The following is a 57,671-nucleotide window of genomic DNA, read 5'->3' on the forward strand; positions in this document are numbered from 1 at the left end:
AACGCAACCCCTACCCGTAAACGATTCGAATAACGGATTTGATCATAAAACGGTAGCAGGGCGTGGGTATACATCGTTGCCATCTGCTCTTGGTTTTCATCGTTGATATAGTCCACCGCGGATTCTTCACGATAACTCGTTAAGAATTCATCGATTTTTTGCTGCAGCTGCTCTTCAGCAGACCCGCGATTGATCGATGGCGTCAGCAAGCGATAGATATTTGGAAACGGCTGACGGAAAACGTAGTTGCCGAAAGTCACATTGATTAAATTACCCACGACCAATGGCTCATCTAACAGGCCAGGTTGTGAAGCAAAGAAGGTTGCTTTCATCTCTGCTAACAAGTCTGCGACTAATGGATAAACTGGGTTTTGTTTGCTTGAAAAGAATTGCAAGGTTTGTTGCAACGCTTCTTCTTCAGGACTCAAATAGAATGGGAAGATTTGCGCCATCAAGTAAATAAACCCTGATTCGCCTTTTAATTGTTTGTCTGTCATTGAAACTTCAGGATCAACGACTTGTGTCAAACGCTCAAAATCGAAATATGGATTATTTTTCATTAGGAAATTGTACCGCTTGTCGTATTTGGCAAAATTTCCTTTTTTGATTCGTAAAAGAATCAAGGCGGCGAAATACTTCAACTCTAATCGGCCAAGATAAGAATGAGTCATTGGGAAGTACTCCGTGAATCGATCCACCATTTTTTCTGTCTCACTCTCAGCGATCGCAAATGGCCATTCTATTCCACGAGTACCTAACCAAATGATATTGAATAGGGAGAGCCGCACAAGACGCTCATCGCCCACCAAGTTTGATTCAGTGTACGTAAAGCGAAGCTGAAATTGCTTCAAATGTTTTTTTAGATGTTCAAATTTGCGAGACACCGTTGAACGACTGACATCGTATTTTGCACAAAAATCCGTGATCGTAGGATGGTCTTCATTCAGCATGTAAAGAACATATAAGAACGGAACGCTTTTATTCAATAAATAGAAGCGGTATTCATCGATCGTTACCGCGATATTCTGAGGCTGTAATTTACCGCCACGACCGAGTATCGACATATGATCCGGAGTTAACTCAGTTAGATCTTGGTCGATCTCAGTCAACTCTATAAAAGCTTGTTGGTAGCTTAACTCCATTTCCTTTGCCAATTGTGCGATTGGGTGGCTAGGGTTTTGCAGAGTCAGCATACGCCGGAATATTTTAAATTTAATTAATGTTTGCGGGTCCATCATAAGTTCTTCATAAAACATAGGTATCCTCCTTTGTGGCTCTATTGTATCTTTTTTTTACGAAACTGTCAGTCTTTTTAATCAAAAAAATAGCCTACCCTTTAAAAAAAGGTAGGTTATTTTCATCTTTTTAACTAATTTAGGCTGAAACAGGGTCTTTTTTGAACCACGACCATAGCAAACCGATCAAAAATCCGATCGCAGCCGGTACGACCCACCCCATCCCGATTTGGAAGAAGGGCAGATAATCTGACGCAAAAGACAAGATTCCTTGCACGAAAGCGTTGTTGGTAATCAGTGCGGGACTTGCATTTAAGCCGTCGATGATTGCAGCGATCAACGTGAAGTATGTCGTCATTCGGTAGACACTGGCACGATGATGAAACAAGGGACTGATGATCGCCAACAAAATCAACGTGATCGCCAGTGGATAGATAAACATCAAGACTGGAATAGAAAACTCGATGATATTGGTCAAGCCGACATTGGCGAAGATCGCTGGCAAGATACTTGTCAAAGCGATAAAGAACCCGTAGCTTTGCTTGGGAAACAATCCAGCAAAGGTTTCGGAAAAAGCCGTGATCAAACCAATGGCAGTTTTTAAACAAGCGGAGATAACGATCAAAGTCAACAGCAGACTGCCAACAGTGCCAAGGTAGTGGTTGGCGATTTGTGCCAAAGCGATCCCCCCGTTTTCGCTGATAGGAAATTGCCCTAGACTTTTGGTTCCCATATAAGAAAGTAAGGTATAGATGATCCCCATCAACACGATGCTGACAGAACCAGAAAGGATCGTGTCTTTTGCGACCGTCGTAGGTTTTTCAACCCCCATATTGCGAATCGTCGAGACGATGATGATCCCGAAGGCTAAAGATGCCAGCGCATCAAGGGTATTGTAGCCGTTGGTGAAACCAGTAAAGAAAGCATCGCTTTGATAGCTAGGATAGATCGGCGCATCGCTGATGGTTCCTAGAGGTTGCCAAAAAGCAAAAAACAGCAAAACGCCTAGTAAGACCAGAAATAATGGATTCAAAAATTTCCCTACATAATCTAAGATTTTGCTTGGTTTACGAGAAAACCACCAGGCAGCGCCAAAGAAGAGGGCAGAAAACAACGCCAATAACCAAGTTTGCATGTCAGATGAAACATGGGGAGCGATCCCGATCTCATAAGAAGTGGTAGCCAAACGGGGCAAAGCAAAGAACGGCCCGATCACTAAATAAAGCAAAATCGTAAAAATAAGTGCGTAGCGGCGATTGATTCGAGAAGCTAATTCAAAAACACCGCTGCTCTGGGAAACCCCAATGGCGATCACCCCTAAAAACGGTAAGCCGATCCCTGTTACTAAAAAGCCAAGATTGGCCAAGCCGACATTCGCACCGGCTTCTTGTCCCATGTGGACTGGGAAAATCAGATTTCCCGCACCAAAGAAAAGACCAAAAAGCATTGATCCAACATACATATAATCCTTAAACTGTAACTTTTTTTCCATAAATGAAAGCTCCTATAATTCCTTAGTTTTAAAAAAAATAACAAAGTTTCTAACAAATAGCAATGGTTTTTTGTGATTTTTTGATAAATTCTGACAATTGTTGTTTAGAGAATAAAAAAACACTTAGCATTAAATTCTTCCAAGCGTACTGAAAAAGGACGAAAAAGCTCGGAAGAAGACCGCTAAGTGTTTCAAGACAGAAAATTAATTCAACACACGGGAAAGGAATTCTTTGGTGCGCTGTTCTTTTGGATGAATAAAGATATCTTCAGGTGTCCCTTGTTCGGCAATGACACCTTGATCCATAAAGATGACCCGATCAGATACTTCTTTGGCAAAGCCCATTTCGTGGGTAACGATCACCATCGTCAAGCCAGTATGAGCTAACGTATTCATGGTTTTCAACACTTCACCGACCATTTCTGGATCCAGTGCAGAAGTCGGCTCATCAAACAACATGACATCGGGATTCATCGATAAGGCACGGGCAATGGCTACCCGTTGTTTTTGTCCGCCTGAAAGCTGGGAAGGCTTGGCGTTGGCATATTGAGCCATACCGACTTGCTCCAGATTTTCTTTGGCAGTCGCTTCTGCTTCTTTGCGATCACGTTTCAAAACAGTGACTTGTCCCGTCACGCAGTTTTCTAATACATTCATATTGTTGAATAGGTTAAAGGATTGGAAAACCATTCCTAGATGTGTACGGTATTTCGGCAAGTCGTAGCCTTTTTCCAGCACATTTTCACCTAAGTAGATGATTTGCCCACTGGTAGGTTTTTCTAACAAGTTGATGCAGCGAAGAAGTGTGGATTTTCCTGAACCAGAAGAACCGATGATCGTGACAACTTCTCCTTTATTAACAGACAAACTGATGTCTTTTAAGACTTCGTTGTCGCCAAAACTCTTTTTTAAATGGTCAATTTCAATGATTGCTGACATGTTCTGCCTCCTTATTCGTTCGGGTTGATGTCTTCTAATTTGACATACGCACTGGGACCATCCATTTTGCGTTCAACAAAGCGCAAGATCTGGGTGGCACTGATGGTCAAGACTAAGTAGATCACACCGATGATCGCAAATGTTTGGAAGTATTGGAAGTTCGTTCCAGCGGCTGATGTACCTTGGAAGAAGAGGTCCGCAACACTGATGACACTTAAGACGGCAGTATCTTTGATATTGATAATGATCTCATTTCCGGTAGCTGGTAAAATATTGCGCATTACTTGCGGCAACACGACTTTGATCATGGTTTGCCAATGGGTCATTCCGATGGCTTGAGCTGCTTCAAATTGGCCGTCATCTACAGCAAAAATCCCTCCACGAACGATTTCAGACATGTAGGCACCCGTATTGATAGAAACGATCAGCACAGCTGCCAGCGTGCGATTCATGGAGACACCAAAGGCTAGAGCCGTTCCGTAGAAAATAACCATTGCCTGAACCATCATTGGGGTACCGCGGAAAACTTCGATATAGATGGTCAGCAGGCCGTTGACGATTCGTTGGAAGAAACGTCCTACTGGATTTTCTGAAAGCGGCAGTGTCCGGAAGATACCGACTAAAAGACCGATGATCAATCCGATGATCGTTGAAAGGATCGCGATGAATAAGGTCAAGCCAGCGCCTCGTAAAAAGAGCATGCCGTAATCATCAATGATTTTTTTGAAATCAGCGATCAGACCTTGATCCGCCGTTTCTCCGCTGGCATCTGCAGGCTGATCTAAGACTGCTTGATCCATCAGGGAAACCCGTTCTTCTTCAGAGATTCCTGCAAGGATCTCATTGACTTTTTCAACATCGGGATCGCCTTTGCGCATCCCGACTGCTACTTGGACGTCTTCTGGATTGGTTTCAAAACCTGCTCCTTCATCGAACTCGACCATCTTCAAATCAGGATTTGCTCCGACGGCAGTGACGCCTTCTGGTCGTTCGCTGACGTAGCCGTCAATGATGCCCGAAGCTAAAGCAACGCGCATGGAGGAGAAGTCCCGCATGGCTTGTTCTTTTTGGACCTCAGGGATTTGATCAATGACCGTATAATGGAAGGTATTCAGCTGAGCAGTGATTTTTGCCCCCGAAAGATCGGCGAGACTTTTGGCATCGGCGAATGCCCCATCTTTACGTACTACGACCACCAAGTCGGATTCATAGTAAGGATCAGTAAAATCAATTTGCTCGCGGCGTTCGGCCGTTGGTGACATACCAGCGATGACGGCATCGATAGTCCCCGCCTGTAATGCTGGCGGCAGACCGTCCCATTGGGTTTTAACGATCACTAATTCCTTGCCTAAACCTTCAGCGATTCGTTTGGCGATCTGGACATCGTAACCGCCGGCAAACGCCGAGCCTTCTTCCCCGGAAATCGGCACGGCACCATTGGCGTCCGTCGTTTGCGTCCAGTTGAAGGGGGCATAGCCTGCCTCCATACCGACACGGAATTGTTCCGCAGGCGTTTGGTCATCCGCTTGCACGGTTAGGGGCAGCTGAATGAGGGTTAGACAGAGGGCGAAGACCGCCCAGATCCAATTATTTTTTTTCATTTTATCTCTTTCCTTTCACGAGTTGGACAAGCAGGTAAGGATGAAAAAGCAAAAAAACAGCCGTACTCCATGATTGGAAAACGGCTGTTGACAGGTCATCGTCGACAAACCTTTCACAAAACATAGCGCAACTTAGACAAGCTAAGACAGTCCGCAAATTGTTCATTTGCGGCCCAACAAAATCGATGCAAGCAAAACCGATCTTGTTTCGGCGATGTTCCCTAGCTCTGCTGTAAACGTGTTGCTTCACTCAGCAGGATTAATGAACCTCGCGACCTCTACCTAAATGTTAAAGGGTACTCGTATTTAATTTGATTCTTCTCAGAGTTTAGAAGAAAAGCACCCAAATGTCAATTCTTTTTAACAAAAAAACGACCATTTCCCTATTTTTATCAAAGAGAAAGCGGATCGTTTTTACGAGTGTCTATTGGAACCCTTAAGCGACTTTCGCTTTTGGTTCACGGCCTAAAACAGCTTGGATGACTGTCAAGCCAAGCAATAAGCCAAGTGCTAGATAGATGAGGCTTGAGTATTGTGTAACGCCCCAATCTTGTCCTAAGGTACGGTAAACCACAAGGACGATGGCTTGAATGATTGCTGTGATGACATTTAAAAAGCCGAATGCCCATAAATTGCCATTTTCTTTACGTGCTAAATAGAAGATAGAGAAATATAAGCTGACTGCCAACCAACCGAAACTGATAATGATCATTGCCCAATAAATAATAGCTGCTACCAATGTATTTCACCTCACTTTGATTCGTGACTAGTTTACCACGTTTTTTGTTCCTTGTCATGAAGGAATCTCTTTCTTTGTGAGGCAAAAAACAAAGAGCAAAAGCTGCAGCAAAATGATCGTTTGCTATATTTATTGCTAGAGGGGTTGCTGCCAAAGAGGGATTTTCTTCAAAAGGTGCATTTTCAGCTGTGTATAATAGAAATAAGTTGTTTTTTTGCAAAAAACTACGAGTTAAGAATCAATTAATAATTAGTTAATAGCTGATTTAGATCTGCTTGCTAGAATGATCACAGAAGCAAGCAAGGAGGAAGTAGAAATGGAAAATGTTCTTAAAATCAAAGGATTAAACAAGCGTTACGGCAAACAGCTGGCGCTGCATGATGTCGATCTAACGATCGCCAAAGGAGATATTTATGGATTGGTAGGGAGAAATGGTGCTGGGAAGACGACCTTACTAAAAGCGATCGTGCAGTTGATCCAACCCACCAGTGGCAGTCTGCAGTTGTTTGGTGTTGAAGGCGGCAAAGCATACATCCAGATGCTGAAACGGGTCGGTAATGTGATTGAGACCCCAGTCGCTTACGACCAATTGACCGCAGAACAAAATTTGAACTATTATTGCAAAATCAGCGGGGTGGTGGAACCTGATGCCGTTAGTAAGGCACTGGCATTTGTTGGTTTGACCAATGTCGGCAACAAGAAATACCGTGATTTTTCTTTAGGGATGAAACAAAAACTGGGCTTAGCGATTGCTTTGTTGAATCAGCCAGATTTTCTAATTTTAGATGAACCGATCAATGGCTTGGATCCTGTCGCGATCGTTGAATTTCGAGAGCTGCTTTTACGATTGAATCAAGAACGCGGCATGACGATTTTGATCTCCAGCCATATTTTAGAAGAGTTGTACTTAGTGGCTACACGCTTTGGGGTCATTAGTGAGGGGCGTCTGATCAAAGAGATGACCAAACACGAATTCGATCTGATGGCGAAACGGTTTATTCAATTAGAAGTCGATGATGTAGCCACAGCTAGCCGCTTACTGGACAGTCAGCTGATTTCTGAATATAAAGTTGTCAGTGACCACAAGATCCACATCTACCAAGAAAATGTATTGATTCGTGATCTAATCCGTCAATTGGTTTATGAAGGGATCGCTATCGACCAGATTTCTTTTGAAGGGGAAAACCTAGAGTCGTATTTCAAAGAGTTAGTGACAAGTGAAGGGGGAAATTAAGATGTTGAATTTTATTCGAGCAGATTTGTATCGTTTATCTAAAAGTAAAAGTTTTTGGATCACAGAAGGAATTATTTTATTGTTGGTGATTTTAGCGGTTGTTTCAAATGGTGACGTGGGAGTCACCCTGGGAGATAGTACGCAAACCACAGGCAGCCTTGCCGAAATGACGGGCTTTCTTGCGATCCAGACCAGCCTGTCTTCCATGTTATTGTATTATTCACTGCCGTTAGTGATGCAAGTTTTAGGGAGTGAGTACACGAAAGGGACGATGAAGAATATCATTACCGTCGGTGTTTCTAAACCCGCCTATCTCTTTGGAAAATTCTTGGTGTATGCGTTGGTACTTGTCTTGCAAATTTTGGCTATTTGCTTAGTGAGCTTTGTTGCTGGAACGATCATTGGCGGTACCGGCTTTGAAGACATCTCTCAGCTAGAAAACTTAGTGTATTATTTCGCTGGCTTTGTATTGATCTTATTGGCTACCTCATCCTTTGCCTTGTTGGTGTTGTATTTGACCAAAAATACAGCAGTCAGCGTGTTGGCGACGATCTTTATTCCGATGGGCTTTGCGATTGCACGTTTTTCTTTGCCAACCTGGAAATTCTTAGAATACTTGGATTTCCAAGGCGGATTAGAGATGGTGACTATGACCACTTTCAAAACGTGGGAAATGGTTCAACCAATTTTTGTTGGGAGTCTGATTAGTTTGTTGCTTTGTCTTTTGGCTGCACATCTGGTGTTTAAGAGACAAGAATTATAAAGAAAAGAAAAACGTCCAACAGGACCGACCGCAAAAGGTCAGACTGTTGGGCGTTTTTGTCCGTGTAGCCAGTGTTTAATGGGACTTAGCAGACTGCTGCCAAGCCAAAGTCAAACGAAACGTCTCTTCGGTTGTATCCAATTGAATCTTGCCCTCTAATGCATGAGTCAATGCCGCGATGATATACAGACCAAGTCCAGCTTGCTGTTTGTGCCGTGAAAGGTCTTCCGTATAAAAGCGGTGAGTCAATTTTTCTGGGTGCTGAATCGGTGTCCTCAGCTGATTTTCCTGTTGGAAAACGATGCGGTCTCCTTGTTGTTTCAAGCGGATCGTTCCCGTTTCATTGCCATGTTCCAGCAGATTACCAAGGACATTTTGAAAAATACGCTGCCAACTTTTTTTATCTGAAATGATCATGATATTGGGTTGGATCGCAACCGTCAGTGATAAATGGTTTTCCTCAAAAGAAGGATAGAGTTGGAGCAGTTCCTCCTCCAGCAAACGAGAAAGATCGAATTCTTCTAAGGTCAAAGCCAGTTGATTGTCTTTGAGGCGCTGATAGGTCAATAACTGTTCCAGATGATTTTCGACTTTTTCTAGGTTACTGCTGACTTTTTCCAACAGCTGCAGCTGTTGGTTGTTGAGGGTCGTATCGGCTTGCAGCAGTTGTGTGTAGCCGCTGGCGACCGTTAAAGGTGTGCGCAAGTCGTGAGAGATATTTTGAATGGCTTGTTCCAATTGCTGGTTTTCTTGCAGCATTTGATAGTGCTGCTGCTTATTTTTTCTAAGTATCTGATTGTTTAACAAGGCGATCGCTTTTAAAGCGGGCACTCGGGTCTGCAAATGGATCTCTTGATTTGTTTCGATTTCGCTGATTCTTGCTAATTGTTGGTGGTACTTTTTCAGATCATACAGTAAAAATAGCCAGTAACCGATCAATAAAGCAACGATCAAGGCAGCGAAAAACTGAAGTATATGCATGGGGTTCCTCCTTTTAAGCTAACTTGATGCCGATACCCCAGACAGTATCGATATACGCTTCCTCTGGATCGAGTGTTTTGATTTTGCTGCGTAAATGGCTGATATGGACATTGATCGTGTTTTCTTCGCCGTAATAGGGTTCTTGCCAAACAGCTTCATAGTGCATTTCTTTCGTATAAACTTTTTTGGGGTTGGCTAAGAGCAGGGAAAAAATTTCAAACTCCTTTTTCTTCAACTGAACCGTTGCTTCTCCTCGTTGCAGCTGAAACGAGTCAGGCAACAGTTGAATGTTTTTATACGAGAGGCTGCTGGCAACAGGAGGGGCTTGTTTATTTGTGCGCAACTGAACAATGATACGGGCTTTTAATTCTTCGACATTGAAGGGTTTGGTCAAGTAATCATTGGCACCCGCCAACAAAAGGGTGGAAACATCAGCTGGTTCATCTAAGGCAGTCAAGATAATGACGGGTACCGTAGAGGTTTGGCGAATCTCTTGCAAGACTTGTGTCCCATCTTTACCAGGGAGCATTCGATCTAGCAAAATCAAGTCGAAAGCATCTTGCTGAAAAAGTAGCAGACCTTCCGTGACTGAATAGGCTTGCTGGACAGTATAGTCAGCTGCTAAAATAGTAGCCAACATTTCGCTGATCTCATTGTTGTCTTCGATAATCAAAATTTTCATTTGGTTTTCCCATTCTCCTTGCATTTGTTGCATCTATTATAAGCAATTCCGCACGAAAAAGCATTAGTTGCTTTTAAAAAAGAAAATGGTTGATTTTTCGCAAAAACGGTTCTTTTTCGGTTAGAATAAGAGAAAAGCCATAAAGGAAGTTAGAACGATGAAGGTATCTATTGAGCAAGCAATCGCAGCGGTCACCGCCGCATCATCCGTGACCTTTTTGACGGGGGCTGGTGTTTCGACCCCATCGGGCATTCCTGATTACCGTTCCTTAAAAGGGGTCTATCAAGGAGTGGCACAGCCAGAGTATTTGTTAAGCCATGACTGTTTAGAAAACGAACCGGAGACATTTTATCAATTCGTCAAGCACCTCTACCATCCTCAAGCACAGCCTAATATCATTCATCAAAAAATGGCTGAGCTGCAAGCGAAGAAAACCGTCTGGGTCGTTTCGCAAAACATCGATGGCTTGCATGAAAAAGCAGGCAATCACCAAAGAATCGATTTTCACGGCTCCTTGTACAACTGTTATTGCCGAAAATGCGGCAATTCGGTACCTTGGCAAGCGTATTTGCAAGATTGGCACCATGCAGGGTGCGGTGGTCAGATTCGGCCAGCGATCGTGCTTTACGGGGAAGGATTTACTGATGAAACCATTGAAGGAGCCATTCAAGCCGTTGCTCAAGCCGACCTGACGGTGGTCGTGGGGACTTCGCTGCAAGTCTATCCTTTTGCAGGGCTAGTCGATTACAGCCAGCAGGTGTTGGTCATCAATAAGGAACCATTGGCGATCCCGAATGAATATGGCATGTTGACCGCAGCAGCCGAAACGTTTTTCCAGAAAATTGAATGAAGGAGTTTATGATATGACACAACGTACCGAAAAAGAGAAAATGATTGCTGGCGAATTGTACTTTTCCCCAGATCCAGAATTGGTGGCAGATCGAAAATATGCCCGTGAACAAATGAACCTGATCAACCAAGAAACTGATACAAAAATCAAAGAGCAGTTACTAAAAGAAACTTTCGGCTCTGTGACTGGTCGAATCTATATCGAACCGAATGTCCGCTTTGATTATGGCTACAATATTTCTGTCGGCAAAAACTTCTATGCTAACTACGACTGTGTGCTATTAGATGTTTGTCCAATTACCTTTGGTGACAACTGTATGCTGGCACCCAATGTTCGGTTGTTTACGGCGACTCATCCATTACATCCGGTCAAACGAAATAGCGGCTTAGAATTAGGGGCACCGATCGTGATTGGCGATAACGCGTGGATCGGTGGCGCGGCCACGATTTTGCCAGGGGTCCGCTTAGGCAACAATGTCGTGGTGGGGGCTGGCAGTGTCGTTACCAAATCATTCCCCGACAATGTCGTGCTGGCGGGAAATCCAGCACGGGTCATCAAGACGATCGACTTAGAAGAAGAAAACAACCAGCAAGATCCCTTGGCTGTTCAGCGGGCAGCGATCGATGACATTGATTGGCAACTCACGCATCTTTTGGAAAAACGTATGAGCACGGTCAACGAAATCGTACAATTGAAGAAAAGCAGTCAATTGCCAGTATTAGATGAAAATCGTGAAGAGAAAGTGCTGGAAAACATTCGGCAGGCGATTTCTAATCAAGCCTATGAAGAAACGATTTTGGCTATGTTTCAATCAATTATGAACCACTCAAAAACCTATCAAGAGAATCAATTGGAGGAATGAGTATGGATGGAGGAACACGTCGAGAAAACATTTTAGCGGCATTGAAGCAAGCGGACAAAGCGATCAGTGCCAGCAAACTGGCAGAATCCCTCGGAGTCAGCCGTCAAATCATCGTTGGAGACATTGCCTTATTGCGAGCAGCTGGTGAAGCGATTGTGGCTACGGCTCGCGGCTATCGTCTGCAAGCGCTGTTGGATGAGGCAGGACATGTAAGTAAGCTAGCAGTGCAGCATCGACCTGAACAAACGGAAGAAGAATTGCGCATCTTTGTCGCTTGTGGTGTGGAAGTGGTCGATGTCATCGTTGAGCATGAGATCTATGGAGAGATCACTGGCAATTTGCAGATTCAAACAGACCAAGACGTGACTGATTTCATCAACAAAACCAAACATGCAGAAGCCCGCTTGCTCTCAGATTTAACCAATGGGGTACACTTGCATACGTTGCGCTACACCGATCCTGCGGCTCTGGAAAAAGCCAAACAACAGTTAGCAGAAAAAGGCATGCTCTATCAAAATTGAGGCGTAAACCATTCTGGCAAGGACGCTTTGCGGAAGTCTTGGCAAATCCTCAGATGAAAAAATTGTGATTTTTTGTTGACAAGGCGTTCATTTTCCAGTAAAGTACTCTTCAACAAGAATAATGAATCTGTTGAGAAGGAAAGTAACCGCGGATACTTCAAAGAGAGACTCTGGTTGGTGGAAAGAGTCAAGTCAGAAGCGATGAAAAATGGCCTTGGAGGATTGATTGTCGATAAGTAGGCAATCACGGATGCGCACTATCGTTACAAAGTGCACCAATCTCTAGCACGACTAGACGTTGGGTTGAGGGAAGGGAAACCTTCTAAACAAAAGGTGGTAACACGAGTATTCGTCCTTTTACTAGCAAACGCTGGTAAAAGGACTTTTTTTATACCCAAAATCAAATAGCACCACACACGAAGAATTGGTAAGTACAAAAGCACGTTTTTTCAACAGAGAGCTTCGGTAGCTGAAAAGAAGCATCAAACGACTTTTAGAAAATGGCCAAGGAGTGATTCGTTCCGAGCAGTAGTTTGCAAGGCGACGACGGTAGCGACCGTTATCTGGCTAGAGTATGATCGTACTCGAAAAGGAGCTGTATGTGAGTGCAGCTTAAACTGAGGTGGTAACACGCAAAAAGGCGTCCTCAAACAAGTCACAGGTGACTTGTTTGAGGATGCCTTTTTTTTATTGAAAAAGACAAGAACTAGGGGGAAGACGATGATTTCATTAAAAGACATATCAGTAACATTCAATCAACCAAAGAAACCCGCGATCCAAGCGGTCAAAAACGTATCGATCGAGATCGACAAAGGGGACGTTTACGGCATCGTGGGCTACTCAGGCGCCGGGAAAAGTACACTCGTCCGTGTGATCAACTTATTGCAGCGCCCAAGTAGCGGCAGCGTCGTCGTCAATGGTACCGAGCTGACCACGCTTTCTGCGAAAGCCCTGCGAGAAAAACGGAAAACGATCGGAATGATCTTTCAGCACTTCAACTTGATGGACAGCCGCAATGTTTTTGATAACGTGGATTTCTCCTTAAAATATGGGGGACGGTCCAAACAGGAACGTCATCAAAAAGTAACCGAGCTGTTAGCATTGGTGGGATTGGAAGAAAAAGCCCAAGCGTTTCCTAGCCAACTATCTGGAGGACAAAAACAGCGGGTCGCGATTGCCAGAGCGTTAGCGAATGATCCAGAGATCTTGCTTTGTGATGAAGCAACCAGCGCCCTTGATCCGAAAACGACCTTACAGATATTGGCTTTGTTGAAAAAATTAAATCGAACCCTCGGCTTGACTATCGTGATCATTACTCATGAGATGCAAGTCGTCAAAGAAATCTGCAACAAAGTGGCAGTGATGGAAGACGGCGAAGTCATCGAGCAAGGTTCAAGCGTTCAGATTTTCAGTCAACCAGAAAAACCATTGACCAAAGATTTCATCCGAACGGCGACGCACATCGACCAGGCCTTAGAAACGATCCTTGGCAGTTCGAAGTTTTCTTCCTTGGCACCAAATGAATGGCTGGTGGAGCTGTCCTACGTTGGCGATCAAACCAATGAACCACTGATCGCCCAATTGTACAGCCGCTACAAAGTGACCACCAATATTCTTTACGGCAACGTGGAGATCTTGCAAGAAGTGCCGATCGGCAGCTTAGTCGTTAGCTTATCTGGCGAATACCATCAGCGTAAACATGCCTTAGAATACTTGAAGGCTCAAGGAGTTTACACCAATATTTTAAAAGAAAATCATGCAGAACCCTTAAACAATGTGATTAAAGGAGGATTTTAGATGGCTGCCTTATTAGAAAGATATTTTCCCAATGTTGTTGCGATCCAAGATGAATTTGTGACAGCAACGATCCAAACCTTGTATATGGTTTTTTGGACCTCTTTGATTGCGGGCATCTTAGGTATCTTGTTAGGGATCGTCTTGGTAGTAACTCGACCGAATGGGATTTTAGAAAATCGACCGCTCTTTGAATTTCTCGATAAAGTCATCAATGTGGTCCGCTCGATCCCCTTTATTATCTTATTGACGTTACTAGGAACCTTTACCCGATTCCTTGTTGGAACGACCATCGGCGAAACAGCAGCATTGGTTCCTCTGATTGCTGGGATCATCCCCTTCTTTGCTCGGCAGATCGAGATCGCCTTGCTAGAAGTTGACCCCGGTGTCGTAGAAGCAGCTGAAGCGATGGGCACCAGTCCTTTCGGTATCATTTTTCGGGTCTATTTACCAGAAGGCGTGGCGGGAATCATTCGGGTCTCTGCATTGACTGTGATCAATGTGATCGGATTGACCGCCATGGCAGGAGCTGTTGGCGCTGGTGGTTTAGGCAACTTAGCCATCACCCGCGGGTACAACCGATTCCAGACCGATGTCACGATCATGGCGACCTTGATCATCTTGGTATTCGTTTTTATCAGTCAATTTGTCAGCAACCTACTCATTAAACGAGTATCACACTGACCACTACTTACGTACAAATAAAAAAACAAGCAAGTCTATGGAGGAAGCAAAAATGAAAAAAATCGTACAATCAATCGTTTTAGGGGCAGCATTATTCTTTATTACAGGATGCGGAAACAATGGCAGTGCCGCAGCCAATGACCAAGAAGAAGTGACGGTGAAATTAGGGATGATCGGGGCGGACACCGACGTCTGGGATGATGTCAAGGATCGTTTGAAAGACGAAGGCATCAATTTAGAATATGTCCAATTCTCTGATTACAATCAACCCAATGCAGCTTTAGCTGATGGGTCCATCGACCTTAATTCATTCCAACACCAATTTTTCTTGGACAACTATAATGAAGAATTTGGTACTGATCTCGTATCGATCGGCAATACAGTCAATGCGCCATTAGGCATTTATTCCGACAAAGTGACGGATGTCAACGATTTGGCGGAAGGAGCTAAAGTTGCGATCCCTAATGATGTGACCAATGGTGGTCGGGCATTGCTTTTATTACAATCAGCTGGATTGATCAAAGTGGATGAAGCAGCCGGACAAACACCAACGGTCGCGGATATTACAGAAAATCGTTTGAACTTAGAAATTTCAGAACTTGATGCAGCGCAAACCGCCCGGGCACTTTCGGATGTCGATGTTTCGGTCATCAATAGCGGCATGGCGGTGGATGCAGGATTTGTACCAACCGAAGATGCGATCTTTTTAGAGCCTGTTGATGAAACGGCCCGTCCTTACGTCAACATCATTGCCGCCCGTAAAGAAGAGGAAGACAATGAAGTTTACCAAAAAGTGGTCGCTGCTTACCAAACAGAGGATACGAAAAAAGTCATCGAGGAAACGTCAAAAGGATCAAGCGTTCCTGCTTGGGAAACCTTTGGGGCAAAATAAGCACCATGTAATTTGATAAAAAAACTGAAAAAGCATGTATAAAAAGGAGAGATTTGATTATGACAACAGCAACTATTACGAAAGCAGCCATCAAACCATTTATCCAAGAGCGTTTAGCCGCTTATCAAGCCTTGGCATTAGATATCCACAATCACCCAGAAGTCAGCAACTATGAGTTTTATTCAGCCGATGCCCTGATCGCCCAATTAGAAAAAGAAGGCTTTGCTGTCAAAAAGGATGTGGCAGGCCATCGCACCGGCTTTGATGCCCGCTATGTCAGTGGAAAACCGGGTCCGACGATTGCCTTTTTAGCCGAGTATGATGCGTTACCTGGCATCGGTCATGCCTGCGGACACAATCTCTTCGGGACTTATTCCGTCTTAGCTGCCAGTGCTCTGCAACCTTTCATCGATGAGCTAGGCGGGGAGATTCGAGTCTATGGGACGCCAGGAGAAGAAGGTGGAGAAAATGGTTCCGCTAAAGGCAGTTTTGTCCGTGAAGGGTTCTTCGATGATGTCGATGCCGCTCTTTGTGTCCATCCAGCCCATCGCTATGGCAAAACGACGGCTTCATTAGCCAATGATCCAGTGGATATCAAGTTCTATGGTCGGGCTTCCCATGCGGCAGCGGCACCAGAAGAAGGCATCAACGCGTTAGAAGCATTGCTGCAAGTCTTTAACGGGATCAATGGGTTGCGCCTGCATTTACCAAAAGACGTCAATATTCATGGTGTGATCACCGATGGCGGCGTGGCAGCCAATGTCGTGCCAGAATATGCAGCCGGTCGTTTTTATTTACGAGCTGCCAATCGAGCAACCTTGAATGATGTCTACGAGAAAGTCGAAAACATCGTAAAAGGAGCAGCTTTAGCTACGGGAGCGACCTATGAATTTGGTTTGTTCCAAAACTCCGTCGACGATGTGATCGTGACACCAAGTTTTGATGAGATCTTCTTCGCCCATGCCCAAGAAGCGGGCGTACCTGCCGATGAGATCGATACGGAAGCCAAAACAAGCCTTGGTTCGTCTGATGTCGGCAATGTCAGTCAAGTGATCCCGACGATCCAACCCACCGTTTCGATTTCAGATGACTACATTGCGGGTCATTCGGAAGAATTCAAAGCCGCTGCCAAGAGTGAAAAAGGCTTGCAATCGATCGCCATCGCGGCGGAACTTTTAGCGCTGACGGCATTAGACCTTTTTGAACAGCCAGCGTTATTAGAAAAAATCAAAGCCGATCATCAAGAAAGCCTAGCGAAAGGCAATTAATGCCAAAACCGTGAAGGAAGATAGTCAATAGTATAGAAAAAAAGTCTCTGCCGCAAAATGTCGGTAGAGACTTTTTAGTTAGTCGATGACTAAAATGCCTTCTTTCAATGAAAAAGGATTTTGTTGATTGATATGATCGTAGAACATGACCCCGTTCAAATGATCGATCTCATGCTGAACGACGATCGCAGGATAGTTCTTCAAACGAACTTTTTTCTTTTTGCCGTTGATGTCGTAATAGCTGATCGTGATCCGGGCATGGCGTACCACGTAGCCAGGGACTTCACGGTCCACGGACAGACAGCCTTCGCCTTCACCCAAACAAGCTTCTTGCACGGAATGACTTAAAATTTTGGGATTGTATAGAACATCTTTAAAATCAGGTTCTGTTTTTTCTGGGTCGCTGCTAGGGACGAGGACCGCTGTGATTCGTTTTGAAATATCTAATTGAGGAGCTGCTAGACCAACGCCGCCTCTTAATTCAAGTTCTTCTGCCTTGACTGGATCTTGGCTATTTTCTAAAAAGGTCATCATTTCTTTTCCCAGTGCGATATCTTCTTCGCTCAAAGGAAAAGGTACTTCTTTTGCTACTTCACGCAAGGTTGGATTGCCTTCGCGAATAATATCATCCATTGTAATCATTGATGATGTGATTCCTCCTACTATGTAAAAATGACGAAAGCAAGTTTCGTTCCTAATAAAGTGTACCATAAGTGTAGAAAGAAGGGCATAAGAAAGTTTAAACGGTAAAGCTTTCTTATTAAATGAAATAATATTTCTATATTAATGATTTAATTATGAAATATAGTTGCGAATGGGAAAAGAATCAGTTATAATGCTTTTATAGAAAACGGTATCACGAAAGTGACCCATCAAGGAGGCAAAGAGATGTTCGGCTTTTCTGTATTTATGAACGAAGACTTGACGGCAGCAGAACTTGAGCAGATGACTGCGATGGCATCAGGCTTTAAAGGGATTTTCACCTCCATGCACATACCAGAAGATGATCGCAGTACTTATCGGCAGCGTTTGACGGACTTGGGAGGTTTCGCAAAAGACCATCAGCTGTCTTTAATGGTAGATATTTCTGGAAACGCATTAGCAGAAGCGGGCTTTTCCATCGACAATCTGGCGGAACTAAGGGAGATCGGTGTCACTGGTTTACGAATGGATTATGCGATCGACAATCAGCAAATCGCAGCTTTTTCAAAAGAAATGACCATCAGTTTGAATGCCAGTACATTGACGGAAAAAGACATTCGAGAGCTGCAGGCGTATGGAGCCGATTTTACTCGTTTGGAAGCTTGGCACAATTATTACCCCCGACCAGAAACGGGACTGGATGTTGGCTGGTTTCAGGAGAAGAACCGCTGGTTGAAAGCACAAGGCTTTTTCGTCCAAGCCTTTGTTCCAGGGGATGCCAAGAAACGCAGACCGTTATTTCAAGGATTACCCACACTGGAAAGACACCGCAACTGGTCGCCTTTTGCCGCAGCGATCGACTTATTGGCAACTGGCTCAGTCGATGCTGTTTACATTGGCGATGGCATGGTTTCTGAAAAAAGTGCCCAGCAGTTTGCGACGTATCTGCAAGAAGCGCGGATCGTTTTGCGGGTCAAAGATCTTGGTTCCACTTACTTTGAACACGTCTTAGGGAATCACCAAAATCGTTACGATGAAGCTCGGGATGTCTTGCGCAGCGCCGATGCCCGTTTCAATGCCATTCCAGAAGTCACACCTGAACTTAGCCAAGAGCGGCCAGTGGGGGCTGTGACGATCGATAACCAAGAGTACTTGCGCTATATGGGAGAGATCCAGGTGTGCAAACGACCTTTGCCGACAGACCCAAAAGTCAACCTCGCCGCTCAGGTGATACCAGCCGATCTGCCGTTGATCCAACAAATCAAAGCAGGGATGCGATTTAAATTAGAAAGAGATGATTCCGATGAATAAAATCAATTTAGACAAATTAACGACCGAACGACGCAACAGTGAAACGAGCAATTTAGATGAAATGACGATTTTAGAAGCGTGTCAAAAAATGAACCAAGAAGATCAAAAAGTTGCCTATGCGGTGGAAAAAGAAATTCCTAGTATTGAAAAAGTGATTGAACAAACCATCGTCGCTTTTAAAAAGGGCGGACGCTTGATTTATCTTGGCGCTGGGACAAGTGGTCGATTAGGCGTCTTGGATGCGGCCGAATGTGTCCCAACCTTTGGGGTATCACCTGAGATGGTGGTCGGTCTGATCGCCGGTGGCGAAGAAGCGATGACGGTCGCTGTCGAAGGAGCAGAAGACTCCTTAACGCTAGGCAAACAAGACCTTGTCGATTTGAAGTTGAACCAAAATGATATGGTGATCGGGATCGCTGCCAGTGGCAGAACCCCTTACGTGATTGGGGCGCTTGACTATGCCAATGAGCTCGGTGCCACAACGGCTACGATCGCTTGTAATAAAGACGCGGAGATCTCTCAGCATGCCAGCTTTCCAATCGAGGTCGATTGTGGACCAGAATTTCTGACAGGTTCGACTCGCTTGAAATCTGGGACTGCCCAAAAACTGATTTTGAATATGATCTCGACGTTATCGATGGTAGGGATCGGCAAAGTCTACAATAATTTGATGGTCGACGTGAAAGCGACCAACGAAAAATTGGTGGAACGCTCAAAACGGATCATCATGCAGGCGACTGAAGCTGATTATGAAACAGCCGCCGCGGCATTTGAAGAAGCAGATCAGAATGTCAAATTGGCGATCGTGATGCTGTTGACTGATAGCACGAAAGACGAAGCACAAGCAAAACTTGCCACGGCACAAGGGTTTGTCAAAACGGCGTTAGGAGGAGAAAAGTAATGGCAAAAGAAACACTGACGGTAGAAGAGTTAGCGGAGAAGATTTTTCAAGAAGCCGGCGGAATGGACAACGTAGAAACAGTCAATCACTGTATGACTCGCGTACGAATGACCGTCCGCGACCACGACAAGGTCGATCAACAAGGGTTAAAAGAGATTCCCGGTGTAATGGGTGTGGTCAATGATGAGCAGCTGCAAGTCATTATCGGACCAGGGAAAGTCAACAAAGTAGCCAATGCAATGGTGGCAAAAGCTGGTGTTGATCTAGGGCAAGAGATCCCACCGCAAAAATCAGGCAAAGAGGCGTTATCAGAAAAAACGGCAGAGATGAAAGCAGCCCAAAAAGCCAAACAAAAATCATCACCATTAAAGTCGCTGCTGAAAGATATTTCTAATATCTTTGTTCCAATGATTCCAGCCTTCGTTGGTGCAGGACTCGTCGCAGGGATCGCTTCTGTCCTGACCAATATGATCACGGCTGGCCGATTAGATGGAGATACTTGGAATTATTATGTCATGATTTTAAACGTCCTCAGAAATGGGATGTTCACCTATTTAGCGATCTTTACTGGGGTCAATGCAGCGCAGGTCTTTAAAGCCAATCCAACCCTTGGTGGCGTGATCGGTTCGATCATCTTGCTGACAGGTATGAACCCAGAAGCCCCGATCCAAAACTTGTTCACTGGCGAAGCTTTAGCTGCCAACCAAGGAGGGATCATCGGTGTGATCTTCGCTGTATGGCTTTTGGCGAAATTAGAGGCAGTGCTGCATCGAGTGATTCCTGAAGCGATCGATATTATCGTGACCCCGACGTTGTGTTTGCTGATCATCGGTTTGACGGAGATTTTCTTGATCATGCCATTGGCAGGTCTGATCTCTGACAGCTTAGTCGGTTCGATCACTTGGGTCTTGAACGTGGGCGGTGCTTTCTCTGGGTTTGTCTTAGGGGCGGCCTTCCTACCAATGGTCATGTTTGGTTTGCATCAAATTTTGACCCCGATCCACATTCAAATGATCGAAGCAACAGGCAGCACGCAATTATTACCGATCTTAGCCATGGCTGGTGCTGGTCAAGTCGGTGCAGCTTTAGCCTTATGGGTACGACTACGTAAAGACAAAGAGCTTTCTGAAATGATCAAAGGTGCATTGCCAGTTGGGATCTTAGGCATCGGCGAACCATTGATCTATGGAGTGACGTTGCCATTAGGTCGACCATTTATCACTGCTTGTATTGGTGGTGGGATCGGTGGTGCGGTCATTGGCGCTTTGACAAATATCGGCGCAACGGCGATTGGACCATCAGGGCTAGCTTTGATCCCCTTGATTGCCAACGGCCGTTGGATGGGCTATATTTTCGGCTTGTTAGCAGGCTATGCTGGCGGCTTCGTTGCCACCTACTTCTTTGGGATTCCGAAAGATCGCTTAGAAGCAGTCAAAGAAAGCGAGGCAGAAGAAGCAAAACCAGCTGCAACCGTTACTGTGCAACCGCAACCAAAAGAAACGAGTGAAACGGCTGCAAAGGAAATGACAGCAAATCCATCAAAAGAACCGATCGATACCCCTTTATACGCAGTAGCCACAGGCACGACAAAAGCGATCAGTGCATCAAGTGATCCGGTATTTTCGCAAAAAATGATGGGCGACGGGTATTTCGTCTTGCCAGACAATGGTGCGATCTATGCACCAGCAGCAGGAACCGTCACGACGATTTTTCCCACGAAACATGCATTGGGGATCAAGACTGCCAGCGGGCTAGAGATTCTGCTGCACATGGGTGTTGACACCGTCGAATTGCAAGGAGCACCTTTTGAGATCCTGGTGGAGGAAGGCCAAGCCGTGACACCAGCTACCCAAGTTGCCCAAGTCGATTTGGCACAGTTGACGGCTAAAGGCAAAGCTTCTGAGATGCTCGTGATCATCACCAATATGGAGCAAGTAGCCAATATCGAAGGGTTACCAGGAACAGAAACAAAAGCGGGTCAAGCCGTCATGCATGTGGCAACGATAAAATAATGTTAAAACCTCTATCGGATAAAGATAGAGGTTTTTTTTAAGAAGTTACTAAATAGATTGCGAAAAATTTTCCTTTATGTTACAGTTTCGTTACAAGGGGAGTGTTCCCATTCGAGGAGGCAATGAGGATGAAAAAAATAATTTGGTTCGGACTAATGACGCTGGCTTTTTCACCACTGATGGTTCATGCAGATGAAACAGCTACGAGTGAAAGTGGCAATCAGGCTGCCGTTAGCGAGACGCTTTCATCAGAGGAGCAATCAGGAACGGATCAGACACAAGCTGCTGTCCAAGAAAGTACAGTAGAAAATCAAGAGACGGATCAATCCGCTGCTTCAGAAACTACGACTACCGAGAATCAAGAACCAGTCGATTCCGAAGCTGTTATTGCCTCGATCCAAGCAGAGACGGGGACGCAAGATGTCAGTGAGATCAACACGTTAGCCGATGAACCTAGTTCGCTGCGTAGCGCCTTAACCCAAGGGATCACTGAAGGAAGTGTGACCGCATTTACCCAAGAACAGTTGGACCAGTTGACAGATGAAGAATTGACCAATGGCAATCGTCTGGCGCTACGTTATTCCAGTGATGCGATGGGCTTTGATATTGCTTACTTAGCAAAAATCATCGGTGCCTTGTTTGTCGATCAGACGTTATCCTGGGAAGCCATTGAGCCGCAACTGGCTTTTGATGCAAATAGCTACGCCAGTTTTGCTGACTTGATTCCTGTTGTGGATCAGCTGCAAGAATATTTACGGGTCGTCTATCCAGCAGACGGAGTCTTTTTACATTTGAATCAAGCCGTTTCCAACGAATGGATGATCTCAATTTTGACCAATTTAAATCAGATGGAACAAGAGATGCAAGTCGATCCAGATGCCTTTGTCCCAGGACGGATCTCTTATATCATTCAAGCGGCAAATGATTCCATGTATCTGCCTACAGGCACGCAAACGAGTACGTCTGAAGAAGCGACCGCAACATCGACGAGTGCTCAAGAAACAGCGACAACGACTTCTTCGAAAGAGGCCAACGCTACTGCCGATGGTGAAAAAACATTACCTAAAACCAATGAAGCGCCAAGCTATACCTTACTGATCGCAGGTGTTATCCTGCTGCTGATCGTTTTCTTGATTCTATGGCGCCGCAAGAAAAAATGATTGTTATTTATAATCGTCAGAATGAAAAAATAGCAACCTTCGTTTTCCATCAGGGAAACGAAGGTTTTTTGTTTTCAGAAATTTCATTGGTTATTTCTTTTCAAATAACGCCCTTTATAAAAAGACCAGAATCGATTCCTTCATAAAAAAGTCAAATTTAAATTCTTGCATTCTCTGGTGAGGGGTGTATAATGACACAGTGTCATATGACAACGTGTCATATCGAGAGCTGTGATTTATTTTAAATTAGAAAGGAGTTGCTTGTGATGCCGACCGATACATTTTTTCACTTGCCGCCAGAAAAACAAAAGCGCATCTTAAATGCGGCGAAAAAAGAATTCTCAAGACTGCCGCTGAAAGACGCCTCGATCGCCAACATCATCAAAGATGCCGAGATTCCTCGCGGGAGTTTTTACCAATACTTCGAAAACAAAGAAGATCTTTATTACTATTATTTCCATACGTTGAAAAAAAATAGTCAGCGAGATCTGCTGAAATCGATCCAACATGAAAACGGGGATCTGTTTGCGGGGTTCGAATGGTACTTTTCACGGATGATCGCCGAGGTTTTCAAAGGCAAAAACGCAAACTTTTACCGCAATTTATTTATGAGTATGGATTATCGTTCCTTCCATAAAGTCGTGCCAGAGATGCAGCACAAGATGCATCAAGAAAACAAAGCCGATCGGCAGAAGCAGCAAGCCATCTTTTTGTCAGAGGTCGACAAAGATTTATTGAAAGTCAAAGACGACCATGAGTTGAAAATGCTGATCCAGCTGCTGATGCATACCGTCTTTTCGACGATTGCCGAAGCCTATCGCCAATCAGCGTTTGATCCAGACTATGATCCTGCCGAAGCGATCGCTGATTTCAACAGTAAAGTCCGCTGGTTAAGAGAGGGCGCAAAAAAAGAAAGAGGGGAAACCTATGATTAAGCTGATAAAACGCGTATCCGTCATTTCTATAATCATGGCAGTGGTGTTTATGGTGATCCAAGTCGTTTCTGATTTGTATCTACCGACATTGACTTCCAATATTATCAACAATGGGGTGGCGACAGGCGACATTGATTACATTTGGAAAACCGGCTTTTACATGATCGGCTTTTCATTGATCAGTATCATCGCCGCTTTAGGAAATACGTATTTCGCAACAAGAGAATCACAAAAATTAGGACAAAAACTACGTTCGGACATTTACCAAAAAGTTGAGAATTTTTCTTCTCGATCGTTTGATAAATTTGGGACCGCATCATTGATTACAAGAACCACCAACGACGTCAACCAAATTCAAATGGTGACGCAAATGTTTTTACGTATGATGATCAATGCACCGATCACACTGATTGGGGCGAGTTTCTTGGCCTATCAAAAAGATGCCCAATTAACCCGAATCTTTTTAGTCGTTATTCCTATCATGCTAGTATTGGTCGGCGGTATTATGTATTTTGCCGTTCCTTTATTCAAAAGTATGCAAAAGAAAACCGACCGTTTGAACTTAGTCTTTCGTGAAGGCTTGACGGGGGTCCGCGTTATTCGGGCATTTGACAAGACGGATTATGAAGCGAATCGCTTTGATGAAGCCAACAAAGATTACACCCACACCGCGATTAAAGTAAACACCATCGTGGCATTGATGATGCCATTGATGACGTTGATCATGAGTGGGACGAACATTGCCATCACATGGTTTGGGGGTCATTATATTGCCGAAATGACCTTAGAAGTCGGAAACTTGATTGCGTTTATGACCTATGCAATGCAAATTTTGATCAGCTTTATGATGCTGTCCATGATCTTCGTGATGGTGCCAAGAGCCCAAGCATCAGCTGATCGGATCAACGAAGTCTTAAATGAAGAAGATGAAATTCTCGATCCAAAAACACCAGCGACATTGAGCTTACAAGGGGACCAAGCAACCTTGGCCTTTGACCATGTGGCGTATCGCTACCAAGGCGCTGAGAAATTGGCGTTGGAAGATATCGATTTTCAAGCAAAATCTGGTGATTTTGTTGCCATCATCGGTGGGACGGGCTCAGGGAAAACGACCTTAGTCAATCTCTTGCCTCGTTTGTACGATGTGGAGTCTGGTGCAATCAAAATCAATGGGGTCAATATTGCAGAAGTCACCCAGCACAATCTACGAGAAGTCGTGGGCTTTGTTCCGCAAAAAGCGGTACTGTTTTCTGGTACCATTCGTGAAAATATGAAATACGGAAAACCCGATGCATCAGATGAAGAAATCTGGCAAGCACTAGAGATCGCCCAAGCCAAAGATTTTGTCTCCGAACTGGCAGATGGCTTAGATAGCCGTGTAGAACAAGGCGGCGGCAACTTCTCTGGTGGACAACGTCAACGTTTAGCGATCGCTCGTGCGTTAGTGAAACAAGCAGATGTCTATGTCTTTGATGATTCCTTCTCCGCACTGGACTTCAAAACCGATGCCAACTTACGAGCAGCGCTGAAACGCGACATGCAAGACAGCATTATGGTCGTGGTTGCCCAACGGGTCAGCACCGTCATGGATGCCGATACGATCTTAGTATTGGATGAAGGAAAACTCGTAGGAAAAGGAACCCATGAATCATTAATGGCAGACAATGAAACCTACCAAGAAATCGTTTCTTCACAATTGAGAGAGGAGGATCTTGCATGAGTGAAAAGAAAACAACAACACAACACCGTGGCGGACCAATGGGCGGCGGTCCAGGCCGTAACATCGGTGCCAAAGGACCAAAACCAAAAAACTTTTGGGGGACGGTCAAACGGCTTTTCGGGTACATGTCGAAACGCTCCATCGCTATCATTGCCGTCTTCGTTTTAGCGATCGCAGCCGTGATCTTCCAAATCCAAACACCGAAAATTTTAGGGGAAGCGACCACTGAAATTTTTAAAGGTGTCATGATCGGTGCGCAGCAGATGCAAGCCGGCCAACAGGTAACAGAATTTCCTATCGATTTTGAGAAAGTTGGTCAAATCATTTTGATCGCGATCGGCATGTATGTGATTTCAGCCGTCTTCAACTTTCTACAACAGTTTATTATGACCCGTGTCTCGCAACGGACGGTTTATGAGCTGCGTCGTGACTTAGATGAAAAAATGAACCGCTTGCCGATTTCTTACTATGATACTCACTCAAATGGGGATATCATGTCACGGGCGATCAATGATATGGATAATATCGCAAGTACCCTGCAACAAAACTTGACCCAATTTATTACGAGTGTCGTGACCTTTATCGGGGTTTTGTGGATGATGCTGACGATCAGTTGGCAACTGACTTTGGTTGCTTTAGCAACGGTTCCTTTAAGCTTGATCGTCGTGATGATCGTCGCACCAAAATCGCAAAAATTCTTTGCGGCACAACAAAAAAGTTTAGGATTGCTCAATGACCAAGTCGAAGAAACTTACGGCGGTCATACCGTTGTCAAAACCTTCAACCATGAAGCTGCCGATCAAGTCGTTTTTGAAGAAGAAAATGACCGTCTGTATTCCGCTGGTTGGAAAGCCCAATTTATTTCAGCGATCATTATGCCCTTGATGAACTTCATTAAAAACTTAGGCTATGTCTTCGTGGCTGTCCTTGGTGGGATCAAAGTGGCGAATGGGAACATGACGTTAGGGGATGTGCAAGCATTCTTGCAATACACCAATCAATTCTCTCAACCAATCACTCAAATCGCTAGCTTACTAAACACCATCCAATCAACCGTTGCATCTGCCGAACGGGTCTTTGAAGTCTTGGATGAAGAAGAAATGACTGATGAGCCTTCTGGATTGCCAGTGGAAGACAGTGAATACAAAGTTCGTTTCGATCATGTTCAATTTGGTTATGCGCCAGACAAATTATTGATGACCGATTTTAATCTGGATGTCAAAGCTGGTGAGATGGTGGCTATCGTAGGACCTACCGGCGCTGGGAAAACCACGCTGATCAATCTCTTGGAACGTTTTTATGATGTTTCTGGCGGTAGCATTCGTTACGATGGCAAAGATACCCGAGACTTGACTCGTGATGAGTTGCGTAGTAATATCTCGATGGTGCTGCAAGATACGTGGTTGTTTACTGGTTCCATCTATGACAACATTCATTATGGAAATGAAAAAGCAACCAAAGAGCAAGTGATCGCTGCGGCGAAAGCTGCCCATGTGGATGATTTTGTTCGCAAATTGCCAGAAGGCTATGATACGGTCTTGAATGAAGAAGCCAGCAACATCTCCCAAGGTCAACGTCAGCTGATCACGATCGCCCGCGCCTTCTTAGCGGATCCCGACGTTTTGATTTTGGATGAAGCAACTTCTAGTGTCGATACGCGGACGGAAATCTTGATCCAAAAAGCAATGGGTCGTTTGTTAGAAAATCGGACCAGCTTTGTGGTTGCTCACCGTCTCTCTACGATTCGTGATGCTGACAATATCATCGTGATGAATCACGGGTCCATTGTTGAGACTGGAAATCATGAGGAATTGATGGCACAAAACGGTTTCTATGCAGACCTGTATAACAGTCAATTTTCAGAAGAAGTGGCGTGATCCACTGTTTGTAATGAAAGAAATTCTTCCCCAAATGATGATAAACAGACCGCCAAAGGTTGACTGAAAGAAAGCAGTGATTGTCACTGCTTTCTTTTTTTATGAATTTTTATCGCTTTAATTTAAATATTTATTGCAATTTATTGGATTAAAATGTATATTAATACATAATTTCGAATGATCCAAGACAAGGAGTGAAACCAATGAGTCATCTTTTTCCTAATTACAGCCGTTTACCCATCGACATCCAGCAAGGAAACGGCAGCTATGTGGTAGATTCGCAAGGCAACCAATATTTAGATTTAACAAGTGGCATCGGGGTCGTTAATCTCGGTTATGGGCATCCCAAAGTGCAAGCCGCGTTGATGACCCAAGCAGAGCAGATTTGGCATGTGCCGAATTTGTATGACAGCCAGTTGCAAGAAGAAGTTGCCCAGAAGCTGACCCAAAATCAAAAGAGCGCCTCAGACGAACCGTATCTGGCTTATTTTTGCAATAGTGGCGCTGAGGCGAACGAAGCTGCTTTAAAGCTGGCTCGCAAAGCGACTGGCCGCAGCAAAGTCATTAGTTTTGAACAATCTTTCCATGGTCGAACCTTTGGGGCGATGTCTTTGACTGGGCAAAGTAGTATCCATGATGGGTTTGGACCGTTAGTACCAGAGATGGTGTATGTACCCTTTAATGACCTTGAGGCATTGCAAGCCGTTTTAGATGAGCAGACGGCAGCCGTGTTTTTAGAATTGATCCAAGGCGAAGGCGGTGTGATCCCTGCTGAGGTGGCGTGGGTCCAAGCGGTGGCAGCCCTTTGTCAGGAGTTGGGGGTACTACTGGTGGTGGATGAGATCCAAACCGGGATGGGACGGACAGGAACCCTGTTTGCTTTTGAAGGATATGGCATTGAACCTGATCTTTTTACCGTAGCAAAAGGGCTTGGTAACGGGATCCCTGTCGGAGCGATGCTAGGCAAAAGCCATTTGCAAACGGCTTTTGGACCCGGTAGTCACGGTTCGACCTTTGGTGGCAATAAATTAGCGATGGCTGCTGCTAGTGCTGTTTGCAGTGTGTTGCAAGAAGGGGACATTCAAGTCAATGTTCACTTGCGCCAGCAGCAGTTTCTCGACGGATTGCAAGGACTATCTAAGGTGCAGGCGATTCGTGGGAAAGGATTGATGATCGGTATCGAATTAGCCGATTCGGAAAGCTTGCAATCCGTGTTGACCCAACTGCGGAACCAAGGCCTCCTCGCATTAAAAGCGGGATCCAAGGTTTTGCGCTTGCTGCCGCCTTTAACGATCTCGCAAGAGGAAACGACAGCAGCCTTGGCGATTTTGCAAGCTGTCTTAGCATAATTGCATAAAAATAGATTTTTCGGGCTTTTTTTCTTATAAAAACCGAATAATAGTGAATTTATTTTGAATAGTTTTATAAATAATCATTGACAGAGCGATGGGAGTTTCTTATAATCTTAAGTAAATTCTTTTGAGGAGTGACGTGTTTGAAGGCAGCAATCGTTGGTGTAACAGGGTATACCGGAATTGAATTGATTCGTTTGATCCAGCAACATCCCCAATTGGAGGTGGGCACCTTGCATAGTCATTCTATGCATGAAAATTCATCTGTTTTGTATCCTCATTTAATTGGACTGACAGAGCGGCTGATCGAACCTTTTGATGCAGAAAAAATCCAAAAGGAAAATCAACTCGTGTTTTTTGCGACTCCTGCTGGAATCAGCAAAGAACTCGCAGCGACTCTTGTCGCAAATGACTTTCCAGTGATTGACCTTTCTGGTGATCTGCGATTGAAGGATCGGGATAGCTATCAAAAATGGTATCACCAAGAAGCTGCACCTGCCGAGTTGTTGGCACAAGCGACCTATTCGCTGCCTGAGTTTGCACCGACTCCTGGCAATTTGATCGCCAATCCAGGCTGTTATGCGACTGCTGCCATTTTAGCTGCTGCGCCGTTGGTTCAGCAAAAACTATTCAGCGGTACGTTGATTTTTGATGGCAAGTCGGGTTTGTCGGGTGCTGGTAAGAAATTGACGGACAGCAGTCACTTTGCAACCGCTGCGGATAACATGACGATGTATAAGCCAAATCAGCATCAGCACATTCCTGAGATCATGCAGCAGTTTCAGCAATGGGATCAGGCAATGCCGCCGATCCAATTTTCTACCAGCTTACTGCCTGTCAAAAGAGGGATCTTTATGACGCTTTATGCGCCTATCAAAGACGCGATTTCGCAAGAGGACATCTATGAGCAGTACGTAAAAACGTATCAAGACCATCCGTTTGTCCGAGTGCAACCGTTAGGAAAGCTGCCCGAGCTGCGGCAAGTGACGGGAACGAATTTTTGTGACATTGGCATATGTTTCAATCCGCTGACCCAAGTGTTGACCGTTATCGCAGTGATCGATAATTTAGGCAAAGGGGCTGCTGGCCAAGCGATCCAAAACTTCAATCGATGGGCAAAGATACCAGAAACGACTGGTCTTATGCAAGCACCGTTATATCCATAAAATAGCCAACAGACGCGTGAGGATACTCGTGTCAGCCAGTGGACAATCCGCAAAAGGTGGCAGTAGGAGGAAAGAAAATGAAAGAAATCGAAGGAACGATCGCAACCCCCAAAGGTTTTTTTGCCGACGGTCTGCATTGCGGTCTGAAGAAAGAGAAAGTCGATCTTGGTTGGATCGTCTCTGAAGTGCCAGCCAGTGCTGCAGCAGTCTTTACCACCAATCAAGTACAAGCAGCACCCATTCTCGTTACAAAGGAAAAAATGCAAGCAGGCACCTTGCAAGGTGTGATCGTCAATGCGGGCAATGCCAATGCTTGTACCGGGGAGCAAGGTTTAAAAGATGCACAAGAGATGGCAGAATTGGCAGCAGCCCAGCTGCATACGAGTCCCGAAGCCTTTGCGGTAGCCTCCACCGGGATCATTGGTAAGAGCTTACCGATGGAAAAAATCACTGCAGGGATTCAGCAACTAAACAGGCAAGGGGATGCCCACCGATTTCAACGAGCGATTTTGACGACGGATCTGACTGAAAAAAGCAGTGTCATCCAATCAACGATCGCTGACAAAACGGTGACTGTTGCGGGCTGTGCCAAAGGGTCTGGTATGATCCATCCCAATATGGCTACGATGCTGGCCTTTGTTACGACGGATGCGGCGATCGCTCCAGCACTCTTGCAAGTACTGCTGAAAGAATTAACCGACGTTACCTTCAATCAAATCACGGTCGATGGCGATACATCCACCAATGATATGGTGTTAGTTTTAGCTAACGGGTTAGCCAAAAATCCAACGATCGAAGCTGACACGCCAGCTTATCATGAGTTTAAAGGGATGCTCAAATCAGTTCTGACCGCACTAGCCAAAGCAGTTGCAAAGGACGGAGAAGGCGCCAGCAAATTGATCGAAGCTCATACGAGTGGAGCTGTGACCGATGAAGCAGCCCGAATGATCAGCAAAACCATCGTCGGTTCGCCACTGGTCAAAACAGCTCTCTTTGGCAAAGACCCGAACTGGGGGCGTATTTTATGTGCAGTGGGCTATAGTGGGCAGCCGATCGATCCAGCAACGGTATCGATTGCATTAGCCGACATTCCCGTCTTTGTCCAAGGGACACCGGTAGCTTTTGACGAAACCATCATGCAAGAACAATTGGCGGAAAATGAAGTCAAAGTCGTTGTCGAGCTGAAAGAAGGGGCAGGTGTTGGCACCGCTTGGGGCTGTGATCTGACGTATGACTATGTGAAAATCAACGCACTATATCATACCTGAAAGAAATCAGGTACTAGACAAAAAGGAGCGAGTAGATGGAAACGATCGTAGTAAAAATCGGCGGTGTCGCCTCAGACAATTTAACCCCGTCATTCTTTGAGACGATAGCAGACTGGCAAGCTGCGGGCAAAAAAGTAGTCATCGTCCATGGCGGTGGTCACTACATCTCAGAAATGATGGAGAAAATGGCGTTGACAGTCACGATCAAAGACGGCCTGCGGGTGACCGACCCCCAGACGCTTGAAGTAACTAGAATGGTCCTTTTGGGACAAGTTCAACCGCTGATCACGACCGCTTTCCAGCAAGCTGGGTTCCATGCCGTAGGACTGAATGCTGGCTGTGATCAACTGATTCAAGGAGAAGTCATTGATGAAGAAAAATTAGGACAGGTGGGGAAGGTTCAACAAATCAACGCTGCTTTCCTGAAGCTCTTGACAGAGAAAAAACATGTCCCGATCCTGGCACCGCTAGGAATTACCCCAGAGGGGCAATGGCTGAACATCAATGCCGATGAAGTAGCGTGTCAGGTTGCTGCTAGTTTACAAGCAGAAAAACTATATTTGTTGACGGATGTCCCTGGGATCAAGCAAGAAAGCCAGTGGTTATCAGCTGTTTCTTTTGAAGAGATCCCCCGTTTGATCACCGAAGAAGTAGTCACAGGCGGCATGCTGCCAAAACTAAAAAGTGCGCAGAAAGCCTTGAAAGCAGGGGTAGCTGCCGTTTGTATCACCGATCGAATCGATCGTTTAGGAACCCAGATCCTCGCGGCAAGTCCAGCCGCAGCTGTCTGTAGCTGAAGTCATTAGCAACACCCAAATGCCTCTTCTCTACTCATAAAAATGCAAAATTCTGACTTTTCTGTGCTTTTCTTCTTATTTTCTCTAAAAAAAGAATAAAATAGGTAGGGATTTCATTTGCTAGAATTTCGTTTTATCAGTACAATGAGTACATATGTAAGTAGGGGGAGAAACAATGACAGATTTCTTATTGGGGAGCAGTACGAAGTTGCTGACTGTTGCAATCCGGGTAAAAGACCGCGATCAAGCGATTGCCTTTTATCGGGATGTACTTGGTTTTGAGTTGAAAAGAGAAGAAAATGAATTGGCCATCTTTGGTCTAAAAGGATTAGATAGAGAAGTTTTATGGTTGGAAGAAAGCCCGCGTGCCAACGATCACTTCGGCGAGATCAAAAAAATGCAGCGCATCGTCTTAGCCGTATCCTCATTAGAAGAAGCGGCAACTATCGCGAGCAATGCCCAACAAAAAGCGATTGCTTTCGAAGAAGCTCGTTATGAAGCGAATCAATTAGGCTTTATTATAGCTGATCCAGAAGGGAACAAAATTGAAGTCTTATTTACAGCACCCGCAGGAACTGCGGTACCAAAAGACGAAGCAGAATTGATCAAAGCGGCACCTGCAAAAGCGGCTGGCTTATCAAAAGAAGCTCATTTTGGCAAGCTGTATTTAAACGTCAGTGATCTAGCCAAAGAGCAGCTTTTCTTAGAAGAAAGCTTAGGCTTGAAAACAAAAGAAGCCGAAACGAAGGAATTTATCCTCAATGATGGTGACTTCCAAGTCGGCTTGACTGAAGCACAAGGTGGTATGATCGATTTGCCGACCCATGAGGTGCTTGGCTTAGACTTCTTGAAAATCTCCATCAGTCAAGAAGATATCGATACATTGGAAAAACACTTGTCTGAGAAGAAGCAAGAGTTTTTCATCGACAAAAAACGGAAGTTGTTGACGACCTACGATGCGATCGGTATCGAATGGTGGTTTATCGTTAAAAAATAAATCTAAATAGATAAGAAAAAACATCGGAAACTCTTTTGAGTAGTCGATGTTTTTTGATGACTAAGAAACCAAGCAAGCGAATCGACTAGCTGATCGAGTCGGATAGTTGGAGGAAAAAAGGGGATAACGAGTTTTGTTTGCTGCTAAAAAGTGCTAAAGTTAGAAGCAAGACAAGCCTGAAAGGAGCGAGTATGGAACGATGACAATGTACCCAAAAACAGTACAGCTCATTCAAGAAAAAATGCCGACCGTTTTCCCAGGAGCGGTGCTGCGTTTTATCGCTGGTGAAACCCAAGAGACCCATGTATTCGGACAGGCAGCGCTTCTTCCGAAAACCGAACCTATGACGAAAGATCATTTGTTTGATTTAGCCTCATTGACGAAAGTCGTTTGTACAACGAGTGTTCTGTTAAAATTGTGGGATCAAGGAAAAATCGAGATGGAGGCGCCGCTTACTCGTTGGCTGCCAGCGTTTAAAGACGATCTGGTAACGATCAAGCACTTGCTGACGCATACGGCAGCCATCAACACGTGGATTCCTCATCGAGACCAGTTGGATGCTGCTGCCTTGCGCAAGGCGTATTTGCAGCTTGAAAGCAGTGATACGATCGGTCAAACGGTCAACTATACGGATACTGGGACGATTTTGCTGGGCTTTTTATTGGAGGAGCTGTATCAAAAACCAGTGACCGAGATTTTTCAAGAAGAAGTCTTGACGCCTTTAGGCATGAAGAACAGCGGCTTTCCGCCTTTTCCTCCCTCACAGCTGCCAATGATCGTTCCTACCCAGCAGCAGCCAGACGGCAGCATCCTTAGAGGAATCACCCATGATCCTAAGGCACGAGTGTTGGGAAACCATGCCGGCAACGCAGGGGTGTTTTCTACCGTGGATGACTTGACGCTTTTCGTTCAACTGTTACTGGCAAATGGTCAGCAGCAAGGAGCGCCGTTTTTCTCAGAAAAAGTCATGCAGGCGCTGACTCACAGGCAGACGCCTGAAAGCACAAAGCCTCGCACCTATGGTTGGGACTTGTTAGGTGCACCGTATCAATTATTTCATACAGGCTATACAGGCACGTTTCTCGCAGTAGATATCCCTAACAAAAAAGCGTTTATTTTCTTATCGAATCAGGTCCATCCAGTGGATCATCGAGAAAGCTATTTGGGTCATCGTGACGAAATCCTGCAATGTTACTTAAAAGAAACTGCCGAATAAGCGGATTCATGCTATAATATGCACGAACAACTAGAGAGGGGAACAATTATGGAACCATTGTTTATGAAACCTGTTTTTCAAGAAAAAATTTGGGGCGGCAGTCGCCTGCATTCTGTTTTTGGTTTTGATTTACCGAGCGACAAGATCGGTGAAGATTGGGCGATCAGTGCGCATCCTCATGGGGTGAGCGTCATTGAAAATGGGCCGTTTAAAGGCAAAACATTGGCGGATCTTTGGCAAGACCATCAAGAACTATTTGGTCATTCAGACGAACCAGTCTTTCCATTATTAATTAAAATTTTAGACGCAGAAGATGATCTATCCGTTCAAGTCCATCCTGATGACACATATGGGTTAGCCCATGAAGGGGAATTAGGGAAAACGGAATGCTGGTACATCATTGATGCCGAACCAGGTGCGGAAATCATTTATGGCCACCATGCCCAAACCAAAGAAGAACTTGCGGAAATGATCGAAGCGGGTCGTTGGGATGATTTGTTAACAAAAGTCCCTGTGAAAAAAGGCGATTTCTTCTATGTGCCAAGCGGAACGATCCATGCCATTGGAAAAGGGATCATGATCTTGGAAACCCAGCAGAGTTCGGATACGACTTATCGGGTGTACGACTATGATCGTACCGATGATCAAGGACAAACTCGGGAGCTGCATATCCAACAATCGATCGATGTGACGACGATTCCTGCACGGACGCCAGAATTATCGATCCGTGAGGTCAAACAAGGACAATCAGCAGTCGTTACCTATCTTGAAACGCCATTTTTCAATGTGTATGAGTGGGAAGTACGTGGGAAATTATCGTTGGCACAAAAGGCCGATTATACTTTGATGACCGTGATCGATGGGTATGGGCATTTGATGATCGACGGTCATTCCTATGAACTAAAAATGGGCACGAGCTGCATTTTGCCAAACCCGATCAAGAAATGGGAATTGGTTGGTGAATTGACTGTCATTGCCTCTGAACCTGGAAAAAAATAAAACGATCAGTAAGTGAGGTGAGCCGCACAAGCAAAACAGCACACGTTCCTGATTTTTCGTAAGGCTGAACTCGTTCAGCTGCCTGTCATCATTGGCGATTTTTCCGCTTTTGACTGACAGGTTTTTTCGTATGGACACTCACGATAGACGTCTGAGGAAGATTTGTTATAATGGCAGTAATGAAGGATAGGTGAAAAGAATGGTTTACTTAGATCATGCAGCAACGACACCGCTGCATCCAGAAGTGATCAAAGTGATGAGTGAAACGATGCAGACATTTTTTGGCAATCCATCAAGCATTCATCATTATGGTCGAGACGCCCACACCCAATTAGAATTGGCTCGTCAAGCGATCGCTCAGCAGCTAGGAGTCAAAGAACATGAGATCATTTTTAATAGTGGTGGTACCGAAAGTGATAATACAGCAATCATCGGTACAGCCCTTAGCAAACAAGCACAAGGCAAACATATCATTACGACCCAGATCGAACATCCGGCGGTCATTGAGAGTATGCGCTATTTAGAAGGCTTAGGCTTTGAGGTGACCTATTTGCCCGTAGATCAAAAGGGGCAATTGGCCGTCAGTGAAGTTGAGGCTGCCTTACGTCCCGATACGATTTTAGTATCCATAATGACGGCAAACAATGAAACGGGCAATTTGCTGCCGATTGCAGAAATTGGGGCCCTTTTACGGGAGCATCCCGCCGTGTTTCATACCGATGCCGTGCAAGCTTATGGCAAGATCCCGCTTGAAATCAATGAAAACAGTATTGATCTTCTAAGCATTTCTGCTCACAAAATCAACGGACCAAAAGGGATCGGCTTTTTGTATAAACGAGATGGCTTGTCGCTGCCTGCGCTACTCCATGGCGGCGAGCAAGAAGAAAAACGGCGAGCAGGGACGGAAAACTTAGCAGCCATCATGGGAATGGCCAAAGCAGCTTCTTTGCATACCCCCGAAGCGCAGCAAGCAGCGGCGGAACAATATCAAACGTTTGCCGATGTGCTGATGGAGACCTTAGCAGCACAAGGCGTCGATGTTCAGTTGAATGGTGATCCAGCACACAAATTGCCGCATATTTTGAATCTGCGTTTCCCAGGTGTCAGCAGTGACTTGCTGCTGATGAAATTGGACTTAAAAGGGGCTGCGATCTCGACAGGCAGCGCTTGTACGGCGGGCAATGTGGAGCCCTCCCATGTGCTCGAAGCGATGGTGGGCAAAGAGCATCTAGCTATTCGGGAATCGGTCAGAGTCAGCTTTGGCTATGGCAACACATTGGCGGAAATCGAAGCATTTGCTCAGCTATTAGCAGAAACTGTCTTAGCCACGAAAAAGTAGGAGAACAGCTAGCAATCTCGCTGAAAACTATTTATAATGAAAGAAATGATGTTAAAGAGGTGAAGAACATGGCATTTGAAACAACAGCAACCGTTTTAGGCGCAGCAACCCAATACCGCATTGCTCCTGAAGCAAAAAAATATACGTTGCGGGACAATGGCTTTACAGAAACGAACGGCGGCAACTTCCAATTGATTCGCGGCCTTGAAGCAACACCCCAAAGCAAAGAAGGCTTTAAATTAAAAATCACTGTTGCAAAAGATCTGCAAACCTTCAAGATGTCCATCACGACAGCCAATGGGTTAAAAGCAGTCAATATTTTCAAAGATGAACAGCACAAAATGTTGCAAGAAAAATTTTACTTTTTAATGGATGGTTTTATCAGCCGCGGGTTGTTTGTCAAAGCGTAAGCTTTTGTCAAAAGCAGCTATATCATTCAAAGGGCAAGAAGTGTGTCACTCCGCCAAGCAGGCATGGGATTGATACACTTCTTTTGTATCTTTGGCGGTTTCTTTTTATACTATAGAAAACAAACCCTAGGTGTTCGCAGGAACAGGATGAGTTAAGACGAGAAAGAGGGAATCAAGATGAAACGATCCTTAAACAAGCAATCAGTGCTAGCCGTCGGCATGGGGACTTGGCATATGGGGGATGACCCAGCCAAGGAAAAAGCCGAGATCGATGCGTTGCAAGCGGGCATCAAAGCTGGAGCGGCTGTCATCGATACCGCAGAAATGTACGGCGAGGGAAACGCAGAAACACTAGTTGGCAAGGCGATCCAGCCCTTTACACGAGGGGATCTTTATTTGATTTCAAAAGTCTATCCTTGGAATGCCTCCGCAGATGAATTGCCGAAAGCTTTAGACCGCAGCTTAGCGCGTTTAGGCACCGACTATCTTGATTTGTATCTGCTCCACTGGCGAGGAGATGTGCCGTTAGCAGAAACAGTTGACGCACTAGAAGCTGCCAAAGCTTCTGGAAAGATTCGTGCATGGGGCGTCTCTAATTTTGACGTGGCAGATATGGAGGAGCTGTTGCGGTTAGAAAACGGCGATCAATGTGCCGCCAACCAAGTACTCTATAATTTAGGTGCCCGGGGGATCGAATACGATCTTTTGCCTTGGCAGGCAGAGGCTGAGATTCCTGTGATTGCCTACTCACCCATTGCTCAAGGCGATCGGCTAGGGCACCACTTCAAAAATGATGAAGTGTTGAAAGAGCTGGCAGAAGCCAAAGGCTGCACGATTTTTCAGCTGCTTTTGGCATGGACCCTTCGACAACCCCACGTCTTAGCGATCCCCCAAACCAGTGACTCGCTGCATATGCTGCAGAACATTGAAGCTTGCAAAATCGTTTTTTCCAAAAGCGAATTGGCAGCAATCGATGCGCGGTTTCCTGCACCGACGAAAAAGCAGCCGCTAGCGATGATTTGAAGACGCTGATCACAGAAAAAGCACCAAGGTAAGGAGCGACTATGAAATTTTTTACGTCTGATACCCACTATTTTCATGCAGCCTTGCTCGGGGACAATGACTTTGCCCCACGCCCCTTTGAGACAGTGACGCAAATGCATGAAACGATGATCGCCAGCTGGAATGAGGTCGTGGCGGATAAAGATGTCGTCTATCATTTAGGGGATGTCGCGATGCACCCTGATTACGAAGCGGGCTTTCCAGAAATTGCTGCGCTGTTAGCACAGCTGCAGGGCAAAATCGTTTTTATCAAAGGCAATCATGATACCCGAGCTTTCTTTGCGTACTTGCGCAAGCATGATCCTGGTTGTTTGGGAGCCGAAAAGTATGCGTTTGAAGATGTCGGTGTCTTGCTGAAGTTTGCTCATCAGCAATTTATACTGACCCATTATCCTATGCTGCTGGGGATCACCAAAAACAGCCGCAATCTGCATGGGCATATTCATCATCACAGTGTACCGATCGCTGAGAATCTCAACGTAGGAGTCGATGCACCAGAATTGGCGTTTCTGCCACAGCCGCGTCCTTTTGGTCGGCCAGTTTCCGAAAATGAACTGGCGGTGTTGTATCATGCAAAACAACAAGAACTTACTAAGCTGGCTCGTTAACAGATAACAAAAAAAGCAAGCGTCCAAACAGATTTGGGCGGCTTGCTTTTTTTGTGATGACTTTGACAGCAAGCTTTGATTAAGGAAATTTTTTTGATAAAAATAAACTTTATATGTAAAAAATAATCGATTCCAAGAGTTATTATTTGATGGATATTTAAGAAATGTGTATGCTTTAAGTAGAAAGCAGTAAAGGAGGTTGCCAATGCGTAAGATTTCTAAAGTGATTTTTATCATCGGATTGCTTTTACTCTTACTTGTCTTTTATTTTGGGATCATCGCCAATCAGCAAGCGGCTTCATTGCCTGTTTACTTGATTCCTTTGGATGAATATCCTTGGGTCGGATCTTCCATGAGTATGCTGCTCTTTTGGTTATCTGTTGGCTTTGCCATTTTTACCGTGATCGCGCTCTTTGTCGTTTTGTTTTATCCAAAACGTTCGGACCGCTTGATCATTTCCCATAAGACAGGCGATTTAGTGATTCAGAAGAAGGCGTTAGAGCATTTTGTGCTTGAACGGGTGAAACAAGCAGATTTCATCCATCAGCCATCCGTAAAAATCAAAATCGTCAAGAATAAAGTATCCGTAAAAATCGATGGAGAAATGAAACAAACAGCAGCCATCCCGCAAAAACAAGAAGCATTGGTTGGTGAGATCAGCAGCAGTCTGCAGCAGCTTTTCGGTATCGAAAGCAATATCCAAACGGAAGTTGTCTTAAAAGATACGCAAGAAACGCCAGCAGCCCATGACCAGCCGCGTGTAGTTTAGGAGGAACAGGTATGAGTGAATGGTTCTACCACTATAAGATCCCACTTATCTTTGCAGGCTTCGGTTTGATCCTAGCGATCCTGTTTCTAACGATCGGCTTTTTGAAAACCATACTGCTGGTGCTGTTTACGGCACTAGGTATGTATCTGGGATTTTATCTCAAAGAAGTCGGATTCTTTGAACAATTTCAAAGACCGCGCCGTTAACTTTGGTAACATTATTAGTTTAATTTATATCAAGATTATAGTAGGAGGAATGTACGATGGAAAACCAAACAAAACCAACAACAGGTGTTAAAGGAGAATTAACTTACGAAGATAAAGTGATTCAAAAAATCGTAGGCATTGCATTAGAATCTGTAGACGGACTCTTAACAGTCGATGGCGGTTTCTTCTCAAATATTGCAGGTAAATTAGTCAACACCGATGATGTGACTTCAGGGATCAACGTTGAAGTTGGGAAAAAACAAGTGGCAGTCGATCTTGATATCGTTGCAGAATACGGCAGCGACATGACCACGATCTACGACCAAATCAAAGAGGTTGTTTCAACACAAGTCAACAAAATGACGAATTTAGACGTCATCGAAGTAAACGTGAACGTAGCAGATGTCAAAACACGTGAACAATTCGAAAAAGACTCTGAAACAGTTCAAGACAAAGTAAGCAGTGCGGCAGAAACAACTGGCGACTTTGCGTCAAAACAAACACGTAAAGCCAAAGGTGCCTTCAACCGAACAACGACGCGTATTCAAGAAAACAACGAACCACGCGTTCAATAATAGTAAGATAAGCAAAAGACTAGCTTCGGCTAGTCTTTTTTGTCGCAAAAATGGCGTGTTTTTGCAGCTTCAGCCGGTCAGAACATCAAAGCCAAAAGCTCCAATAATGGATTCCTTCTGCTTGAAAGACATCGTTAGGATAGCTTTTCTCATAATGAGCTTTTTTGGGGGAATCATTAGGATCGAATACTTGAACATTTCCTTCTTTGTTCAAAGCCAATACCATGATATGTCCTGAGGTCGTAAAGGTTCCTGATTGAACCGAGACCACAACGGGGATGCCTTGTGTCATTTTCTCATAGGCAGCCGCAAAGGAACTTCCTAAATCGGCAAATTGGTAACCAAAAGCTTCGGCAAACTGAGGAAAGATTTGCCAACTCGTTCCTTGTTTGGGAAGATAAAATTGATCGCCAGCCCACTTTAATAGTTTGTCAGGATTCGACGGATGATCCGTCCAAAAAGAATCGATCATCGCTAAAGAAGCAATAGCGCACCCGTTTGCTGCAAACGTATTTTGCGTTTCTCCATATCCATATGTGTCATTGCCCCAGCGTTGATCGGTTTGTACAATCAACGGCACTTGCTGCGTGTCTGCCATCGCTTGTTGAATCGCTTGATTGGCTTGGTGAGTGAACTCTTTTGAGACAAGCGCTGTCTGATCAAACGCAGCATCCCTGACCTGATCAATCACGTAATGAATGACAAAAACACCACCGATGAGAAAAAGCAGTAGCGCAAGGCTCTTTCTTTTCTTTCCGTTGTTTCTCCTAGTTTTCGATATCCCTGTGTGTGATCTCATGAAATGCCCCTCCTCATAAAGTAGTATCTAAAAGAAGTATAGTCTTTTTCTGATAGCGGCATTTCTGCTTTTCCTGAAGAATTCCATACGATTTTATGACAAACGACCGTTTAAAAGGTAAAATGCGGCTTCTTAGCATTCGCTTATCTAGTTGTCTTTGAACAATGGGAGTCGTTTGGATGGTTGTCGATAAGATACACAAAAAGCAGCGCTTCTTCTATTGGGCTGAATGGGGGGAGAACAGACAGCGGGTATCCTCCAGATGACTTTTCTAAAAAAGGAATTTATAAGAAAAGACAGCAAACAGTGAACTTTTTTGTGTTTTGTTGTATAATGCAAATTACTGAAAAGTTGCGACCTTCAAATCGTAGATGATTTCAGAATCTATAATTGAAATGATGGTGAAACGATCATGTCTAACGAAAACACCCGTGTGGTGGTTGGAATGAGTGGCGGGGTAGACTCGTCAGTAACAGCACTTTTGCTGAAAGAACAAGGGTATGATGTTGTCGGGATCTTTATGAAAAATTGGGATGATACCGATGAAAACGGTGTTTGTACCGCAACAGAAGACTACAAAGACGTAGCCAAAGTGGCTGCGCAAATAGGGATTCCTTATTATTCAGTGAATTTCGAAAAAGAATATTGGGACCGTGTATTTGAATATTTTCTTGCAGAATACCGTGCCGGACGGACACCAAATCCAGATGTCATGTGTAACAAGGAAATCAAGTTCAAAGCCTTTTTGGATTATGCGATGGATCTTGGTGCCGATTATGTAGCAACTGGCCATTATGCGCAAGTGACCGTTGATGAAAACGGCGTGACCCATATGTTGCGAGGCGTGGATAACAACAAAGATCAAACGTATTTCTTAAGCCAATTGTCACAAGAACAATTGAGTAAAACCATGTTCCCACTAGGCGGCATGGAAAAATCAGAAGTACGAGCGATCGCTGAACGGGCAGGACTAGCAACAGCCAAGAAAAAAGATTCCACGGGTGTCTGCTTTATCGGAGAAAAGAATTTCAAACAATTTTTGAGTAATTACTTGCCAGCGAAAAAAGGCAATATGGTTACATTAGATGGCGAAGTCAAAGGACAACACGATGGCTTGATGTACTACACCATCGGACAACGTCAAGGCTTAGGCATTGGCGGCGGCGGTGCCACTCAAGAACCATGGTTTGTCGTAGGAAAAGACTTAGCGACCAACACTTTGTATGTGGGACAAGGATTCCATCACCCCGCATTGTATGCAGATCGCTTGGAAGCAAGCCAAATCCACTTTACTACAGAACAAGACCGCGGCAGGGAATTTTCATGCACAGCAAAATTCCGCTACCGTCAACAAGATGTACCGGTAACGGTGCGTCTATTAGATGGAGATCGAGCAGAAGTGATTTTTGACGAACCAGTCCGCGCCATCACTCCTGGACAAGCAGTCGTTTTTTATGACGGGATGGAATGCTTGGGCGGCGGTTTGATCGATGCAGCCTACAAAGAAGCCAAAGAATTACAATATGTTTAACCACTAACACAATCAGCCCTAGCTAAGACCACTGAACCAATCAGTTGCACTTAGCTAGGGCTTTTTTTATTTGTACCAACGAATGTTTTGCGTAATCAAGAGAACCAAAAAATAGGTAGCCGATTATTCTTTGATCTTGAAAAGGTGGATCTGTTCGCTAAATGCAGCGACTTGTGCAGGATCGATCGTACCGTTTGTTTTCGAAAGCGCATTAGACATGCCACAAGCCATCGAATAGGTCAATGCTTGTTCCATTGGATACTGTTTATTCAATGCAACAGCCATGCCACCAACAGTTGAATCGCCACAGCCAGTCGTATTAACGATGGCGATTTTAGGAATCTCAATCTTATAAAAAGTCGACTGATGTTTAACGATTGCCCCATCGCCGCCTTGAGATACCATGACGGTGTCGATTCCTTCGAAAAGAGTGCTCTCTAAGACAGAGAAAATGTCTTGAGATGAATGTAATTTTTGACCTATTAGTTCTTCCAATTCCTGTTGATTCGGTTTAATAAAATTCGGACGAGCATTCGTTTGAGTCAAACAATTTTTTAGTTGTTCACCTGCTATATCCATGAGGATTGGTACCTGCTCACCTAATGTCTTACGGATGAATTGAAGCAATTGATCGTGAAAATGCCCATTATCAGAATTTACTGATCCAGAAATACAGACGACCGTGATGGGATGTTGTTCAATTAATGCTGCAAGGTGTTGGTAAAAAAGTTGTTCGTTTTTCTCCGATAGATAAAGTCCTTTTTCTACTAGCTCTGTATGGGTGTTACCGTCATGCATGATCGTGATCGCATTGCGAGAATTACCATCGATGGTTAGGAAATCCAATACATAACGTTCTTCGGCTAGTAAAGAATCAAGGATCGTTTTGCCTACAGGTCCACCTAAAATACCTGTCAATAAAACGTCTTCCCCAGATTGTGCGATGACTCTGCCAGCATTGATACCTTTTCCCCCAATTGATGTATGTGGGTTATCTACCCGATTTACTTGATCCAATTTCAACGAAGGAACCAAATAGTTGTAGTCCATGGAAGGGTTCATTGTGATGGTTAAAATCATTTTTGTTCCTCCTTGAGGATCTCTGTAAAGGAGCGATAATACTCAAAAGTAGTCTCAGAAAGTTTATCATCAGTGATCAAATAGTCGATATCTGAAAGTGAGTAAAAGGTGTAAACGTCGGAGCGATTAAACTTGGAACTATCCGCAACGATGCATTTTTTGCGGGAATGCTTGAAAGCGACTCGTTGAATCGAACCTTCAACAAGATTCGCAGTGGTGATATTATTTTCAAAGATCCCATTTGTAGCAGCAAAAGCGATATCGATATTTAGATTTTCAAAACTCTTCTCTGCCGTTTCCCCATAAAATTCTTCCGTCGTGCGGGAAAATTCTCCGCCTGTCAATAAGACACGATAGTCTGTGTTGTAAATCAAATAATTAAAAGCAAGCAAACTATTTGTGATCACGAATAAGTTTGCTTTTTTTAGTTCAGGTAAAGCGTGAAGCATCGTAGTTCCAGCACCGATATAGATAGTATCGTTGTCTGAAATGATACTGTTCATCACTTTTCCGATGAATTTTTTTTCAGCAACATTCGTATCGATTTTTTCTTGAGTAGAAAGCTCGTGTTCGATTTTTTCGAGTTTTTGGGCGCCACCATAGATTTTTACCAATAAAGATTGATTCGCTAACTCTGTAATATCTCTACGAATGGTCATATCGGAAACGTCTAATGTTTTGGCTATTTCTGCAATGGATAAGTAATCGTGCTGATTCACTAGCGCTAGAATTTTTTCTTGCCGTTCTTTCTTTAACATAGTTTCACCTCTGGTTGATTAACGATTTTTTTAAGTTTCTTTTTCAACTGTCTTCTTTATACATTAATTAATAGCATTTACTTTTGGAAAAAGCAAGGATAAATGTTCATCTTTGTTAAAGTTTGATAATTTTATGTATCGATAAAAGTAATTAGTTTGGAAAAAATACGAAAAGAAAGCGTTGACAAGAAAAATTAACTATTGTATATTTACATTGTAAAACACATTGTAACAAAGTTTAACAATATTTATCATTAAAGTTGAACAAGGAGGAAGAATAGGTGGGCTATACGAGCATGTTTGATGAAAGGCTGATTTTTCTCGACGTGGAAGGAGAGGATTTGAAAGAACTATTTGAAGAGATAGCCAAACGATTACAGGAACAAGGTTTTGTGAATGAACAGTATGTAGAAGGATTACTAGCAAGAGAACAAGCCTTTCCAACTGGGCTGATTACACAGTATTTGAATATTGGCTTGCCTCATTCAGAACCAGCGTATGTCGAAAAGCCTTTTATAGCGATCGTGCGTCTGAAAAACGAGGTGAAGATGAAGCAAATGGGTGACAGTCAAGAAATGCAGGTCAAGAATCTCTTTTTTCTAGGGATCAAAGAACCAAAAGAGCAAGTCGGCTTACTGCAATCGTTAATGGCATTATTTATGGATGAAGGATTTGTAAAGGCATTCATTGGGACACAAGAAGTACAGGCAATTTATCAATTAGTTACACAGTATACAAAATAAAATTTTTGGAGGGATTCAAGATGAAAAGAAGATTGATCGTAGCATGTGGAAGTGGCGTTGCAACAAGTCAAACGATCGCAAGTAAAATTGCTGGGATGCTTGAAGATGACGGGATCGATTTCCCCGTTGAAGCAGTTGATTACAAGTCGATCCAAAACGAATTGCCGTCGACAGGAATTTATGTGTATGTTGCACAGCCAGATGATGAAGTATTGGAAAAAGCGGCTGAGCTAGGTGTACACGTTTTTGCTGGAATTCCGTTTCTTACAGGTATGGGTATGGATACGATTTATGAAGAAATCAAAGAATTGATTGGCTAGCACAAAACATCCTATCAAAAGAAAGAAGTGAAAAAAATGCAAGTATTTCAAGACATTATCAATTATATTTTAGGTTTAGGTTCCGCTATTTTTGTGCCGCTAATCATTTTAATCCTAGGCTTGGTTGCAGGGATGAAATTCAAAAAAGCCTTTATGTCTGCGATCACGTTAGGTATTGCTTTTACTGGGATGTCGATGGTCATCGGCTTTATGTCAAATGCAGTTAGTCCAGCTTCCGAAGCATTGGCGAAAAATACTGGCTTGAACTTGCCTGCGCTAGATTTAGGTTGGACAGGAGCAGCAAGTATCACCTGGTCATGGTCTTATGCATTTGTTTTCTTTGCCGTCGTTCTTGGTGTGAATTTTGTCATGTTGATTTTGAACTGGACCAAGACGTTGAATGTTGATATGTGGAATGTATGGGGCAAAGCGCTGACTGCCTATCTAGTCTACTTTATCAGTGGGAGTTTACTTGCTGGGTTTATCACCGCCGTCGTACAGGTTATCTTGGAACTTAAGATGGGGGATATGTTCCAACGCCACATTGAGGACTTGACTGGTATTCCTTTAGTAACAGTGACCCACTTGATGAATATTTCAGCAGTACTTTTATTACCGATCAATGTGATTATGGATAAAATTCCTTTCTTTAATCGACGTGCCGATACCAAAGCCTTAAAAAAGAAAATCGGCATCTTCTCTGAAAATTCGGTGATGGGCTTTCTCATAGGCTTAGGCTTGGGGTTAGCCGCAGCCTATGGCGTGTCAGGTTCATTGAATTTAGCTATTCAAATCGCGACGGCAATGGCTTTGTTCCCAATGATCTCAAAAATGTTTATGCAGTCCCTTTCACCACTTGCTGATGCAATGTCGGAAATGATGAAAAAACGCTTTAAAGATCGGGAAGTTTACATTGGGTTAGATTGGCCTGTATTAGCTGGTCGCTCTGAGATTTGGGTCACTGCTATCTTGTTGGTACCTGTATTTATTGGCTATGCCATCATCTTGCCAGGAAATGCTGTGTTGCCTTTAGCAGGAATCATTAACTATTCGATCGCAGTAGGTGGATTATTGCTTACCGGCGGAAACTTGGTTCGTATGCTGATCATGGGGGTTATTTCGATGCCAATCTATCTATATGCAGCTACGTATTTGACGCCGATCTTAACGGGCTTAGCAGATCGAACCGGCGCAGTAGAAGGAATACAAAAAGGGCAGCAAATCACTTGGTCTTCGATCGAAGGACCAGAATTTCGAATTTTATTTGCAGAAGCGTTTAAAGGAAATATCTTGGGTATCGTCGGTTCCGTTGTGTTTATCGCAATGTTTGTCTGGTTGTATAAATATATGAGTAAGGTAAAGGTACCAAGTCAAAGATATGAAGAACAAGGGACCCAATCGACGCAAGTGCGTGCGACGAATGGCTAATATTTTCAAAAAGGAAAGGGCGACAGGAATGGGAAAGAGCGAAAAAATAAAATGGCAATTGCTTCTTTTTCTAGCAATTGGCTGCTATCTCTTAGCTTTGGTGACACAACAGTACCTATTTAATGTCGTAGCGATTGGTCTAGCAGTCTGTGTGTATAAATATGGCAGTCCAGTACTTTTTAAAGAATATGATGAACGGAAAAAGAAAAAAGAGGAAGAAGCAGCAAAAGTAAGAGAAGCTGTTCAAACAATCTTACGCAACAAAACGTTTGAAAAATAAAAAAGGTGGTCTTGAATATGTCAGATGGACGGATGATTTTTGAAAGAGAACGGGAAGATTTAGCACGAATCGTAAAATTGATTTTTACCAGGAAGAATACAAATGTTGCAGGCGGTAATTTTTCTTTTAAAACAACCGATGAAACTGGAAAAGAATACATTATTATGACACCAACTATGATGTCAGAAGCCTATTTAGGAGAAGTCTCACCAGCCCAGATTTTAGTCGTTGAGCCTCATACGAGAAAGGTGATTGATGGGGTAGGACAGCTGACACGAGAAATCAACTTACACGAAGCGGTTTATGATACGAATCCAGCGATAAAAGCAGTCTTACATGCCCATTCTCCTCACTCAATGTTTTGGGCAACCGCCGGATTGGATATGCCTAACTTAACGGAAGCGACCCAAAAAATTGGCTATATTCCTGTACTAGACTTTGAACCTAATTGCTCACCAGAATTAGCAGAATTAGTTTCTGATTATATGAAAAAAGAACAACTTGCCTTACCGAATATGTTACTCCTCAACAGTCATGGGGTACTGATCAGTGCGCCAGGAGCATCTGGCATCGAAGCAATCCATAAAGCTTTGCAAATACTAGATACCACGGAATGGAATGCGGAAATTGCCTATAAGCAAACGATTTTCCAATCTTTAGGCTTGTTAGATGGTTTTTACTCCAAAGGGAGACAAGTAGGAACCCTTGAAGACTTGAAAAAACATACACCGATTTATAATAAAGAAGAAATTTTTGCTGGTGGTGATTAGCCAGCAAGTAATCATCTTTTTCGATTGATAAAAATCCAAGAACATTCGTTTACGAGTTCTTGGATTTTATTTTATTAGTCAAATTATGCTATAATTTAGGTAGAAAATGAATTTTTTTGATGCATTGGCATTTTTAAAAGAAAGACTAACTATATAGAGTCAAGTGAAAATTAGCTAAATCAAAAAAATATTTTATAACAGTTAAGTCCAAAAAATGAGTACAACAAATAGACCTTTCACTATTAGATTTTTTTGATTGTTCAATAGCTAATCGGAAACAATCTTATAAGGTTCATTTTTAGTTAAAATAGCATGAATCACATAACAAAGCTTACGAGAAACAGCACCTAAGGCCGTCAGATGATGCTTTCCCTCAGAAATTTTTTTCTGATAAAACGCGCGAAAAACAGGATCACATTGAGAAGCAACTAGAGCAGCTGAAAACAAGGCTTTTCGTAAGTATGGAGATCCACGCTTGCTCATAACATTATGTGTTGCTTCGTATTGCCCAGATTGGGACACAGACGCGTCTATGCCAGCATAAGCAACCAGTTTTTTCGGATTAGAAAATTTGCGAATGTCTCCAATTTCACCAAGAATTGTCGCGCCATTTATAGGGCCGATTCCAGGGATTGTGAGAATAACAGAGTCTAAATTACTCATTATGCGCTTAATTTCTTTTTCAGTTTCTTTTACTTGGCTTTCGATGAATTTCAATTGTTCAATCATGGAGCGTAATTGAAATGTAAAAGCTTCTTGAGCAAATTTCACTCCAAAGGAGTTAGAAGCTGCTTGCTTCAATTGATCTGCTTTCTCTGGCTTTATTCGGTTCCTGCTTAACTCAGCTAAGTATTGAGCCAACGTTTCTGCCGAAATTTCTTCTAGCTCTATAGGAGAACTAAACTCAAGCAATAACTCTTTAGACGCTTTTCCGAAAATACCTTGTTTAGAAAAAATTGATGCATATTCAGGAAACACTTGATCTAGTACAGCTATGATTTTTCGTTTGAAGTCGCTTGCGGTACCTACTAAATAGGTTCGGTAACGTGAAAGTTGTTTTAACGAAAAAACATTTTCATCAGACAATACTGTTTCTACAAAGGAACCATAACGCATCAAGTCAGCAATCAAAACAGAATCAATAATATCATTTTTTCGTTTTCTGATTTCTGTTCCTTTGCGCCAGCCATCGGTTTGAAGAGGATTCACAACGTGAATCAAAAAGTCTGATTCGTGGAGGTATGAAAAGATGGAGAGCCAATAATGACCCGTAGCTTCCATTCCGACAATAAAGTCAGCGGGAGTCTCTGAATATTTTGAAAGCCGCTCAATCAGGGAATCAGCTCCTTCAGTAGTGTTAGGGAAAGAAAAACCTTTTAGGATCACTTTACCTTCTTCACTCATTAAAGAAGCCACGTGAGTTCGCTTGCCGATATCAATTCCTAAGAAGTACATACATTTGACCTTTCTAAAAAAATATTTTGGATTGAAACCCGCTCAACTGAAAAGCGTCACTACCTTGTACGAGATACGGAGTAAAGCAAAAACTTTCAACATCTAACTCATACGTAATCCACTTATCAGAGAGAGGTGCCAGTCTTTCGATTACGAGCTTCAAAACTCAAGGAGGCAACGGCATAGCCTCTCAATCCAATAAATATATTATCTCAAAATGAATGAGTTAATACCAAATTAAAATAACGATGGTTCATAGGGTTATCCAATCAAAACCGGAAGGTTAAAACCCTAACTCTAATATACAAGGAGGAGCATGAATCGTACCAAAGCCAATCTCATGAAATCGGGGTTTGTCGTTAGTGTCGTAGGGGTGGTGATGCTTCATCAGGCTCAGGTCGTTTCAAGCCAAATCAACCATCTTGCCTTAGCCGTACTATTGGGTTTAGCCGGGTATTTGCTTGTTTTTAAAAAGTTCTACTTTTTGTCCTCTCAAATTGCGGGGCATTCCGATCAGTATAATCAAGCAGAAGTCAAGTGGGGCAAGATTGCGGGAGTTATCGCCTTCTTTATTGCTCTGATCAATTTGATTTTGGTCTTTGTGTGAGTGTGGCGGAAAAAAAGCCGCCAAAAGAAATCTTTGACGGAAACTGGGTTGCTTGGCTCATGATCGATCATCAAATTCGGCTTGGTGTGCTTGAAAAAAGCGGTAATACTGCTGGACACTAGCTAACTGGGTCCACTTCCGAACATCGACGGGCGTTTGATCCAAATCATAGATTTTGGCTTCCTTTAAAGACAAAACGAAAGGACTATGGGTAGCAATAATGAACTGACACTGTTCATAGCGAACAAAATCTTCCAGTAACTGCACCAGTTCCAGCTGACGCTCAGCAGAAAGAGAATTTTCTGGTTCATCTAATAAGTAAAGGCTGTTGGGACGAATCTTTTCTTGAAAGAAGCGAAAGGCACTTTCACCATTGGAATATTCTCGGACATTGTCGATCAAGTGCTTACGGGTGAATTTGGACTGTGTGTTAGATTGTGCAAGATTGATTTTCTTCAATTCATGGTAATCGTCAAAACCCGTGAAACGAAAGTCTGCATACTTTGCTTGGTAGTATTCTTGGAATACTTCTTCTCGGCGATGATCGATCCCTTGATTCAAGTTTCGAATAGCCAGCATGTAATCAAAGACATCATCGCTGGTCAAAAGTACTTTTTCTTGCGGTTCGTCGATGCTGCCAGTAGTACAGTAGGCTAAGTAGTCCTCGAAAAAATTCGAGCGATTATACGCAGCAAAGCGCTGCGCGTGGATCTTTTCGGCAATCACGTTCAATGCGGTGGTTTTGCCAGAACCATTGCCGCCATATAAGATCGTGACCGGTTCAAAATCGATCTGCTGAAAAAGGCGGGCACTGAGAATCTGAAAAGGGTAGTAAGAATCATAAACGGTTCGTTTGATGGAAAGGAAAAAATCAAACTCGGTCTCTTGATCGGGAAAAGTGATTTGTTCGAGATACATGGGGCACCTCCTGGCAATTTCGTGGTTGTCATTATTGTAGCATATCCATCGCAGACAAATTTTTTTTACGAGGTTAAAATAAATCTTGTTTGATATTTTTTTAATCTTTTGATGTTATATTCACAATAGGAAACATCTATGCTAGACTATAGGGGCATAGAAATGATGTAATCTTAAACAACCGATAAATCGTACAAAAAAACGAGGGTTTAATGAATTTTTAAAGCAATGTTTAAATGCTGAAACTTATTCCTTGCAAGTTTAAGTAAAAGTGACTAATATGAGGAAGGAATCGTGAAAGGAGCAATGGAATGTATCAAGTAGTAGTCATGTATGGGGACAATGAACCGTGGTGGTTTTTTGAGGGATGGCAGTCAGATATTCAAGAGGCGTTCACATTTGCAACTTTCAGCGAGGCGCAGTCATTTTATGAACAAAAATGGCAAGAAATCAGAGAAGAGTATTCGTACATAAATGCAAAATCAAACTTTATGACGGCTTTTTGGAATGAAGAAGACGAACGCTGGTGCGAAGAATGCGACGATTACCTCCAACAATATATTGGACTGGCATTGCTTAAAGAATATCAGCAAGTCGTCGATGAAAGCAGGAAAGATTTTTATGAAACAACTAATTCTAGCGGAAAAGCCAAGCGTTGCCAAAGACCTCAGCAAAGTTTTGGGCTGTGAGCAAAAAAATAAAAATTATTACGAAGGACCCAAGGCGATCGTTACTTGGGCCCTTGGTCATTTATTGGGCTTGAAAATGCCTGAAGATTTAAACAAAGAGTGGGCATCATGGCAGATGGAAACGTTACCGATGATTCCTAAGTCCATCGGGATCAAACCGTTACCAAAAACCGGTCATCAACTAAAAGCCATCAAACAACTGGCTCAAAGAAAAGATGTCGGGGAAGTCGTGATCGCTACCGATGCGGGAAGAGAAGGGGAGCTAGTCGCTCGCTGGATTTTGGAGTGGGTTCGTTTTGACAAACCAGTCAAACGTTTGTGGATTTCTTCGCAAACCCCTAAAGCCATCAAAGAAGGCTTTGCAAAATTGCAGTCAGCCAAGCACTACGACAATCTTTACTACTCCGCCCTTGCGCGGGCAAAAGCCGACTGGCTGGTAGGATTGAATGTCACGCGGGCATTGACGGTCAAATATCAAGACAATCTTAGTGCGGGTCGGGTCCAAACCCCTACCTTAGCTTTGGTGCGCAGTCAGGAAATGCAGATCGAGAGTTTCCGTCCGCAAACCTATCATGTGATTACCCTAAACGTAGGCGATGCCAAGGCCCGCCTGCAGCAAAAAAATCCCTATCAACTAAAAGAACGCAGCGACGCCGAAGCATTGGTCAAGCAAATGAGTCAACAAAATGGTCGCGTGACAGCGATCGAAGAGAAGGTCAAAACAGAAAGCGCGCCATTGCCTTATGATTTGACCGAGATCCAACGAGAAGCCAATCAGCGTTATGGGTTTTCAGCCAAGAAGACCTTGTCGCTTGTTCAAAGCTTGTATGAAACCCATAAAATCGTCACTTACCCAAGGACGGATTCCAAGTATTTGACCAATGATATGAAGGCAACCATGAAGGAACGCCTGCAGGCAGTTGCGGATTTTGCCCCAGAAGTCAAAGGATACTTGAAAAATGGCGGACAAGTGGTGCAGCAAGCTGTCTTCAATGATAAAAAAGTCACCGATCACCATGCCTTATTGCCAACGGAACAGCGGGCGCGTTATGAAAAATTAACTACCGATGAACAACGGATCTATCAAATGATCGTTAGTCGTTTCTTAATGCTCTTTGCGAAACCCCATAAAAAGCAGCAGCAGAAAGTGACCGTGACCTTTGGTTCAGAAACCTTTGTATTCAACCGCAATACCGTGTTAGAAGCGGGATGGAAAACGACTTCTGAAGAAGAAACCAGTGACATAGCTTGGCAAAAAGGCAGTACCGTCAAGCCTGAGTTCACCATCCAAAAAGAGTTGACCACACCACCGAAACCGTTGAATGAAGGAACTCTTTTAGGTAAAATGGAAAAACATAGTCTCGGTACGCCGGCAACCCGTGCGGAGATCATTGAAAAGCTGATCAAATCTGAGCTGATGGAGCGGACCCCAAGCGGCTTACAAGTATCGCCAAAAGGCAAGCAGCTGTTAGTCTTAGTCAATCCATCCTTGGTGACACCAGAATTGACGGAAAAATGGGAGAAGGAACTGGAAGCCATTGCGAAAGGCACCTATTCTGCCCAAACCTTCCTTGCACAAATCGAAGCAGACACAAAACAACTGGTCAAAGAAATCAAGCAAAGCGAAAGCAAGTACCAAGATTTCTCATTGACCCAAAAACGTTGTCCCGAATGCGGTGAACCCTTGCGGGAGAAAAATACCCGTGATGGCAAGATCTATGTTTGCTCCAGTGGCACCTGCAAGTACCGTCGTCGGAAAGACCCGAAAGTTTCAAACCGACGCTGCCCGCAATGCCACCGAAAGATGGAGATCATTGAAGGCAAAAACGGCGCCTATTTCCGCTGTAAATTCGATGGGACCACCGAAAAAATGGCGGATAAAAAGGAACGCAGCAAAAAGCTGTCGAAACACGAAGAACGCCGCTTGATGAACAAAATCAATCAAGAAGAACCGCAAGAAAGCCCATTAGCAGCTGCTTTAAAAGCTGCTATGGAGAAGAAATAACTGCATGAGGTAGAAAATGAAAAAGAGTGAGGACGATTTTGCTGTCCCTCACTCTTTTTTTGCATCCATTCATTCACTCATCTAGGCATTTTTTTGACGGTATTCTTTCGGTGAGATTTTTTCTTTCTTCTTGAACAAAAAGGAAAAATAATTTGGGTCATTGTAGCCAACATCAAAGGCGATCTCAGATAGCCGTAGATTGGTCGTTAACAGCAGTTCCTTAGCTAAGGTCAACCGTTGCTCGGTCAAGTATTCGATAAACGTAGAATCAGTGGCTTGCGAGAAGATGGTGCTGAAATGTGCTGGACTCAAATGAACTTTTTCAGCAACTACATTTAAGGAAATATTGGGATCAGAAAAGTGCTCACTAATAAAGGCTTTGGCTTGATTGATGACGCTTTGATATTTCGCCATTGCAGGATTGATGGGTTGTTTGGTTAATAATGGCAACAGTTCTGCCAGAGTCGTTTGATAGTTCTCTGGCTCATGGGTCAATGCCGCTAGATAGTCTAAGTCATGGGCGTGTTGAACGATCTGGGGCAACGAATGACTGTCTCTTTTCTTCAACAATGCCAGCAGTTCGACTAAGACGAACAAACGGTACATTTGCGTTCGCTCAACGGTTCCTTGAGGCGCCATCAATTCAGCGATCAGCTCAGGGATCGTCTGTTTCCCAGCATTTGCCAGCCGTGAAGCAAGGTCGGTTTTGAAAGGATTGGTGGGGGATAGTTCCCCTTCGCGAATGTCGTCTTCATAGCTGATGATTTTTTCCTTGCGGATGCTACCATAGGTTTTTAGCATGTCACGAGCTTTCTGATAAGAAAGAGAGATACCCGAGAAGCGATCTGCTACCGGTCCGATCGCCACTGCTACTTCTTCCCCAGAACCATGAACGAGGCTTTGAGCGATCTGATAGGCTTTTTCTAAAACTTGTTCTCGGTCATGGTCAAAAAGCAAAAACTTGATGAAGCGGCTGGACACACTGGAGAACAAGACGGCATCATCTTGTTCATAGGCTTTGGTCAGCTGCTGGCTAAAGCGAGTGTAGTCAGAAAAGCTTTGATTGAAGGGGGTTTTTGCTAATAGCACACAAAACTGTTTGCCTGAAAAGCGCCGGCCCAGTTCTTCTGCTTGCAAAAAGGCTTCTGAGATCGTGATCTTTTGTTTAAAGAGGTGATTCAGAAAGTGATTCTTTTTGATTTCCATTTCGAATAAATCGTCTTCTTTGGATAATTGCTGATGAGTGGCTTGTTGTTCATCTAAGTGTTGAACGACGGTTTTGATGGCTTGTTCTAATTCTTCGTTTTTGATGGGCTTGAGCAAGTAATCGTCTGCTTGCAGCTGCAGTGCCGTTTTTGCATAGTCAAAATCATCAAAGCCGCTAACGAAAATAATGCGAACTTGCGGCAATAATTTCTTGGCTTCTTTCGCAAAGACCAAGCCGTCCATAAACGGCATTTTGATATCACTGATAATAATATCAGGACGCAGATCAAGGATCGAAGCCAGCGCCAATTCGCCATCTGCGGCTTCATCGCTATAAACGATCGGGTATTGTTTGGCAAGAGTCATGATTTGGTGGCGCAAACTATCGCGAATCAGATGTTCATCTTCAACTATGAACACTTTGTACATGGTTGGGTTCCTCCCTTTTTGGTACTGTGACGTTAATCGTGGTGCCTTCTTGGTATTGACTGTGGATCGTCAGTTGCGCTTCGCTGCCGTAGTTCAGCTGGAGACGGCGATAGACGTTATATAGGCCATAGCCGCTCTCAGAGGCGGGATCAGTGGTTTCTTTAAGGTTACGACGAATCTCCTGCAAACGCTCAGGGTCGATCCCAACGCCGTTGTCACTGATGGTCATTTGAATCTGGTGAGGCAATTCTGACACTGTGATTCGAATCATGCCGACACGACGGACAAACTTGGTGCCATGATATACGGCGTTTTCAACAAGGGGCTGCAGGACCATTTTCAAAACCTGTAGTTCTGGACTGACGGTTTGATCTTCAATGGTGTAAGACAGCATCCTGCCATAGCGGATCTGCAAAATCTTCAAGTAATCGTCCACATGCCGCAATTCTTTTTCCAGCGGAATCCAGTCTTGCCCTTTGCTTAAGGAGATGCGGAAAAAATCTGACAGCGCATAAGTCATTTCGGTTGCTTGCTCGTAACGGGCAGCTTCGATCAAAGAAACGATCGCATCTAAACTATTATAGATGAAATGTGGAGTGATCTGGGCTTGTAAGACCCGCACCTCACTTTGGGCTAAGTGATACTGCTTCAAGGCATTTTCTTCCAAGAGCCGAGTCAAGTCATCTGCCATTCGATTCAAGCTACTCGTCAGAGTCCGCAGCTCTGGGGTTTCGGGCAGTTCTGCTCGGTAGCTCAAATGTCCTTGGGATAGTTCATTGGAAAGGTCTAACAACCGATCCAGCGGGTATTGCAGATTATCTCGAACAAAGCGGCGGTTTTTATTGATGATCGCAAAGATGATCAAAAGTAACACGACTTGAAAAAGGATCAGCAGCAACACGGATTGGACCAGTTCGTGATTGGTTTGGCTGGCTAAGCTGATCTCTACTCCGACAAACTGCTGCAAAATATCGGATAGCAAATCGATCACCGAATCCACTTGGATCATGACGTATTGGTTTTGTTCCACCGGTTCATCGTTGAGAATATTATCGATCAACTGTTGCTGATAGGTTTCTAAAGAATCGAGCGTCCGAAAGGCGACTGCTAAAATATTGAGTTCTTTGGCAGTGCTGGTATTTTCTTGAATGTGCTGCAGATCGCTCCTTAGTTCATCGATCACATTGGTTTCTTGAACTTGTGCGACGGTTTTTTGACCAAAGACTAAATCCCACATTTCTTCCAAGACAATGGCATCGACTTTTTCCGATAATTGATTGGCTTCTTCAATATTGTTGATGGTGTTTTGGTAAATAAAAATCTGCCGCGAGTAAAAGACACTGCTTACTACGAGGGGGATAAAGGCGACGAGGATCATCAGTTTGTTGGTCTGCTGGAAGATGCCCTTGATACTTTTTGTTTTCATCTTCATCTCCTCAATAATTTCTCGGTGGAATCTGATCAAAGTCCATATCACTGGAAAAAACTGTTTCATGGACATAGATTTCACGAGGAATGGCATCGGCGCCGCGAGCCAAGTAGCGCGAGATGGCATTTTTGACGAACACACCAGCATCTGGGTTGCATTCAACGACACAATTGACGATCCCTTGCTTCAATTTGTCGATCATTTCTTTTTGGGCATCGATCGATACGATCACCAAATCCTTCCCTGGCTCAATATCGGTTTTTTCGAGGGCTTCAAGAGCGCCAAGAGTCATCTCGTCATTGTGACTGAACAAGACATCGATCTGCTCCATTTTGCCTTCTGCGATGTATTGTTCAATGACTTCTTTGCCTTTGCGGCGAATGAAGTCACCATTTAGCTCATCTTTGACTTGGATCGTTACATTGTTGTGGGCATAATCACGCTTGATGGTTTCTCGGAACCCTTCTGAGCGCAAATACGTCGGAGAAGTAGCATCCAGTCCCGTCAATTCTAAAACATTGATCGTTTCATTTTGATGTTCTTTATAATAATTGCTGACGTAGAGACCTGCACGATTGCCCTCGGCTTTGAAGCTTGGCCCGATATGAGTCAGAAACAAGGAGGGATCGCTGACGTTGACATGACGGTCCACCACGAAAACGGGAATCCCCGCTTGCGCAGCTTCTTCCAAAATCGGTTCCCAATTGTTTTCCTGAATCGGGGTAAAGACGATGGCATCGACTTGATACACGATAAAACTGCGGATATCTTGAATCTGACGTTCTTGATTCATATAGCCGTTACGATAGAGCACTTCATAGCCTTCCTTCTCTAATTCAGTGCGAATCGATTCGGTGTGGCGCTTGCGCCAGCTGCTTTCTGTTCCCGATTGAGAAAAACCGAGCACGATACTTTCTTCCGATGTTTCAGCGGTCGTTTCTTTGACTGCTTGGCAACCAGCCAAGAAAGACAAACACAAACAAAGGAGTAACCCAATTTTTATATTCCTCATTTTTTTCACCTCTATGGTCTATTCTACTAAAAAATACGGAAGCGCTTTACACAAAATATCAAATCAAATAAAAACCAAGGGAATCTTAAAAAATCCAAGATTACGAAAAGAAATGGGGGCAACTGAGTCGTTTTTTCTCAAGAAATCCAAGAAACCTCGAAAAAATCTAAATGTAAGCGATTCCTTAACTGGCTATACTGAGAATGTAAGAAAAAGACATGGAGGGATCACAATGAAAGGTACTTTTGGTAAATTGGTCGTCCTAGCATCCACCTTATTGGTTGGCGGATTGTTAGCAGCTTGTGGGAATGGATCAGACAGCGGGGCAAACGGTGACGGAGACAAAGGATTTG

56 protein-coding genes, 1 riboswitch and 1 other annotated feature (2 of these 58 running past the window's edge) are annotated in these 57,671 nt (G+C 43.9%); of the genes, 40 read left to right on the forward strand and 16 right to left on the reverse strand.

The annotated features are described in order from the left end of the window. From IGI71_RS01915 to IGI71_RS01935, 5 genes are all read right to left on the reverse strand, one after another. Positions 1-1,256, reverse strand: partial view of a helix-turn-helix domain-containing protein gene (locus tag IGI71_RS01915; protein WP_005227194.1) — the 5' portion only. Its footprint begins 250 nt before the window's first position; 1,256 of the gene's 1,506 nt are visible here — the first part of the coding sequence; the start codon lies at positions 1,254-1,256; its stop codon lies beyond the left edge, outside the window. Between the two features lie 118 nt (positions 1,257-1,374). Beyond that, complete coding sequence (gene brnQ, locus IGI71_RS01920; protein ID WP_081116168.1) at positions 1,375-2,727, reverse strand: branched-chain amino acid transport system II carrier protein; 1,353 nt, start codon at positions 2,725-2,727, stop codon at positions 1,375-1,377. A 204-nt stretch (positions 2,728-2,931) separates the two neighbouring features. Beyond that, positions 2,932-3,666 carry an amino acid ABC transporter ATP-binding protein gene (locus tag IGI71_RS01925; protein ID WP_005227196.1) on the reverse strand — a complete coding sequence of 245 codons (735 nt, stop codon included), beginning with the start codon at positions 3,664-3,666 and terminating at the stop codon, positions 2,932-2,934. A gap of 11 nt (positions 3,667-3,677) precedes the next feature. Next, complete coding sequence (locus IGI71_RS01930) at positions 3,678-5,267, reverse strand: ABC transporter permease subunit (protein ID WP_016609561.1); 1,590 nt, start codon at positions 5,265-5,267, stop codon at positions 3,678-3,680. A 115-nt stretch (positions 5,268-5,382) separates the two neighbouring features. After that, positions 5,383-5,556: riboswitch (Lysine riboswitch) on the reverse strand. A 147-nt stretch (positions 5,557-5,703) separates the two neighbouring features. Then, on the reverse strand, positions 5,704-6,006 hold the full coding sequence (locus IGI71_RS01935) for a hypothetical protein (protein WP_005227198.1): 303 nt from the start codon (positions 6,004-6,006) through the stop codon (positions 5,704-5,706). A gap of 316 nt (positions 6,007-6,322) precedes the next feature. Between IGI71_RS01935 and IGI71_RS01940 the strand changes: the two genes are divergently transcribed. Next, positions 6,323-7,240, forward strand: a complete 918-nt coding sequence (locus IGI71_RS01940) for an ABC transporter ATP-binding protein (protein ID WP_010748672.1) — start codon at positions 6,323-6,325, stop codon at positions 7,238-7,240. Position 7,241: 1 nt separating this feature from the next. Then, positions 7,242-8,003 carry an ABC transporter permease gene (locus IGI71_RS01945; RefSeq protein ID WP_010748673.1) on the forward strand — a complete coding sequence of 254 codons (762 nt, stop codon included), beginning with the start codon at positions 7,242-7,244 and terminating at the stop codon, positions 8,001-8,003. A 75-nt stretch (positions 8,004-8,078) separates the two neighbouring features. Here IGI71_RS01945 and IGI71_RS01950 read toward each other — a convergent pair whose 3' ends face one another. Continuing rightward, complete coding sequence (locus tag IGI71_RS01950) at positions 8,079-8,984, reverse strand: sensor histidine kinase (RefSeq protein WP_015508849.1); 906 nt, start codon at positions 8,982-8,984, stop codon at positions 8,079-8,081. 13 nt (positions 8,985-8,997) lie between these two features. Continuing rightward, a complete protein-coding gene (locus IGI71_RS01955; RefSeq protein WP_428210831.1) occupies positions 8,998-9,666 on the reverse strand; it encodes a response regulator transcription factor in 669 nt (222 codons plus the stop codon). A gap of 157 nt (positions 9,667-9,823) precedes the next feature. On the opposite strand from IGI71_RS01955, the gene IGI71_RS01960 reads away from it, so the two are divergent. The 7 genes from IGI71_RS01960 to IGI71_RS01990 all read left to right on the forward strand — a co-directional run bounded on the left by IGI71_RS01960 (position 9,824) and on the right by IGI71_RS01990 (position 16,537). Beyond that, positions 9,824-10,516 (forward strand): NAD-dependent protein deacylase, encoded by a 693-nt coding sequence (locus IGI71_RS01960; protein ID WP_081116171.1) that lies wholly within the window; start codon positions 9,824-9,826, stop codon positions 10,514-10,516. Positions 10,517-10,529: 13 nt separating this feature from the next. After that, positions 10,530-11,378 (forward strand): chorismate mutase, encoded by an 849-nt coding sequence (locus IGI71_RS01965; RefSeq protein ID WP_005227205.1) that lies wholly within the window; start codon positions 10,530-10,532, stop codon positions 11,376-11,378. Next, positions 11,375-11,899, forward strand: coding sequence for a transcription repressor NadR (locus IGI71_RS01970; protein ID WP_005227206.1), 525 nt, complete (start codon positions 11,375-11,377; stop codon positions 11,897-11,899). The genes IGI71_RS01965 and IGI71_RS01970 overlap by 4 nt, the downstream gene beginning before the upstream one ends. A gap of 121 nt (positions 11,900-12,020) precedes the next feature. Next, positions 12,021-12,259: a binding site (T-box leader), on the forward strand. 360 nt (positions 12,260-12,619) lie between these two features. Beyond that, entirely contained in the window at positions 12,620-13,696 is a 1,077-nt protein-coding gene (locus IGI71_RS01975; protein ID WP_010748679.1) for a methionine ABC transporter ATP-binding protein, read from the forward strand. Beyond that, positions 13,697-14,377 (forward strand): methionine ABC transporter permease, encoded by a 681-nt coding sequence (locus IGI71_RS01980; protein ID WP_010748680.1) that lies wholly within the window; start codon positions 13,697-13,699, stop codon positions 14,375-14,377. Positions 14,378-14,429: 52 nt separating this feature from the next. Next, a complete protein-coding gene (locus tag IGI71_RS01985) occupies positions 14,430-15,269 on the forward strand; it encodes a MetQ/NlpA family ABC transporter substrate-binding protein (RefSeq protein ID WP_010748681.1) in 840 nt (279 codons plus the stop codon). A gap of 59 nt (positions 15,270-15,328) precedes the next feature. Next, positions 15,329-16,537, forward strand: a complete 1,209-nt coding sequence (locus IGI71_RS01990; protein WP_010748682.1) for a M20 family metallopeptidase — start codon at positions 15,329-15,331, stop codon at positions 16,535-16,537. A 78-nt stretch (positions 16,538-16,615) separates the two neighbouring features. Here the strand turns inward: IGI71_RS01990 and def are convergent, their stop codons facing one another. Continuing rightward, positions 16,616-17,179 carry a peptide deformylase gene (gene def / locus IGI71_RS01995; RefSeq protein WP_005227211.1) on the reverse strand — a complete coding sequence of 188 codons (564 nt, stop codon included), beginning with the start codon at positions 17,177-17,179 and terminating at the stop codon, positions 16,616-16,618. A 246-nt stretch (positions 17,180-17,425) separates the two neighbouring features. Here def and IGI71_RS02000 point away from each other — a divergent pair, with 246 nt between their 5' ends. From IGI71_RS02000 to IGI71_RS02100, 21 genes are all read left to right on the forward strand, one after another. After that, entirely contained in the window at positions 17,426-18,490 is a 1,065-nt protein-coding gene (locus tag IGI71_RS02000) for a DUF871 domain-containing protein (protein WP_010748683.1), read from the forward strand. Then, the gene (gene murQ / locus IGI71_RS02005) at positions 18,483-19,391 is read left to right on the forward strand and encodes an N-acetylmuramic acid 6-phosphate etherase (protein ID WP_010748684.1); all 909 of its coding nucleotides are present in this window, start codon (positions 18,483-18,485) and stop codon (positions 19,389-19,391) included. The genes IGI71_RS02000 and murQ overlap by 8 nt, the downstream gene beginning before the upstream one ends. Continuing rightward, positions 19,391-21,403 carry a glucose PTS transporter subunit IIA gene (locus tag IGI71_RS02010; RefSeq protein ID WP_010748685.1) on the forward strand — a complete coding sequence of 671 codons (2,013 nt, stop codon included), beginning with the start codon at positions 19,391-19,393 and terminating at the stop codon, positions 21,401-21,403. Before murQ ends, IGI71_RS02010 begins: the two co-directional genes overlap by 1 nt. A gap of 128 nt (positions 21,404-21,531) precedes the next feature. Next, positions 21,532-22,563 (forward strand): LPXTG cell wall anchor domain-containing protein, encoded by a 1,032-nt coding sequence (locus IGI71_RS02015; RefSeq protein ID WP_010748686.1) that lies wholly within the window; start codon positions 21,532-21,534, stop codon positions 22,561-22,563. A 266-nt stretch (positions 22,564-22,829) separates the two neighbouring features. After that, positions 22,830-23,498 carry a TetR/AcrR family transcriptional regulator gene (locus IGI71_RS02020; RefSeq protein ID WP_005227217.1) on the forward strand — a complete coding sequence of 223 codons (669 nt, stop codon included), beginning with the start codon at positions 22,830-22,832 and terminating at the stop codon, positions 23,496-23,498. Then, positions 23,491-25,218, forward strand: coding sequence for an ABC transporter ATP-binding protein (locus tag IGI71_RS02025; protein ID WP_005227218.1), 1,728 nt, complete (start codon positions 23,491-23,493; stop codon positions 25,216-25,218). Before IGI71_RS02020 ends, IGI71_RS02025 begins: the two co-directional genes overlap by 8 nt. Next, on the forward strand, positions 25,215-27,095 hold the full coding sequence (locus IGI71_RS02030) for an ABC transporter ATP-binding protein (RefSeq protein WP_005227219.1): 1,881 nt from the start codon (positions 25,215-25,217) through the stop codon (positions 27,093-27,095). The genes IGI71_RS02025 and IGI71_RS02030 overlap by 4 nt, the downstream gene beginning before the upstream one ends. Before the next feature lie 203 nt (positions 27,096-27,298). After that, on the forward strand, positions 27,299-28,444 hold the full coding sequence (locus IGI71_RS02035; protein WP_081116173.1) for an acetylornithine transaminase: 1,146 nt from the start codon (positions 27,299-27,301) through the stop codon (positions 28,442-28,444). 146 nt (positions 28,445-28,590) lie between these two features. Then, entirely contained in the window at positions 28,591-29,613 is a 1,023-nt protein-coding gene (gene argC / locus IGI71_RS02040; protein WP_010748689.1) for an N-acetyl-gamma-glutamyl-phosphate reductase, read from the forward strand. A 77-nt stretch (positions 29,614-29,690) separates the two neighbouring features. Continuing rightward, on the forward strand, positions 29,691-30,881 hold the full coding sequence (gene argJ / locus IGI71_RS02045; protein ID WP_010748690.1) for a bifunctional glutamate N-acetyltransferase/amino-acid acetyltransferase ArgJ: 1,191 nt from the start codon (positions 29,691-29,693) through the stop codon (positions 30,879-30,881). A gap of 35 nt (positions 30,882-30,916) precedes the next feature. Then, on the forward strand, positions 30,917-31,678 hold the full coding sequence (gene argB / locus IGI71_RS02050; RefSeq protein ID WP_015508861.1) for an acetylglutamate kinase: 762 nt from the start codon (positions 30,917-30,919) through the stop codon (positions 31,676-31,678). A 175-nt stretch (positions 31,679-31,853) separates the two neighbouring features. Beyond that, positions 31,854-32,675, forward strand: coding sequence for a VOC family protein (locus tag IGI71_RS02055; RefSeq protein ID WP_428210827.1), 822 nt, complete (start codon positions 31,854-31,856; stop codon positions 32,673-32,675). Positions 32,676-32,874: 199 nt separating this feature from the next. Beyond that, positions 32,875-33,891 (forward strand): serine hydrolase domain-containing protein, encoded by a 1,017-nt coding sequence (locus IGI71_RS02060; protein ID WP_231472509.1) that lies wholly within the window; start codon positions 32,875-32,877, stop codon positions 33,889-33,891. A gap of 45 nt (positions 33,892-33,936) precedes the next feature. Then, positions 33,937-34,890, forward strand: coding sequence for a mannose-6-phosphate isomerase, class I (manA, locus tag IGI71_RS02065; protein ID WP_170920124.1), 954 nt, complete (start codon positions 33,937-33,939; stop codon positions 34,888-34,890). A gap of 199 nt (positions 34,891-35,089) precedes the next feature. Then, on the forward strand, positions 35,090-36,229 hold the full coding sequence (locus IGI71_RS02070; RefSeq protein WP_428210826.1) for a cysteine desulfurase family protein: 1,140 nt from the start codon (positions 35,090-35,092) through the stop codon (positions 36,227-36,229). Between the two features lie 68 nt (positions 36,230-36,297). Beyond that, on the forward strand, positions 36,298-36,639 hold the full coding sequence (locus IGI71_RS02075) for a DUF1831 domain-containing protein (RefSeq protein WP_005232263.1): 342 nt from the start codon (positions 36,298-36,300) through the stop codon (positions 36,637-36,639). A gap of 177 nt (positions 36,640-36,816) precedes the next feature. Continuing rightward, a complete protein-coding gene (locus IGI71_RS02080; RefSeq protein ID WP_010748695.1) occupies positions 36,817-37,662 on the forward strand; it encodes an aldo/keto reductase in 846 nt (281 codons plus the stop codon). 41 nt (positions 37,663-37,703) lie between these two features. Then, positions 37,704-38,309 (forward strand): metallophosphoesterase, encoded by a 606-nt coding sequence (locus IGI71_RS02085; RefSeq protein ID WP_005227234.1) that lies wholly within the window; start codon positions 37,704-37,706, stop codon positions 38,307-38,309. A 205-nt stretch (positions 38,310-38,514) separates the two neighbouring features. Continuing rightward, complete coding sequence (gene amaP / locus IGI71_RS02090) at positions 38,515-39,078, forward strand: alkaline shock response membrane anchor protein AmaP (protein WP_060792382.1); 564 nt, start codon at positions 38,515-38,517, stop codon at positions 39,076-39,078. Between the two features lie 11 nt (positions 39,079-39,089). Beyond that, positions 39,090-39,284, forward strand: a complete 195-nt coding sequence (locus IGI71_RS02095; RefSeq protein WP_005227236.1) for a DUF2273 domain-containing protein — start codon at positions 39,090-39,092, stop codon at positions 39,282-39,284. A 56-nt stretch (positions 39,285-39,340) separates the two neighbouring features. Then, entirely contained in the window at positions 39,341-39,859 is a 519-nt protein-coding gene (locus IGI71_RS02100; RefSeq protein WP_005227237.1) for an Asp23/Gls24 family envelope stress response protein, read from the forward strand. 85 nt (positions 39,860-39,944) lie between these two features. Here IGI71_RS02100 and IGI71_RS02105 read toward each other — a convergent pair whose 3' ends face one another. Next, entirely contained in the window at positions 39,945-40,658 is a 714-nt protein-coding gene (locus IGI71_RS02105; protein ID WP_010748697.1) for a C39 family peptidase, read from the reverse strand. 412 nt (positions 40,659-41,070) lie between these two features. Here IGI71_RS02105 and mnmA point away from each other — a divergent pair, with 412 nt between their 5' ends. Beyond that, positions 41,071-42,189, forward strand: coding sequence for a tRNA 2-thiouridine(34) synthase MnmA (mnmA, locus tag IGI71_RS02110; RefSeq protein WP_034695311.1), 1,119 nt, complete (start codon positions 41,071-41,073; stop codon positions 42,187-42,189). A gap of 123 nt (positions 42,190-42,312) precedes the next feature. Here mnmA and IGI71_RS02115 read toward each other — a convergent pair whose 3' ends face one another. Both IGI71_RS02115 and IGI71_RS02120 read right to left on the reverse strand, forming a co-directional pair. Beyond that, entirely contained in the window at positions 42,313-43,269 is a 957-nt protein-coding gene (locus tag IGI71_RS02115) for a 1-phosphofructokinase family hexose kinase (protein WP_010748699.1), read from the reverse strand. Continuing rightward, positions 43,266-44,027, reverse strand: a complete 762-nt coding sequence (locus IGI71_RS02120) for a DeoR/GlpR family DNA-binding transcription regulator (RefSeq protein WP_005227243.1) — start codon at positions 44,025-44,027, stop codon at positions 43,266-43,268. The genes IGI71_RS02115 and IGI71_RS02120 overlap by 4 nt, the downstream gene beginning before the upstream one ends. Before the next feature lie 281 nt (positions 44,028-44,308). On the opposite strand from IGI71_RS02120, the gene IGI71_RS02125 reads away from it, so the two are divergent. Genes IGI71_RS02125 through IGI71_RS02145 form a run of 5 tightly spaced genes read left to right on the forward strand, consistent with a single transcriptional unit; the run spans position 44,309 to position 47,568 of the window. Further along, positions 44,309-44,770 carry a PTS sugar transporter subunit IIA gene (locus IGI71_RS02125; RefSeq protein ID WP_005227244.1) on the forward strand — a complete coding sequence of 154 codons (462 nt, stop codon included), beginning with the start codon at positions 44,309-44,311 and terminating at the stop codon, positions 44,768-44,770. 20 nt (positions 44,771-44,790) lie between these two features. Beyond that, positions 44,791-45,090: a PTS sugar transporter subunit IIB gene (locus IGI71_RS02130; protein WP_005227245.1), complete on the forward strand. Its 300-nt coding sequence runs from the start codon at positions 44,791-44,793 to the stop codon at positions 45,088-45,090. Between the two features lie 36 nt (positions 45,091-45,126). Further along, on the forward strand, positions 45,127-46,518 hold the full coding sequence (locus IGI71_RS02135) for a PTS galactitol transporter subunit IIC (protein WP_010748700.1): 1,392 nt from the start codon (positions 45,127-45,129) through the stop codon (positions 46,516-46,518). 28 nt (positions 46,519-46,546) lie between these two features. Continuing rightward, positions 46,547-46,798, forward strand: coding sequence for a hypothetical protein (locus IGI71_RS02140; protein WP_008376154.1), 252 nt, complete (start codon positions 46,547-46,549; stop codon positions 46,796-46,798). A 17-nt stretch (positions 46,799-46,815) separates the two neighbouring features. Further along, on the forward strand, positions 46,816-47,568 hold the full coding sequence (locus IGI71_RS02145) for a class II aldolase/adducin family protein (RefSeq protein WP_010748701.1): 753 nt from the start codon (positions 46,816-46,818) through the stop codon (positions 47,566-47,568). Between the two features lie 267 nt (positions 47,569-47,835). On the opposite strand, the gene IGI71_RS02150 is transcribed toward IGI71_RS02145, so the two are convergent. Beyond that, the gene (locus IGI71_RS02150; RefSeq protein WP_010748508.1) at positions 47,836-49,023 is read right to left on the reverse strand and encodes an IS110 family transposase; all 1,188 of its coding nucleotides are present in this window, start codon (positions 49,021-49,023) and stop codon (positions 47,836-47,838) included. A gap of 316 nt (positions 49,024-49,339) precedes the next feature. On the opposite strand from IGI71_RS02150, the gene IGI71_RS02155 reads away from it, so the two are divergent. After that, complete coding sequence (locus tag IGI71_RS02155) at positions 49,340-49,630, forward strand: hypothetical protein (RefSeq protein WP_010748703.1); 291 nt, start codon at positions 49,340-49,342, stop codon at positions 49,628-49,630. Positions 49,631-49,687: 57 nt separating this feature from the next. Here the strand turns inward: IGI71_RS02155 and IGI71_RS02160 are convergent, their stop codons facing one another. After that, positions 49,688-50,548 (reverse strand): AAA family ATPase, encoded by an 861-nt coding sequence (locus IGI71_RS02160; protein ID WP_010748704.1) that lies wholly within the window; start codon positions 50,546-50,548, stop codon positions 49,688-49,690. A 311-nt stretch (positions 50,549-50,859) separates the two neighbouring features. On the opposite strand from IGI71_RS02160, the gene IGI71_RS02165 reads away from it, so the two are divergent. Continuing rightward, the gene (locus IGI71_RS02165) at positions 50,860-51,237 is read left to right on the forward strand and encodes a DUF1033 family protein (RefSeq protein WP_005227251.1); all 378 of its coding nucleotides are present in this window, start codon (positions 50,860-50,862) and stop codon (positions 51,235-51,237) included. After that, on the forward strand, positions 51,170-53,242 hold the full coding sequence (locus IGI71_RS02170) for a DNA topoisomerase III (RefSeq protein ID WP_428211196.1): 2,073 nt from the start codon (positions 51,170-51,172) through the stop codon (positions 53,240-53,242). Before IGI71_RS02165 ends, IGI71_RS02170 begins: the two co-directional genes overlap by 68 nt. A gap of 81 nt (positions 53,243-53,323) precedes the next feature. Here the strand turns inward: IGI71_RS02170 and IGI71_RS02175 are convergent, their stop codons facing one another. The 3 genes from IGI71_RS02175 to IGI71_RS02185 are packed head-to-tail and all read right to left on the reverse strand — an operon-like array spanning position 53,324 to position 57,318. Continuing rightward, positions 53,324-54,877: a response regulator gene (locus IGI71_RS02175; RefSeq protein ID WP_010748705.1), complete on the reverse strand. Its 1,554-nt coding sequence runs from the start codon at positions 54,875-54,877 to the stop codon at positions 53,324-53,326. After that, positions 54,855-56,303, reverse strand: coding sequence for a sensor histidine kinase (locus IGI71_RS02180; protein ID WP_010748706.1), 1,449 nt, complete (start codon positions 56,301-56,303; stop codon positions 54,855-54,857). The genes IGI71_RS02175 and IGI71_RS02180 overlap by 23 nt, the downstream gene beginning before the upstream one ends. A gap of 10 nt (positions 56,304-56,313) precedes the next feature. Then, the gene (locus tag IGI71_RS02185; protein WP_430616159.1) at positions 56,314-57,318 is read right to left on the reverse strand and encodes an ABC transporter substrate-binding protein; all 1,005 of its coding nucleotides are present in this window, start codon (positions 57,316-57,318) and stop codon (positions 56,314-56,316) included. 232 nt (positions 57,319-57,550) lie between these two features. Between IGI71_RS02185 and chvE the strand changes: the two genes are divergently transcribed. After that, positions 57,551-57,671, forward strand: the beginning of a protein-coding gene (gene chvE / locus IGI71_RS02190) for a multiple monosaccharide ABC transporter substrate-binding protein (RefSeq protein ID WP_005231478.1). Its footprint extends 980 nt past the window's final position; only the first 121 of its 1,101 coding nucleotides appear in the window; it begins with the start codon at positions 57,551-57,553; its stop codon lies off the right edge, out of view.

This window comes from Enterococcus sp. DIV1279b (assembly GCF_050531515.1).
Lineage (GTDB): Bacteria > Bacillota > Bacilli > Lactobacillales > Enterococcaceae > Enterococcus_D > Enterococcus_D casseliflavus.

Excerpts from the sequence above, each read along its gene's own strand:
- brnQ (WP_081116168.1), bottom strand. The coding sequence starts at position 2,727 with ATGGAAAAAAAGTTACAGTTTAAGGATTATATGTATGTTGGATCAATG.
- IGI71_RS02185 (WP_430616159.1), bottom strand. The coding sequence starts at position 57,318 with ATGAGGAATATAAAAATTGGGTTACTCCTTTGTTTGTGTTTGTCTTTC.
- IGI71_RS01945 (WP_010748673.1), top strand. The coding sequence starts at position 7,242 with ATGTTGAATTTTATTCGAGCAGATTTGTATCGTTTATCTAAAAGTAAA.
- IGI71_RS02165 (WP_005227251.1), top strand. The coding sequence starts at position 50,860 with ATGTATCAAGTAGTAGTCATGTATGGGGACAATGAACCGTGGTGGTTT.
- amaP (WP_060792382.1), top strand. The coding sequence starts at position 38,515 with ATGCGTAAGATTTCTAAAGTGATTTTTATCATCGGATTGCTTTTACTC.
- IGI71_RS02145 (WP_010748701.1), top strand. The coding sequence starts at position 46,816 with ATGTCAGATGGACGGATGATTTTTGAAAGAGAACGGGAAGATTTAGCA.
- IGI71_RS02070 (WP_428210826.1), top strand. The coding sequence starts at position 35,090 with ATGGTTTACTTAGATCATGCAGCAACGACACCGCTGCATCCAGAAGTG.
- IGI71_RS02175 (WP_010748705.1), bottom strand. The coding sequence starts at position 54,877 with ATGTACAAAGTGTTCATAGTTGAAGATGAACATCTGATTCGCGATAGT.
- IGI71_RS02075 (WP_005232263.1), top strand. The coding sequence starts at position 36,298 with ATGGCATTTGAAACAACAGCAACCGTTTTAGGCGCAGCAACCCAATAC.
- mnmA (WP_034695311.1), top strand. The coding sequence starts at position 41,071 with ATGTCTAACGAAAACACCCGTGTGGTGGTTGGAATGAGTGGCGGGGTA.
- IGI71_RS01950 (WP_015508849.1), bottom strand. The coding sequence starts at position 8,984 with ATGCATATACTTCAGTTTTTCGCTGCCTTGATCGTTGCTTTATTGATC.
- IGI71_RS02060 (WP_231472509.1), top strand. The coding sequence starts at position 32,875 with ATGACAATGTACCCAAAAACAGTACAGCTCATTCAAGAAAAAATGCCG.
- IGI71_RS02140 (WP_008376154.1), top strand. The coding sequence starts at position 46,547 with ATGGGAAAGAGCGAAAAAATAAAATGGCAATTGCTTCTTTTTCTAGCA.
- IGI71_RS01940 (WP_010748672.1), top strand. The coding sequence starts at position 6,323 with ATGGAAAATGTTCTTAAAATCAAAGGATTAAACAAGCGTTACGGCAAA.
- def (WP_005227211.1), bottom strand. The coding sequence starts at position 17,179 with ATGATTACAATGGATGATATTATTCGCGAAGGCAATCCAACCTTGCGT.
- IGI71_RS01980 (WP_010748680.1), top strand. The coding sequence starts at position 13,697 with ATGGCTGCCTTATTAGAAAGATATTTTCCCAATGTTGTTGCGATCCAA.
- IGI71_RS01930 (WP_016609561.1), bottom strand. The coding sequence starts at position 5,267 with ATGAAAAAAAATAATTGGATCTGGGCGGTCTTCGCCCTCTGTCTAACC.
- IGI71_RS02055 (WP_428210827.1), top strand. The coding sequence starts at position 31,854 with ATGACAGATTTCTTATTGGGGAGCAGTACGAAGTTGCTGACTGTTGCA.
- IGI71_RS02135 (WP_010748700.1), top strand. The coding sequence starts at position 45,127 with ATGCAAGTATTTCAAGACATTATCAATTATATTTTAGGTTTAGGTTCC.
- IGI71_RS01965 (WP_005227205.1), top strand. The coding sequence starts at position 10,530 with ATGACACAACGTACCGAAAAAGAGAAAATGATTGCTGGCGAATTGTAC.
- IGI71_RS02020 (WP_005227217.1), top strand. The coding sequence starts at position 22,830 with ATGCCGACCGATACATTTTTTCACTTGCCGCCAGAAAAACAAAAGCGC.
- IGI71_RS01975 (WP_010748679.1), top strand. The coding sequence starts at position 12,620 with ATGATTTCATTAAAAGACATATCAGTAACATTCAATCAACCAAAGAAA.
- IGI71_RS01925 (WP_005227196.1), bottom strand. The coding sequence starts at position 3,666 with ATGTCAGCAATCATTGAAATTGACCATTTAAAAAAGAGTTTTGGCGAC.
- IGI71_RS02180 (WP_010748706.1), bottom strand. The coding sequence starts at position 56,303 with ATGAAAACAAAAAGTATCAAGGGCATCTTCCAGCAGACCAACAAACTG.
- IGI71_RS02015 (WP_010748686.1), top strand. The coding sequence starts at position 21,532 with ATGAAAAAAATAATTTGGTTCGGACTAATGACGCTGGCTTTTTCACCA.
- IGI71_RS02080 (WP_010748695.1), top strand. The coding sequence starts at position 36,817 with ATGAAACGATCCTTAAACAAGCAATCAGTGCTAGCCGTCGGCATGGGG.
- IGI71_RS02170 (WP_428211196.1), top strand. The coding sequence starts at position 51,170 with ATGAAACAACTAATTCTAGCGGAAAAGCCAAGCGTTGCCAAAGACCTC.
- IGI71_RS02030 (WP_005227219.1), top strand. The coding sequence starts at position 25,215 with ATGAGTGAAAAGAAAACAACAACACAACACCGTGGCGGACCAATGGGC.
- IGI71_RS02115 (WP_010748699.1), bottom strand. The coding sequence starts at position 43,269 with ATGATTTTAACCATCACAATGAACCCTTCCATGGACTACAACTATTTG.
- IGI71_RS02095 (WP_005227236.1), top strand. The coding sequence starts at position 39,090 with ATGAGTGAATGGTTCTACCACTATAAGATCCCACTTATCTTTGCAGGC.
- IGI71_RS02105 (WP_010748697.1), bottom strand. The coding sequence starts at position 40,658 with ATGAGATCACACACAGGGATATCGAAAACTAGGAGAAACAACGGAAAG.
- IGI71_RS02160 (WP_010748704.1), bottom strand. The coding sequence starts at position 50,548 with ATGTATCTCGAACAAATCACTTTTCCCGATCAAGAGACCGAGTTTGAT.
- IGI71_RS02085 (WP_005227234.1), top strand. The coding sequence starts at position 37,704 with ATGAAATTTTTTACGTCTGATACCCACTATTTTCATGCAGCCTTGCTC.
- IGI71_RS01955 (WP_428210831.1), bottom strand. The coding sequence starts at position 9,666 with ATGAAAATTTTGATTATCGAAGACAACAATGAGATCAGCGAAATGTTG.
- IGI71_RS02010 (WP_010748685.1), top strand. The coding sequence starts at position 19,391 with ATGGCAAAAGAAACACTGACGGTAGAAGAGTTAGCGGAGAAGATTTTT.
- murQ (WP_010748684.1), top strand. The coding sequence starts at position 18,483 with ATGAATAAAATCAATTTAGACAAATTAACGACCGAACGACGCAACAGT.
- IGI71_RS02155 (WP_010748703.1), top strand. The coding sequence starts at position 49,340 with ATGAATCGTACCAAAGCCAATCTCATGAAATCGGGGTTTGTCGTTAGT.
- IGI71_RS02130 (WP_005227245.1), top strand. The coding sequence starts at position 44,791 with ATGAAAAGAAGATTGATCGTAGCATGTGGAAGTGGCGTTGCAACAAGT.
- IGI71_RS02100 (WP_005227237.1), top strand. The coding sequence starts at position 39,341 with ATGGAAAACCAAACAAAACCAACAACAGGTGTTAAAGGAGAATTAACT.
- IGI71_RS02000 (WP_010748683.1), top strand. The coding sequence starts at position 17,426 with ATGTTCGGCTTTTCTGTATTTATGAACGAAGACTTGACGGCAGCAGAA.
- argJ (WP_010748690.1), top strand. The coding sequence starts at position 29,691 with ATGAAAGAAATCGAAGGAACGATCGCAACCCCCAAAGGTTTTTTTGCC.
- IGI71_RS01990 (WP_010748682.1), top strand. The coding sequence starts at position 15,329 with ATGACAACAGCAACTATTACGAAAGCAGCCATCAAACCATTTATCCAA.
- IGI71_RS02025 (WP_005227218.1), top strand. The coding sequence starts at position 23,491 with ATGATTAAGCTGATAAAACGCGTATCCGTCATTTCTATAATCATGGCA.
- argB (WP_015508861.1), top strand. The coding sequence starts at position 30,917 with ATGGAAACGATCGTAGTAAAAATCGGCGGTGTCGCCTCAGACAATTTA.
- IGI71_RS01985 (WP_010748681.1), top strand. The coding sequence starts at position 14,430 with ATGAAAAAAATCGTACAATCAATCGTTTTAGGGGCAGCATTATTCTTT.
- IGI71_RS02150 (WP_010748508.1), bottom strand. The coding sequence starts at position 49,023 with ATGTACTTCTTAGGAATTGATATCGGCAAGCGAACTCACGTGGCTTCT.
- IGI71_RS01960 (WP_081116171.1), top strand. The coding sequence starts at position 9,824 with ATGAAGGTATCTATTGAGCAAGCAATCGCAGCGGTCACCGCCGCATCA.
- IGI71_RS02120 (WP_005227243.1), bottom strand. The coding sequence starts at position 44,027 with ATGTTAAAGAAAGAACGGCAAGAAAAAATTCTAGCGCTAGTGAATCAG.
- IGI71_RS01970 (WP_005227206.1), top strand. The coding sequence starts at position 11,375 with ATGAGTATGGATGGAGGAACACGTCGAGAAAACATTTTAGCGGCATTG.
- IGI71_RS02035 (WP_081116173.1), top strand. The coding sequence starts at position 27,299 with ATGAGTCATCTTTTTCCTAATTACAGCCGTTTACCCATCGACATCCAG.